We start from the raw sequence: 56,679 nt of genomic DNA, 5'->3' as shown, positions 1-56,679 counted from the left end.
GCGTGGGAACATGCGAGGAAGGACTGCATGACCAAATCGAAGAAATCCGAGTTCCGCCCGAACGATTACGTCGTCTATCCGGCCCATGGTGTGGGCCAGATCGTCTCGATCGACAAGGAGGAAATCGCAGGCATCCCGCTCGAGCTGTTCGTGATCTCGTTCGAGAAGGACAAGATGACCCTCCGGGTGCCGACCAACAAGGCCACCGAGATCGGCATGCGCAGCCTCAGCTCGCCCGACGTGATCGAAAAGGCGCTGACCACGCTCAAGGGCAAGGCGCGGGTGAAACGCGCCATGTGGTCGCGCCGGGCCCAGGAATACGAACAGAAGATCAATTCCGGCGACCTGATCTCGATTGCCGAAGTGGTGCGCGACCTGCACCGCAATGACGAGCAGCGCGAACAGAGCTATTCCGAGCGTCAGCTTTACGAAGCCGCGCTCGAGCGACTGACCCGCGAAGTTGCTGCCGTGGCCGGCGGCGACGAGGTGGCTGCGGCCAAGCAGGTGGACGAGGTACTGCTGTCGCGCGCGGCCTGAGAGGCTGACGGCTGACATAAGCGCCGATTTGAAATTGAAAGCCCGCGCAACCACTTGCGCGGGCTTTTTCGCGTGATTGGCGAGGGGCATCAGGCGGCATCGTCCTTTTGCAGCTGGGCCAGCAGCAGCGCCTCGAGATCGCGCTCCAGCTCCTTGGCGCGGGCGATATAGGGCTCATTGTCGACCGAGGGGATGTCATCGCGCCAGAGCTTGGCCAGCTCCTGAACCGAATGCCGGTCGTGCTGATAGAATACCCGCTCGGCCTCTGCCGCCTCGTATTCCGTCAGCCCGATGTTCTCCAGCACATAGCGTCCGGCGCGCAGCGAGCTGTCGAACATCTCGCGCACGATGTCATTGGCGCCGGCCTGATAGAGCTTGAAGGCATGGGTGCGGTCATGGGCGCGGGCCACGATATGCAGGTCGTCGCGCTCGCGCCGGGCAAAGCTCACAAGACGCAAGGTCGCCGCCGGATCGTCGAGCGCCACAACCAGCACCCGCGCCTCGCGCAGACCGGCGGCATGCAGCAGTTCGGGGCGCGTCGGGTCGCCGTAGAACCCCTTGAAGCCGAAGCGGCGCATCAGCTCGATGGTCTTCATGTTGTGGTCGAGCACCACGGTCTTGAACCCCGAGCTCTGCACCAGACGGTTGACGATCTGGCCGAAGCGACCGATCCCGGCGATGATCACCGGCCCCTGTTCGTCGATCTCGTCGGGTTCAAAGGCCTCGCCACGCTCGGACATGCGGCGCGACAGCAGCTCGTAGAGGATGAAGAGCAGGGGGGTGATCAGCATCGACAGCGCCACCACCAGCAACAGCGTCTGCGACAGGCCGGGCGGCAGGATGTTCTGGGTGACCGAAAAGGAGATCAGGACAAAGCCGAATTCGCCCGCCTGCGCCAGCCCGAGGGTAAAGAGCCAGCGGTTGCGGCCCCGCAGGCCAAAGATCATGGCGAGACAGAGCAGCACCGCGCCCTTGGCGGCGATCACCGCCAGCGTCAGCCCGAGGATCTTGAACGGGGCCCCGAAGAAGGTGGCAAAGTCGATGCCGGCGCCCACGGTGATGAAGAACAGCCCCAGCAACAGGCCCTTGAACGGCTCGATGTCGCTTTCCAGCTCGTGGCGGAATTCCGAGTTGGCCAGCACCACGCCCGCCAGAAAGGTGCCCAGCGCCGGCGACAGGCCGACCATGTTCATCAGCGTGCCGATGCCCACCACGATCAGCAGCGCCAGCGCGGTGTTGAGCTCGCGCAGCCGGGCGGTGTGAACGAATTGGAACAGCGGCCGCACCAGGTAGATGCCGGCCAGGATCACAGCCGCCACCGCGCCCAGCGTCACCAGCGTCACGCCCCAGCCGGGCAGGCCTTCGACCAGCGACATGCCGGCATGGGCGGCGTCCTCGGCCTCTTTGGCGGGCAGGCTGATGGCCCCGTCGGGCGCGATCACCGCCGAGGGCATCACCGCCAGCAGCGGCAGCAGCGCCAGCATCGGGATCACCGCGATATCCTGCGTCAGCAGCACGGCAAAGGTCGAGCGCCCGCCTCCGGTCTGCATCAGCCCCTTTTCGCTGAGCGTTTGCAGCACGATCGCGGTCGAGGACAGGGCAAAGATCAGCCCCACCGCCAGCGCCACCTGCCAGACCAGCCCCAGCACCATGGCGCCGGTCATGATCAGCACGGTCGAGAGCCCGATCTGAAGCCCGCCCAGCCCGATCAACTTGTGCCGCATGTCCCAAAGCGTGCGCGGCTCGAGCTCGAGGCCGATCAGGAACAGCATCATCACCACGCCGAACTCGGCGAAATGCTGCAATTCCTGGGTTTCATGCCCGCCGACAAAGCCGAAGACCGGGCCGATCAGGATGCCGGCGGCGAGGTATCCCAGCACCGATCCAAGCCCCAGCCTGGCCGCCAGAGGTACGGCGATCACCGCCGCGGCGAGGAAGATCGAGGCCTGGAGGAGAAAACTTTCCATGATGTCCTGTCCCGTTGCGTCACACTATTTTGCAGGTGCGGCGAGGATTGAACAAGCCGGCATGGCCGCCCTGCGATCATTTTCCCGACAGTCCCGAAAACCCGGTCAGAGCGGCAGCGGCGCATCGTGCTTGAGCTGGTCCATCACGATCTGGCTCTGCACCCGCGCCACCGCCCGATGCGGCAAGAGCACCTCGTGGATCAGCCGGTTGAGCGCCGCCAGATCGGCGCAATAGACCCGGAGCAGGTAATCGGCATCGCCGGTCAGCGTCCAGGTGCTGACCACCTCAGGTTGGGTGGTCAGCAGGCGGGCAAAGCTCTGCGCATCCTCGGGCCGCTGGCTGGCCATCTGCACCTGGACAAAGGCCTGCACCCCGAGCCCCAGCCGCGCCGCATCGAGCTTGGCGGCATAGGCACGGATATAGCCCTCGGCCTCGAGCCGCTGACGTCGCCGCCCGGCCTGGCTGGCCGAGAGGTTCAGCGCCTCGCCCAGCTCATTGGCGGTCAGATGGGCGTTCTGTTGCAAAAGGCCCAGGAGCCTGCGATCGATGGAATCGAGCATCTGCGAAATCTCCGCGTATTTTTCGCACTGTGCGCGGAAATCCCGCAAAAAGAAAGCCGCACATGCCGCAGAATGCGCACATTGCCCCCGGGTGTGGCGTTAGCCTTTGGGCAACGGAACACAGGAGGAGATGCACCATGGGTCCTTTCCCGCACGATGCCCCGAAATCCAAGATCACCGCCGAGAACCCGGCCGGCACCGACGGCTTCGAATTCGTCGAGTTCGCCCATCCCGAGCCCTCGGCGCTGCGCGATCTCTTCGGCAAGATGGGCTATGAGCATGTGGCCAACCACAAGTCGAAACAGATCGAGCTCTGGCAACAGGGCGATATCACCTATGTGATCAACGCCGAGCCGGGCAGCTTTGCTGCCAGGTTCGTCGAAGAGCACGGCCCCTGCGCGCCCGCGATGGGCTGGCGCGTGGTCGATGCGCAGCATGCCTTTGACCATGCGGTCGCCAAGGGCGCCGAACCTTATGAGGGCGATGACAAGACGATGGATGTGCCCGCGATCAAGGGCATCGGCGGCAGCCTGATCTATTTCATCGACCAATATTACGAGACCTCGCCCTACAACGAGGAATTCGACTGGATCGCGCAATCCAAGCCCAAGGGCGTGGGGTTCCATTACCTCGACCACCTGACCCATAATGTCTTCAAGGGCAACATGGACACCTGGTTCCGGTTCTACGGCGATCTGTTCAACTTCCGCGAAATCCGCTTCTTCGACATCGCGGGCAAGTTCACCGGGCTGTTCTCGCGCGCGCTGACCTCGCCCTGCGGTCGCATCCGCATCCCGATCAACGAAGACCGGGGCGAGACCGGGCAGATCGTGGCCTATCTCAAGAAGTACAACGGCGAGGGCATCCAGCACATCGCGGTGGGCGCGCATGACATCTATGACGCCACCGACGAGATCGCCAGCCGCGGCATCAAGTTCATGCCCGGCCCGCCCGAAACCTATTACAAGCTGGCCAGGGACCGGGTGAGCGGCCACGACGAGCCGATCGACCGGATGAAGAAACACGGCATCCTGATCGACGGCGAAGGCGTGGTCGATGGCGGCGAGACCCGCATCCTTTTGCAGATCTTCTCGAAGACGGTGATCGGCCCGATCTTTTTCGAGTTCATCCAGCGCAAGGGCGATGACGGCTTCGGCGAGGGCAACTTCAAGGCGCTGTTCGAATCGATCGAACAGGAGCAGATCGAAAGCGGCGAGCTCGACCCGGTGAAATAACCCCGTCCCGGCCCCCGCGCCGGGACCTCGCGCCAAGGGCAGGGGCCCCGGATCACGTCCGGGGCGCGGCCATCAGGGTCCCGCCGCCTCGCGCTGCGGCGCCTCCCGTCCCGGCCCCCGCGCCGGGACCTCTCGCCAAGGGCAGGGGCCCCGGATCACGTCCGGGGCGCGGCCATCAGGGTCCCGCCGCCTCGCACTGCGGCGCCTCCCGTCCCGGCCCCCGCGCCGGGACCTCGCGCCCAGCCGCAAGAGACCCCGGATCAGGTCCGGTGCGCGGCGGCCAGCCCGACAGGGCAGTCTGCCCGCGCTTCCCGGGTGACACCGCCGCCGCACCCCCTATGATCGCCGCCGAAGCAGCGACGAAAAGGGGCACGCCATGACCGATCTCGAAACCCGCATCGCCCAGGGCCGCGGCGATGAACCCGCCGACAAGGTGCTGCGCGGCGGCCAGATCTTCTGCCTGGTGACCGGCGACAGGATCCCGGGAGACGTGGCGATCTGCGGCGACCGCATTGTCGGTATCGGCGCCGATTACGAGGGCCGCGAGGTCGTCGATGTCACCGGCCTCACCCTTGTGCCCGGCTTCATCGACACCCATCTGCATATCGAAAGCTCGCTGATCACGCCGTACGAGTTCGACCGCTGCGTCGCGCCCCGTGGCGTCACCACCGCGATCTGCGATCCGCATGAGATCGCCAATGTGGTCGGCCTCGACGGCATCCGCTACTTCCAGCAGGCGAGCACCCACACGCTGATGGACATCCGCGTGCAGCTTTCCTCCTGCGTGCCCTCGACCGACATGGAAACCGCCGGCGCGCAGATCGAGGCGGCGGAGCTCGAAGAGATCATGGGCCACCCGTCCGGCATCGGCCTGGCGGAATTCATGAACTATCCCGGCGTGATCCACCGCGATCCGCGCGCCATGGCCAAACTGCGGCTGTTCGAAGGTGGCCATGTCGACGGCCATTGCCCGATGCTCTCGGGCCGCGACCTCAACGCCTATGTCGCCGCCGGCATCCGCACCGAACATGAGGCGACCTCGGCCGAAGAGGCGCGCGAAAAGCTGCAAAAGGGCATGCGGGTGCTGATCCGCGAAGGCTCGGTGTCAAAGGATCTCGAGGCGCTGGCCGAGCTGCTGACCGAAGGCAGCAGCGCCTACATCTGCCTCTGCACCGACGATCGCAATCCGCTCGACATCGCCGAGCACGGCCATCTCGACTACATGATCCGCCGGCTGATCGAAAAGGGCGTTTCGCCGCTCGCCGCCTATCGCGCCGCCTCGCTTTCGGCGGCCGAGGCCTTCGGGCTGAAAGACCGCGGCCTCATTGCGCCCGGCCTGCGCGCCGATATCGTGGCGCTCGACAGCCTCGAGGAGTGTCGCGCCGCCCGCGTGTTCTGCGCCGGCCAGGAGGTCACCGAAGCCGCCTTTGCCGCCCGCGACGGCATCGAGGTGGTCGGCCGCAACTCGGTCAAGGCGCCCAGGGTCGCGGCCGGCGATTTCCGCGCCACCGGCAACCGCAGCACCACGGATGTGATCGGCATCATCGAGGGCAAGATCATTACTGACCACCTGTCGGAAGAGATCGCCATCGAAGATGGCGACAAACGCCCCGACGCCAGCCGCGACCTCGCCCGCATCGCGGTCATCGAACGCCACGGCAAGAACGGCAATATCGCCACCGGCTTCGTGCGCGGCTTCGGCATGCGGGCCGGCGCCATCGCCTCCACCGTCTGCCACGATCACCACAATATCGCCTGCGTCGGCATGGACTACGCCGACATGGCGCTGGCCGCCAACCGCCTGTCCGAGATCGAGGGCGGCTTCGTCGTCGCGCGCGATGGCGCGATCCTGGCCGAGCTGCCCCTGCCGGTCGCCGGGTTGATGAGCCTCGCCCCCTTCGAGGAGGTCCACCGGCACCTCGTCGAGCTGCGCGACGCCGCCAAATCCCTCGGCGTCACCCTGGAAGAACCCTTCCTTCAGCTCGCCTTCCTCGCCCTGCCGGTGATCCCCGCGCTCAAGATCACCGACCGTGGCATGGTCGACGTGATGAAATTCGAGATCATCCCCGGCTGAGCCACCCCAAGGGGGCTTCTTCTGGCCGGAAATATCCCGGGGGAGTCGCGGCGTGCCGCGGCGGGGGCAGAGCCCCCGGGCCCCGGCCTCACCCCAGGATCGCCCCCCGGCAGCGGTCGGTCATGAAATCGACGAACCGCCGGATTTTCGGATCCTGCAACCGTCGGTGCGGATAGAGACAGCCAAAGATCGAGGGTTTCGGCGCCGCCTCGCGCAACACCTCCACAAGCGCGCCCGAGGCCAGGTCCCCGGCGATCAGGAAGCGTGGGATATTGGCGATGCCGCGCCCGGCCAGCGCCCAGGAGATCAGCACATCGCTGTCATCGGCGTCGAACCGCCCCGCCACCTCGAGCTTGCGCGGCCCCGCCGGCGTCTCCAGCACCCAGAAATACTCCGGCGAGCGCGGATAGCGCAGCAACAGGCAATTGTGCCGCAAGAGATCGTCCGGCCCCTCCGGCACGCCCTGCCGCGCCAGATAGTCCGGCGCGGCACAGAGCACCCGGTCGCATTCGGCGATCTTGCGCAGGGTCAGCCCCGACTCCTTCGGAATGCCGACAAAAAACGCCACGTCGAGCCGCTCGCCCAGCATGTCCACCGCCCGGTCGGACAACCGCATCTGCACCTGGCATTCCGGATAGAGATCGGTGAACTCCGGCACCAGCGGCGCGATGATGCGCCGGCCGGTCACCAGCGGCGCGGTCACCCGGATCACCCCGCGCGGCGTGTCCGAGAAATTCGCCACCACCGCCTCGGCCTCGTCCAGCGCCGCCAGGGCCTGACGGGCGTGGTCGTAAAACACCCGGCCCACCTCGGTGGGGGTCAGCGAGCGGGTGGTGCGGTTGAACAGCCGCACCCCCAGATGCCGCTCCAGCTCCTTGATCCTCTTCGAGGCAACCGCCGGCGTCAGCCGCAGATCGCGGCCGCCCGAGGTGATCGAGCCCAGCTCGACAATGCGCACAAAGACGCGCAGGCTTTCGACATAAGGCATTGGCAGGGCTCGCATCAGGCTGACATTCGCCCCGAGCATAACGCCGCGCATCGTGTATTATCAACAATCCGTATAAAGTATTTGCCGACTGAAGGCGTATTCGTTGAAGGACAAAAGGCGTAGACCTGCTTCCAAGCCATTGTACGCTTCGGGAGGAACCAGATGCACAGCCGCAACGAGATCCGCTTTCTGCTCAACGGGGCGCCGGTGGCGCTGCCCGATGTCTCTGCCGCGCAGACCCTGCTTGATTTCCTGCGCCTCAACCGGCGACTGACCGGCACCAAGGAAGGCTGCGCCGAGGGCGATTGCGGCGCCTGCACCGTGCTGGTCGGGCGGCTGGCAGATGGCCAGTTGCGGTATGAGGCGGTCAATGCCTGTATCCGCTTTCTGGCCACGCTCGATGGTTGCCATGTGGTCACCATCGAGCATCTGCGCGGGCCGGACGGGGCGCTGCATCCGGTGCAACAGGCGATGGTCGAATTTCACGGCAGCCAATGCGGCTTCTGCACGCCGGGTTTTGTCATGTCGCTTTACGCGCTCTGGATGGAACGGTCCGAGCCCACGGCCGACGAGGTCGAGACCGCCATTCAGGGCAATCTCTGCCGCTGCACCGGCTATGCCCCGATCATCCGCGCCGCCGTGGCGGTCAGCCGCTACGGCACGCCCACCGCCGACCTGCTGACCCGGGAGCGCGCGGCGGTGACCGAGGCGCTCACCGCTCTGCGCGACGGCGCGCGGGTCGAGACCGGGCCGGCGGACAACCGCGCCATCCTGCCGGCTGATATCGATGATTTCGCGGATCTCTACGCCGCGCATCCGCAGGCGACGGTGGTGGCCGGAGCCACCGATGTGGGGCTCTGGGTGACCAAGTTCCTCAAGCCGATCAGCCCGGCGATCTTCATCGGCCATCTCGAAGGGCTCAAGCGCATTGACCGCGACGGCGACAGCCTGCGCATCGGCGCCGGGGTCAGCTATTCCGAGCTTGGCCCGGTGATTGCCGAACATGTCCCGCATCTGGCGGACTACTGGAGCCGCATCGCCGGCTGGCAGGTGCGCAACATGGGCACCATCGGCGGCAATATCGCCAATGGCTCGCCGATCGGTGATACCCCGCCGGTGCTGATCGCCATGGGCGCCGAGGTAGTGCTGCGTCGGGGCGCGGAGCGCCGGGTGCTGCCGCTCGAGGCGTTCTTCATCGACTATGGCAAGCAGGATCGCGCGCAGGGCGAGTTCGTCGAGGAGATCCGCCTGCCGCTTTCGCAGGCAGGCGAGCGCCACGCCGCCTACAAGATATCCAAACGCCGGGACGAGGATATTTCCTCGGTCGCCGCGGGCTTTCGTGTCACGGTGCAGGACGGCATCATCAGCGATGCCAGGCTGGCCTTCGGAGGCATGGCCGCCACGCCGAGGCGTGCGGTCGCGGCAGAAGCCGCCCTTGTCGGCCAGGCCTGGCACGAAACCGCCTTCGAGGCGGCCGCCGTGGCGCTTGCCGGCGATTTCACCCCGCTCACCGACTGGCGCGCCAGCGCCGAATACCGTGCCGCCGCGGCCGCCAATCTGCTGCGCCGCTTTTTCCACGAGCAGGAGGGCCAGGCGCCCGTCCGGCTGGCCGTGGCATAAGGGAGGGACCACCATGAAAGACCAGATCACCAGCACCGAGGCGATCCGGGGCGCCGTCCACAGCGACCTGCGCCACGACAGCGCCATCAAACATGTCACCGGCCGGGCCGAATATTGCGACGACATCGCCGAGCCGGCGGGCACGCTGCATGCCTATCTTGGCACGTCCGATGTCACCCATGCGCGGATCAGATCGCTCGATCTCTCCGCCGTCCGGGCCGCGCCCGGCGTGATCGGCGTGCTCACCGCCGCCGACATTCCCGGTGCCAATGACATCTCGCCCACCGGCCGCAACGACGAGCCGGTCTTTCCGACCGATCTGATCGAATTCCACGGCCAGCCGCTGTTTGCCGTGGTGGCCGAGAGCCGGGACGCCGCCCGCCGCGCCGCCGAGCTGGCGCAGATGGAGGTCGAGGACCTGCCGCATGCGCTCGATCCGTTGCAGGCACAGGCGGCCGGCTATCCGCATATCACCGATCCGCTCAAGCTCGAGCGCGGCGATGTGGCGACAGGCTTTGCCGAGGCGCCGCACCGGATCACCGGCCGGCTCAACGTGGGTGGCCAGGATCACATGTACCTCGAGGGGCAGATCTCCTTTGCCATTCCGGGCGAGGATGACGATGTGGTGGTGCATTGCTCGACCCAGCACCCGAGCGAGGCGCAGCACATGGTCGCGCATGTGCTGGGCGTGCCGTCGAACGCGGTCACGGTCAACGTGCGGCGCATGGGTGGCGGCTTCGGCGGCAAGGAAAGCCAGATGAACCTCTTTGCCTGCGTCGCGGCGCTGGCGGCGAAAAAGTGGGACCGCCCGGTGAAAATCCGCCCCGACCGCGATCAGGACATGAGCGCCACCGGCAAGCGGCATGATTTTGTCATCGATTACGACGTGGCGTTTGACGAGGCCGGGTGCATTCAGGCGGTCGAAGGCGAATTCGCCGCCCGCTGCGGCTGGTCCTCGGACCTCTCGGGCCCGGTCACCGACCGCGCGCTGTTTCATGCCGACAACGCCTATTTCTATCCGCATGTCCGCCTGACCTCGCGGCCGATGAAGACCAACACGGTCTCCAACACCGCCTTTCGCGGCTTTGGCGGGCCGCAGGGCGTGGTTGCCGCCGAGCGGATGATCGAAGAGATCGCCTTTGCTCTGGGCAAGGATCCGCTGGAGGTGCGGAAGGCGAATTTCTATGGGCTCGAGGGCCGCGACCTGACGCCCTATCACCAGCAGGTGACGGACAATATTCTCGAGCGGCTGGTGGGCGAATTGGAAAATAGCGCCGACTATCAGGCCCGTCGCAAGGCGATCCTGGAGTTCAACGCGCAGAGCCGCTTCCTCAAGCGCGGCATTGCCCTGACCCCGGTGAAATTCGGCATCTCCTTTACCGCCACGCATTACAACCAGGCCGGCAGCCTGATCCATGTCTATTCGGATGGCTCGATCCACCTGAACCATGGCGGCACCGAGATGGGGCAGGGGCTCAACACCAAGGTGGCGCAGGTGGTGGCGGATGCCTTCCAGGTGGATATCACCCGGATCAAGATCACCAGGACCACCACCGAGAAGGTGCCCAATACCTCGGCCACCGCGGCCTCGTCCGGCTCCGACCTGAACGGCATGGCGGCGCTGGACGCGGCCGAGCAGATCAAGGCGCGGCTGGTAGAGTTCGCGGCGGACAAATGGGAGGTGGACCCCGCCGCGGTCATCTTCCTGCCGAATGCGGTCAAGGTCGGCAACGAGGTCATGGGGTTCGACGCTCTGGTCAAGGCGGCCTACATGGCGCGGGTGCATCTCTCGGCGGCGGGCTTCTACAAGACGCCCGATATCTACTGGGATCGCGCTGCCGGACGTGGCCGGCCGTTCTATTACTACGCCTATGGTGCGTCCTGCTCCGAGGTCTCGGTCGACACGCTGACCGGCGAATACCGGGTCGAGCGTACCGATATCCTGCATGACGTCGGCCGCTCGCTGAACCCGGTGCTCGACAAGGGGCAGGTGGAAGGCGCCTTCATCCAGGGCATGGGATGGCTCACCACCGAAGAGCTGTGGTGGGACAAGCAAGGCCGGCTGCGCACCCATGCGCCCTCGACCTACAAGATCCCGCTGGCCTCGGACGCGCCGCGCATCTTCAATGTGGGTCTTGCCGAGTGGTCGGTGAACCCGGAACGCACCATCAAACGGTCCAAGGCCGTGGGCGAGCCGCCGTTCATGCTGGGCATTTCGGTGCTGGAAGCGCTGTCGATGGCCGTGGCGAGCGTCGCCGACTACCGCGAATGCCCGCGGCTCGATGCGCCGGCCACCCCCGAACGCGTGCTGATGGCGGTGGAGCGGCTGCGGGGGGACAAGTGATGCCGCTGGCTGCGAAACTCCGCGACTTCCTCGCCGCCGATCCGGTGGTCCGGGTGCGGCTGACTGAGGTGAAAGGCTCTTCGCCGCGCGAGGCGGGGACCGAGATGTTTGTCACCGAGGCGGCGCTTTGCGGCACCATCGGCGGCGGCCGGCTGGAGCACATCGCCATCGAGGCGGCACGGGCGCTGCTGGCGGCCGGCGATCTGGCGCAGGTGCTCGACGTGCCGCTGGGGCCGGAGATCGGCCAATGCTGCGGCGGACGGGTCGAACTGGCGCTGCACCGGATGCGCGAGAGCGACAAGACAGCGGCGCTGGCCGATGCCGAGGCGCAGGATGCGGCCGAACCGGCGGTGCATATCCTGGGCGCCGGCCATGTCGGGCGCGAACTGGCGAACCTGTTTCAGCATCTGCCGGTCAGGACCGTGCTGATCGACCAGCGGGCCGGGGAATTGGCGCAATGCAGTGCCGCGGTCGAGAAACGCCAGAGCGCGATCCCCGAGATCGACATCATGACGGCGCCGCCGGGCAGCGCCTTTGTGGTGCTGACCCATGACCACGGGCTGGATTTCCTGCTGGCTTCGGCGGCGCTGGAGCGCGGTGACGCGGCTTATGTCGGGCTGATCGGCTCTGCCACCAAGCGGGCGAAGTTCCGCGGATGGTGCCTGAAACATTGCGATGGGCTGACCATCGAAGAACTCATCTGCCCCATCGGGGCAGGCGGCAGCCGCGACAAGCGGCCAGCCGTGATCGCCGCCTTCGTGGTGGCAGACGTGATCGCGGCGCTGACCTCTGAAACTGCCGCAGAGGCCCCGCACCGGGGCAATGCACCGCTGATCGCGGCGCAATAGCACGCGCGCCCATGGCCGAAGAGGAGCGGCCGGGGTTGCGCTTTCAAAGGAGGAGGTCCCCATGCGGGATGGGAGTTACACTTACAAGCTGGTTTCACGCAGCGATTTCAGCGCCTTCTGGGCACTGTTCACCGACAACCTGATCAACCTGATGGTGCTGGCCGGGATCTGTCAGTTCGTCTTTCAGATGCCGGCCGAGATCGTCTTTGGCCGCATCGTGCCGGGCGCGGCGGTGGCGATCATCGCCGGCATCGCGGTCTATGTCTGGCTGGCCAAACGCGCGGCGGAAAAGACCGGGCGCGACGTCACGGCGCTGCCCTACGGCATCTCGACGCCGGTGATGTTTGTCTATCTGTTCGGCGTCATCGGCCCGATCTACTGGGCGACGAACGACCCGGTTCTGGCCTGGCAAGTCGGCATCGGCGCGGGCTTCATGGGCGGCATCGTCGCCGCCATGGGGGCCATCGTCGGCCCTTGGCTCAAGCGGGTCACCCCGCGCGCCGGCATGCTCGGCACGCTCTGCGGCATTGCGCTGGTCTTCATCGGCACGGTGCCGCTGGCCACGGTGTTCGAGAACCCCTTTGTGGGCTTTGCCTCGATGATCATCATCCTCTGGGGGCTGGTCGGCCGCTTCCGGCTGCCGTTCAACATCCCGGCGGGCCTTCTGGCACTGATCGTCGGCACCCTGGTGGCACTGTCGATCGGTGAGGCAAAGATCAGCTTTGCCGGCGTCGGCTTCTATCCGCCGCTGCCCTATGTCGGTGACCTGATCGCCGGCATCCAGCACCTCTTTGCCAACCCGGAGCTGTTCCTGGTGCTGGTGCCGGTGCAGATCTACAACTTCATCGAAACCATGAACAACGTCGAAAGCGCCGAAGCGGCGGGCGATCATTACCCTGTTGCCACCTGCCAGGTGACCGATGGCGTCGGCACGATGATCGGTGCGCTCTTTGGCTCGCCGTTCCCGACCACCGCCTATATCGGCCACCCGGCCTACAAGCGGATGGGGGCGCATTCCGGCTATATCATCGGCGTCGCGGTGGTGATCCCGGTGGCGGCGATCTTTGGCCTGCTGGCCTTCCTCAACGATCTCATCCCGGTGGCCGCTGCCGCGCCTGTGCTGGTCTTCGTGGCCTTGTCGCTGATCACCAACACGGCGCAATCGGTCAAGCCGGCGCATATGGCAGCGGTGACGATCGCCATGATGCCGCATGTCTCGGCCTTTCTGATGGTCAAATGGGGCTCGCTGATGGGCGCGCTGGGCGCCTCGGGGGTCGAGGGGCTGCCGCGGCTGGGGGACGAGGCGCTGACCGCCGCACTCCTGCAACAGGGCGCGCATTTCCAGGGCCATCTGGCGCTTTCGCAGGGCGCGATCCTGACCGGGCTGATCTGGGGGGCGATTGTCGCCTCGGTGATCGACGGGCGGTTCCGTAATGCCGGCGGCTTTGCCCTGGCGGCGGCGGTAATGTCGCTCTTTGGCGTGATCCACGGCGCCAGCCTGCATTGGCCGGATTTCAACCCGGTGTCGATGGGCTACCTGATCGCCGCCGGCTTCCTGTTCATCTACCCGCGGTTCCACAGCCAGGATGAACCCGCCGAGGATGCGCTGCCGCTGAGCAATGGCCAGGGGACGCCGGCCGAGTAGACGGCCCTCCCTCCAAAGGGCCGCCACCGCGCGGGCCATGCCTTGCATCTCTCCCAGGCATGGCCCGCGCCCATACGAGAAACGAGACAGAGACGATGCTTCAGACATGTGACAAGACGCTGCTGCGCGGCCGCGTGCTGACCTTTCACGCCGCGCCGGCGGACGAGAGCGACACCGAGGCCTACAGCTATCACCCGGACGGTGCCATCCTGATGGCCGGCGGGCTGATCGAGGCGGTGGGCGAATATGCCGAGATTGCCGCCCGCGCGCCGGGGGCCATGCTTGTCGATCATCGGCCCTGCCTGCTGTTGCCCGGTTTCATCGACAGCCATATCCATTTTCCGCAGGTGCAGGTGATTGCCTCCTGGGGGGCGCAGCTGCTCGACTGGCTGAACAATTACACCTTTCCGGCCGAAACCGGCTTTGCCGACCCCGCGCACAGCGCTGCCATGGCGGCGCGGTTCTATGACCTGCTGATCGGCCATGGCACCACCACGGCGGTGGCCTTCTGCTCGGTTCATCCCGCGTCGGCCGAGGCTTTCTTTGCCGAGGCCGCGCGGCGCGACATGCGGATGATCGGTGGCAAGGTGATGATGGACCGCAATGCCCCCGAAGGGCTGACCGACACGGCGCAGCAGGGCTATGACGAGAGCAAGGCGCTGATCGCGCGCTGGCACGGGCGCGGGCGGGCGGAATATGCCATCACGCCGCGCTTTGCCATCACCTCGAGCCCGGCTCAGCTGGAGCTCGCCGGCGCGCTGGTGGCGGAACACCCCGATTGCCATGTGCAGACCCACCTGAGCGAGAACCGCGACGAGATCGCCTTTACCCGCGCGCTCTACCCCGAGGCGCCGGATTACCTCGGTGTCTACGAACGCTTTGGCCTGCTGCATGCCAAGACGTTGCTCGGCCATTCCATCCACCTCGAGCCGCGCGAGATCGAGGTGCTGGCCGAGACCGGTGCCAAGCCGGTGTTCTGCCCGACGTCGAACCTGTTCCTTGGCTCCGGCCTGTTCGACGATGCCGGCCTGCGGGCGCGCGGCATCGCGGCGGGGATCGCCACCGATGTCGGGGCCGGCACCAGCTATTCGATGCTGCAAACCCTGAACGAGGGCTACAAGATCCTGCAATTGCAGGGCCAGAAACTGCATCCGCTGGCGGCCTTTCACTGGATCACGCGCGGCAATGCGGTGGCGCTGGGGCTGGAGGACCGGATCGGCACGCTGGAGCCCGGGACCGAGGCCGATGTGGTGGTGCTGAACCCGGCCGCGACCGAGGCGATGGCGCTGCGGGCCGAGGCGGCGCAGAGCCTGTCGGAAGAGCTCTTCATCCTCCAGATCATGGGCGATGACCGGGCGGTCGAGGCAGTCTATGTCGCGGGCCGCGCGCAGACCACATCGGTTGCCGGGCTGGTGACCGCCTGACCCCCGCCGGGGCTCACGAGCGCCGGCGGATGAGCCCGGCGACGATCGGCGCCCCGAGGATCACCAGGATGATCCGCGTCAGGTGATGGGTGATGACAAAGCCCAGGTCGGCACCGGAGACGATGGCGAGGACGGTCATTTCGGCCTGACCGCCCGGTGCGAAGGCAAGGAAGGTCTCGACCGGGCGGGCCAGCCCCAGCCGGGTGGCCAGCGCGGTAAAGCCGGTCGCCAGCAGCGCCAGCAGGGCGACATAGCCCACACCGGCGACCACCACGCGCCTCAGTTCGCGGAAGGTGACACCGAGGAAATGCACGCCGATGGCGCAGCCGATGAAGAATTGCGCCACCAGGATCGCCTCGCGCGGGGGGCGGACGTGGATCAGCCCCGAGAGCGAGAGCAGGGCGGTCAGGATCAGCGGCCCGAGGATCGAGGCGCCGAAGAGGCCGATGCGCACGCCGCCTTTCCAGCCGATCCAGGCGGCGGCGACCATCAGCGCCAGTTCCCGCACCGGCAGCTCCGAGGCCGGAGCGCCAATCGGATTGGTCAGCCCGGCGCCATATCCATAGGTCAGGATGATCGGTGCCAGGGTCACGATGATCAGCACCCGCGTGGCATGCACCAGCGAAAGCGCGCGCGGATCGCCGCCCGCCTCGGTGCCAAAGATCACCATGTCCTGCAATCCGCCCGGCATCGCCGCGTAATAGGCGGTTGGCGCGTCAAAGCCCCAGACCCGGCGGAAATAGGGCACGCCGACCAGGGCGATCACCGCGATGAACAGCGGCACCAGCGCGATCGAGGTCACCATGCGCGGCAGCTCGGCAAAGAGCGCCGGAGTGATCGAGGCGCCCACCGCCACGCCGAGGATGGTGCGCGCGGCCAGCGACACCTGGCCGAACCCCTTGATCGGTACATGCGCCAGAGCCGCGATCAGGCAGGCTGCCATCGGCCCGAAGAGGAAGGGCAGCGGCAGGCCGAGCGCCAGAAAGAGCACGGTGCCGAACGCGGCCAGCGCAAAAGTCAGAATCCGGCGTCGGGTGGCGGAGAGCGTGGTTACGACGTCGGACAAGGGGCGGCTCCTGCGGGTTGGCGGCGGGGACTCGATATGTACGCAATTGTATGCGATTGGATACAAAGTACAAGCGGACAATCGACGCACCATACGGCGCCGGCAGCTTGCCGGATCGCTCCCTCACGGCGATGCTGTGCCATTGGCCCGCAGCGTGGCGTGTAAATCCTTGATTATTCATCCATAAGGCGCATTCGGGAATTTTTGTTCCATTTTGTCGCGGTTCGGGTAATGTGACCCGGAAGGAGAGGAGCCCCCATGAACAAGCCTGCCGAGGTACTGAAAGCGCCGGAGAGCGTGTCCGAATTGCTGGAACGGCTCGACGACCGGCTGGAGGATATGCCCAAGCGGCTAAAGCAATGCGCCAGCTTTACCCGCCGGCATCTGCATCTGATCGCGGTCTCCACCGTTTCCGAGATGGCGCAGGCCGTCGGGGTGGCGCCATCGGTCTACATGCGGTTTTGCCAGGCGGTGGGTTTTTCCGGCTATTCCGAGATGCAGGACCTGCTGCGTTCCAAGTTCACGGATTTCCGGCCGACCTATGACACGCGGCTGGCCAACCTGTCGGAAGAGCGCGAGCTCTCAACCGGGCGCTTGCTGGCAGATTTCGCCGAGGCTGGCCATAAATCACTGCTTTCGCTGTCAAATACCGTGACCAGCGACCGGCTTGACCGGATTGCACGCGGCATGGCCGAGGCGCGGGTGATCCATCTGGTCGGCCTGCGGCGCGCGTTTTCGGTGGTCAGCAACATGGGGTATCTGTTCGAAAAGATGGGGGTTCCCGCCAGCGTGCATTTCAAGGCCGGCATGATCGAGGGGCACGGCGCCGTGTTGCCGGGAGACGTGCTGTTCGCGGTGACCTTTGCACCGTTTTCGGACGAGACGCTGCGGCTGGCCAAGGCGACGTCTGCACGGGGCGTCACGGTCTTCGGCCTCACGGATTCCGGGGCCTGTCCGCTGGTCGAAAGCGCCCGCGAGGTGCTGATCGTGCGCGAGGACGAGGTGATCGGATTCAGGGCGCTGAATGCCGCGACCACCCTGACCACGGCGCTTGCCGTATCGGTCAGCGCCTTGCGTCAACGGAGTTGACTTTGCGTCCGATTCGAGAGTAGTGGAATAAACATTCCATTTTGCCGGAGAGGGGCGGAATGGGCCGCCGGCGAGGGCCGGGAAAACCGAGGGGAAAATCCCCCGATCAGGTCAAAGGGAGGACTCATGACCAAATTTCTGAAAACCGCAGCCTTTGCCGCGGCCGTCGGCATGGCCGCGCCCGCGCTGGCGCAGGACATCATCGTCGTCAGCCACGGCCAGGCGAACGACCCGTTCTGGTCGGTCGTGAAAAACGGCGTGGACCTTGCCGCACAGCATACCGGTGCCAATGTGGAATACCGCGCCCCGGAAACCTTCGACATGGTGGCGATGAGCCAGCTGATCGACGCCGCCGTCAACCAGGAGCCCGACGGCATCGTCGTCTCGATCCCCGATGGCGACGCGCTCGGGCCGTCGATCATGCGTGCGACCCAGGCCGGCATTCCGGTGATCTCGATGAACTCCGGCTCTGACGTCGCCGCCGAACTGGGCGCGGCGCTGCATGTCGGCCAGTCGGAATTCGACGCCGGCAAGGCGGCCGGCGCGAAGCTGGCCGAAATGGGCGGCACCACCGCGATCTGCGTCAACCACGAGGTCGGCAACGTGGCGCTCGATCTGCGCTGCTCGGGCTTCGAAGAGGGCTTTGGCGGCTCGGTCGAGGTTCTGCCCACCGGCAACGACCCGGCGGAAATCGAATCCAAGGTCTCGGCGGCACTGGCCTCGAACGAAGATGTCGACACGGTGATGGCACTGGGGGCCAGCCTCGCGGGCGAGCCCTCGCTGGCGGCGGCCAAGGCCTCGGGCCGCGATGTCAACGTCGCATCCTTCGACCTCTCGGCCAACTTCCTCGAGTCGATCGCCGCAGGCGACGCGGCCTTCGCCATCGATCAGCAGCAGTTCCTGCAAGGCTACCTGCCGGTCGTGTTCCTGGCCAACAACGCCAAATACGGCCTGATGCCGGGTGGCAATGTGCCCTCGGGTCCGAACCTGGTCACCCAGGAAAAGGCCGGTCAGGCGATCGAGCTGTCGGCTCAGGGCATCCGTTAATCCGCAATTTTTCGATTGCGAACGATGGGGGCCGTGGCGTGTGCCGCGCCACGGCCCCCTTGTATTCGCAGGTCTCAGGAGGAAATCATGTCCGACAGTTCGCCCGCCGTCGATGAACGGCTCAAATCCGAGGGTCTTGGCGCCCGCATCATGAAGCGCCCCGAGCTGGGCGCGATTGCGGGGGTCATCCTTGTCACGGTGTTCTTTCTGGCAACTGCCGACGCCGCGATGTTCACCACCTCGGGGATCATCAACTTCATGACCCCCGCCGCCCAGCTCGGCATTCTGGCCATCGGTGCGGCGCTCCTGATGATCGGCGGCGAATTTGACCTTTCGATCGGTTCGATGGTGGCCTTTGCCGGTCTGTTCTTTGCCGCCGCGACCGTGACCTTCGGCCTGCCGCTGGTGATTGCCATTCCGGCGACCTTTGTCTTTGCCGCCTGCGTCGGATCGATCAACGGCTTTATCGTGATCCGCTCGGGCCTGCCGTCTTTCATCGTGACGCTGGCCTTCCTCTTCATCCTGCGCGGCTTGTCGCTGGTTGGGCTCAAGCTGGCCACCGGCGGTTCGACCCAGCTGCGCGGCGTGCGCGATGCCACCGAAGGCGACTGGCTGGCGCCATTCTTTTCCGGCGACGCCTTTGGCGGGCTGTTCGCCTGGCTGGCCGAAAAGGGCATCGTCGAGACCTTCAAGAACGGCAATCCCAAGGTGCCGGGCCTGCCGATCGAGATCATCTGGTTCGTGATCATCGCGCTGCTGGCGACCTGGGTGCTGCTGCGCACGCCCGCCGGCAACTGGATCTTTGCCGCCGGCGGCGACAGCAACGCCGCCACCAATTCGGGTGTGCCGGTGCGCCGGGTCAAGATCTCGCTCTTCATGGTCACCGCCTGCTGTGCGGCGCTGGTGGCGATCATCACGGTGATGGACGCCGGCTCGACCGACTCGCGCCGGGGCTTTCAAAAGGAATTCGAGGCGATCATCGCCGCGGTGATCGGCGGCTGTCTGCTGACCGGCGGCTACGGCTCGGCCATCGGCGCGTTCTTTGGCTCGATCATCTTCGGCATGGTGGTGATCGGCCTGACCTACACCGATTTCGATCAGGACTGGTTCCAGGTCTTCCTGGGCGGCATGCTGCTGATCGCGGTCCTGTTCAACAACGCCATCCGCAAGCGCGTCACGGGAGAACGGTAAAATGACCGAGGATACCAAGTTCCACCACGGCGATGCGCCCAACAATGCCGCGCCGATCGTCGAGATGAAGGACATCGAAAAGCACTTCGGCAATATCATCGCGCTCGCCGGTGTCAGCTTTGACGTCAAGCCGGGTGAGTGCCATTGCCTTCTGGGCGACAACGGCGCCGGAAAATCGACCTTCATCAAGACCATGTCGGGGGTGCATAAGCCGACCCATGGCGAGATCCTGTTCGAAGGCAAGACGATGGATTTCTCCTCGCCGCGCGATGCGATGGAGGCGGGGATTGCCACGGTGTTCCAGGATCTGGCGATGATCCCGCTGATGAGCGTGACGCGCAATTTCTTCATGGGACGCGAACCGACCATCGGGCGCGGGCCGCTGAAGCGCATGGACGTGGCCCGGATGAACGAGATCACCATGACCGAGATGCGGCAGATGGGGATCAACCTGCGCGCGCCGGATCAGGCGGTGGGCACGCTTTCCGGCGGCGAACGTCAGACCGTGGCGATTGCCCGGGCGGTGCATTTCGGGGCCAAGATCCTGATCCTCGACGAGCCGACCTCGGCGCTGGGCGTGCGCCAGACCTCGAACGTGCTGGCGACCATCGACAAGGTGCGCAAGCAGGGCATCGGCGTGGTCTTCATCAGCCACAACGTGCGCCATGCGCTGGCAGTGGGGGACCGCTTTACCGTGCTCAACCGGGGCAAGACCCTGGGCACCGCGCAGCGCGGCGAAATCTCGCCCGAACAATTGCAGGATCTGATGGCCGGCGGCCAGGAAATGGCCCAGCTCGAAGGCTCTCTGGGCGGCACGGTCTGAACGGTGTAAGACCGACCCAGGCGGGCGGGGCAGGGCCTCGCCCGTTTTCGTTTCAAGGAGCCTCGACGATGACGCAAGCAGATCCGGACCAGACCCGCGCGGTCTATGAAGCCCAGGCCGCGGCCTATGACGCGCAGCGCTCGCGCAGTCTTTTCGAGGCCCGCTGGCTGGCGCGGTTTGCCGCCTGCCTGCCCGAGGGCGGCCGAGTGCTCGACCTGGGCTGTGGTGCCGGCGAGCCGATCGCGCGCTGGTTCATGGCCGAGGGGTTTACCCTGACCGGGGTGGATTTCGCCGGCGCCATGCTCGACATCGCGCGGCAGCGCTGGCCCGAAGGTGACTGGCGCCAGGCCGACATGCGCAGCCTCGATCTCGGCGAGCGTTTCGACGGGATCATCGCCTGGGACAGTTTCTTCCATCTGACCGAGGCGGAACAGCGCGAGACGCTGCGCCGGATGGCGGCGCATCTGGCGCCCGGCGGCAGCCTGCTGTTCACCGCCGGGCCGGAGGCCGGCGAGGCCAGCGGCACGGTCGGCGCGGCCACGGTCTATCACGCCAGCCTGTCGCCGGCGGGGTATGCCGTGCTGCTCGAAGAGCTGGGGCTGCGGCTGACCGGGTTCCTGGCGGAAGACCCGGATTGCGCCAGCCACAGCGTGATGATGGCGCGGCGGATCACCTAGCGCCGGGCGGGTCGGGCCGTCAGGCGTCAGTCGACGCGGCGCACCATGAGCTGATTGCCGGGGCCCGTGCGGGTCTCGAACACCTTGAGCCGGGCGACCAGATCGCTCAGCTTGCGGTGGCCATAGGAACGGGTGTCGAAATCGGGATTGGCGGCGATGATGAACTGGCCGATCTGGCCCAGGGTGTACCATTCGTCGCCCTGTTCGATCCCCTCCATCGCCTTGAAGATCAGGTTGCGGGCCTCATCGAGCGGCCGGCTCGAGGGGGTTTCGCGGGGCTCTTCCTCGCCGAGGTTTTCGAGAAAGATGAAGCGTTTGCAGGCCTTGCGGAAGGCATCCGGCGTCTTGCGCTGGCCCATGCCGTAGACCGCCAGCCCCTGTTCGCGGATGCGGCTGGCGAGGCGGGTGAAATCGCTGTCGGAAGAGACCAGCACGAAGCCGTCGAAGCGGCCGGTATGCAGCAGGTCCATGGCATCGATCACCAGCGCAATGTCCGAGGCGTTCTTGCCCACGGTATTGGCGGGCTGGTGGTGCGGGACAAGCCCGAATTCGGCCTGCACGCGCGACCATCCGGCCATCTGCTGCGACGAGAAATCACCATAGCAGCGGCGCACGCTGGCCTCGCCCAGCGAGGCGATCTCGTCAAAGATTGCCTTGGTGTATTTCGGAGAGGTGTTGTCGGCGTCGATCAGGACGGCGAGGAGATTGGTATCATCTGACATGCGCGGACCATGAGGCCAAGCGCCGCCAGCGTCAATTTAAAGCGTCATGGCGCGGGCGCTGTCCGGGATGACTTGGGGGCAGGCCGCAGCGCATCGCCGGCCCGGGGCCGGCGATGCGCGTTTGCGCAGGGTGGGATTCACCCCACCGCCCGGATCAATAAACCACGACCGAGCGGATCGACTCGCCCTTGTGCATCAGGTCGAAACCCTTGTTGATGTCCTCGAGCGGCATGGTGTGGGTAATCATCGGGTCGATGTCGATCTTGCCGTCCATGTACCAATCGACGATTTTCGGCACATCGGTCCGGCCACGGGCGCCGCCAAAGGCGGTGCCGCGCCAGACCCGGCCGGTGACAAGCTGGAAGGGCCGCGTCGAGATCTCGGCCCCCGCCGGCGCCACGCCGATGATGATCGATTCGCCCCAGCCCTTGTGTGCCGATTCCAGCGCCGTGCGCATCACCTGCACGTTGCCGGTGGCGTCAAAGGTGTAATCGGCGCCGCCGCCGGTCAGCTCGACCAGATGGCCCACCAGATCGCCCTCGACCTTGGACGGGTTGACGAAATCGGTCATGCCGAACTTGGTCGCCATCGCCTTCTTGTCATCGTTCAGATCGACCCCGACGATCTGATCCGCCCCCGCCAGCCGCAGGCCCTGGATCACGTTCAACCCGATGCCGCCGAGGCCGAAGACGATGGCGCGGCTGCCGATCTCGGCCTTGGCGGTATAGATCACCGCGCCGATGCCGGTGGTGACGCCGCAGCCGATGTAGCAGACCTTGTCGAACGGCGCGTCCTGGCGGATTTTCGCGAGGCTGATCTCGGGCAGGACGGTATAGTTCGAAAAGGTCGAGCAGCCCATGTAATGCAGGATCGGCGTGCCATCGAGCATGGAAAAGCGCGAGGTGCCATCGGGCATCACGCCCTTGCCCTGGGTCGCGCGCACCTTCTGGCAGAGGTTGGTCTTGGGGTGCAGGCAATATTCGCACTCGCGGCATTCGGCGGTATAAAGCGGGATCACGTGATCGCCGGGCTTGAGATCCTTGACGCCGGGGCCGACCTCGACGACGACGCCGGCGCCCTCATGGCCCAGAATGGCGGGAAAGAGCCCCTCGGGGTCGGCGCCCGAACGGGTGAATTCATCGGTGTGGCAGATGCCGGTGGCCTTGATCTCGACCAGAACCTCGCCTTCCTTGGGGCCTTCGAGGTTCACTTCCATGATCTCCAGCGGTTTGCCGGCCTCAAGGGCCACGGCGGCTTTGGTGCGCATGATCACTCTCCCTGGTAAATGTCCGGCAGACCCTGTGGCAAAGCTTTGCCGGGATCAAGGCCGGCGCGGGGAATTTGCGGGCCGGGGCAGAGGTTTTCTGTTAGCAGGGGGGCGCCGGGGCGGTCTTTTCCCCGGCGTTTCCGCGCCGGACGGCGGAGCACCGGGGCGGGCCAGGATCGGAGGTGCCATGCAATATCGTCTGTCTTTCGCCGGGGTGATGCCGGCCCTTCTGCTGGCCCTGGCGGGCTGTCTGCCCGAGGACGGAGAGATCGCGCAGGGGGCGGGGCCACAACATCCGCCGCCGGGGGAGGCGACGCCCTGCGCGCCCGGCGCCCGTGCCGGCCTTGTCGGCGAACCAGTGGAGGCGGCCGAGCGTGTTCCGGCGCCCAAGCGGATTCTGCGGCCCGGCGACATGCGGACGATGGATTACCTGCCGGCGCGCACCAACATCGAGATCGACGAGACCGGACGGATCACCCGCGTCTTCTGCGGCTGACGTCCCGGCGGCGCTCGACATCGGGTGACGCGGCTGGTAGGTATGAGAACATATAGCGAACAAAGCTGCCTGTTCTGCCATGCCCCGCCGTCTGCTCTCTCTCTGGTTTCCCCGTCTCGGGGCCGAACGCCTGTTGCGTCAGGCGCGCGCCGAAGCTGCCTTGCACGAGGTGCCCTTTGCCGTGGTCGAGGATATCGGCAACAGCCAGATCCTGTCGTCGGTTTCGGCGCGGGCCTCGGAGGTGGGGATCTACAAGAGCCAGCCGCTGCGCGATGCCCATGCGGTCAGTGCCGATCTGCGCACCGCGCGGCGCAACCGTCATGCCGAGGCGGGGTTTCTCGAGGCGCTGTTGCGCTGGGCCGGCAAGTTCAGCCCCTGGGTGGCCGGCGATGGCGGCGATGGGCTGATGCTCGACGTGACCGGCTGCACCCATCTCTTTGGCGGCGAGGCGGCGCTTTGTGCGCGGATTGTCGAAGAAACCGGCGACATGGGGCTGACCGCGCGGATCGGGCTGGCCGACAGCCGCGGCGGCGCCTGGGCGCTGGCGCGCTTTGCCGGCCAGGGCGGCGGCCATGCGCGCTCGGGTGATGACATCGATCAGGAGGCCCGCGCCACCCGCTCGCGCGCGGCCCGGCGGCGGCACTGGGAGCGCGGCGGCGCAGCGCCCAGCGGGCGGCTGGCCCCGGCCGAGACCGGCACCATCGCGCCGCCGGGGCAGACCCGTGGCGCGCTCTCGGCGCTGCCGGTGGCGGCGCTGCGGCTGGAGGAGGAGACCGCGGCGCAGCTGGCGCGGCTCGGGCTGCGGCGGATCGGCGATCTGGCGGGCCAGCCGCGGGCGGCGCTGGCGCGGCGTTTCGGCAAGGGGCTGGTGCTGCGGCTGGATCAGGCCTTTGGCGCGGTGCCGGAGCCGCTGTCCCCGGCCGCGCCGCCGCAGCGCTACGCCGTGCGGATGACCCTGCCGGAGCCGATCGGGCTGGAAGAGGATGTGGCGGCCGGGCTCGACCGGCTTCTGCCGCGATTGTCCGAGCTGTTGCGCGCCCGGGGGCAGGGCGCGCGGACGCTCAGGCTTCAGGCCTTTCGCAGCGATCACACCATGCAGACGCTCGAGGTGCGGCTGGCGCGGGCCTCGGACGATCCCGAACGGCTGCGGCCGCTGCTGGCGATGAAGCTGAACGAGATCGACGCCGGCTTTGGCATCGACATGCTGCGGCTCGAGGCGGTGCAGGTCGAACCGCTGTCTCAGCGCACCCCGGTCGGCCATATCGGCGCCGGGGCGGCGGTGAACGCCCGGCTGGCGGCGAACACGGCGCTCGACGATCTGATCGGCCGGATCGGCGCGCGGGTGGGGATGGAGGCGATCACCCGCCGCCACCCCGGCGACAGCCATATCCCGGAAAAGACCGAAACCGTGCTGGCCGCCGCCTGGTCGGAGCCGGCTGCCGCCTGGGCGCCGCCGGCGCGGCCCCGGCCGCTGCTGCTCTGGCGGCCCGAACCGGTGCAGGCGCCCGATGTGCCCCGGCCGCCGGAGCGCCTGCGCTGGCGCGGCCGCGATCTGCACCTGACCTCGGCGCAGGGGCCGGAGCGGATCGCGCCGGAATGGTGGCTCGACGATCCCGCATGGCGCTCGGGCCAGCGCGATTACTGGCGGGTGACCTGCGCCGAGGGCGACGCGCTCTGGTTGTTTTATGCCCATGGCGCATCGATGTCCTCGGGGTGGTTCTGCCAGGGGAGTTTCGCGTGACACCCGGGCGTTGGCGTCACAGTTCCGTGGCGCTGCGACGCGGGTGCTTGATTTGCGGTGCAAAGCGCGCAACTCTCCTTGTATGAACAGTTTTTCCCCTTTTCCCGGCGCCGGGCCGGAGGTGGTGGCCTTTCAGCGCGCCGAGCTGGGGGTGATCCTGTCGCTTTACGGCCGCATGGTCGCCGCCGGTGAGTGGCGCGACTACGGCATCTCGAACCTGCACGAAGTGGCGATTTTCTCGGTTTTTCGCCGCACCGCCGAGAACCCGCTCTACCGGATCGAAAAACGCCCCAAGCTGCGCAACCGGCAGGGGCTTTATGCGGTGATCGGCATGGAGGGGCAGGTGCTCAAGCGCGGCCATGACCTGCGCGCCGTCCTGCGGGTGCTGGAACGCAAGCTGATCCGCGCGGTGGAGTGATCGCCGGCGCCCGAGGCGCCCGGTGGGGTGGTGGTCTCCGGGGCCGCAACCCCGGAGACCTCTGGCTTATACAGAGGTACAGATGTACTTCATTTCCATGAATTCATCCATCCCGTGGCGGCTGCCTTCGCGGCCGAGGCCGGATTGCTTGACACCGCCAAAGGGCGCCACCTCGGTCGAGATCAGCCCGGTGTTCACCCCGACCATGCCGTATTCCAGCGCTTCCTGCACCTTGGTCACGCGGCTCAGGTCCTTGGCATAGAAATACGAGGCCAGCCCGAAGATCGTGTCATTGGCCAGCTCGATCACCTCGTCGACGGTGTCGAACTTGTAGAGCGGAGCCATCGGGCCAAAGGTCTCGTCCTGCGAGAACACCATCTCGCGGGTGGCGCCAGTGATCACTGTCGGCTCGAAGAAGGTGCCGCCCAGCTCGTGGCGCTTGCCGCCCTGGATCACCTTGCCGCCCTTGGATTTGGCGTCGGCGATGTGCTCTTCGACCTTTTCGACCGCTTCCTGATTGATCAGCGGGCCCACTGTCGGCTCGCCCGAGAGACCGTCGCCGACCTTCATGCCGGCCACCGCCTTGGCCAGCTTCTCAGCGAATTCGTCATAGACGCCCGATTGCACGTAGATGCGGTTGGCGCAGACGCAAGTCTGGCCGTTGTTGCGGTATTTCGAGATCATTGCGCCTTCGACAGCGGCATCCAGATCGGCGTCGTCGAACACAATGAAGGGCGCATTGCCGCCGAGCTCCATCGAGCATTTCATCACCTGATCGGCGGCCTGACGAAGCAGGATGCGGCCCACTTCGGTCGAGCCGGTGAAGGTCAGCTTGCGGACCTTGGGGTTCTCGCAGAATTCCTTGCCGATCTCGGAGGAGCGCGACGAGGGAATGACCGAAAAGACGCCATGCGGAATGCCGGCGCGCTCGGCCAGCACACCCAGCGCCAGCGCCGAGAGCGGCGTCTCGGCGGCGGGGCGGGCGACAAAGGCGCAGCCCGAGGCCAGCGCCGGGCCGGCCTTGCGGGTGATCATCGCATTGGGGAAGTTCCAGGGCGTGATCGAGGCGGCAACGCCGATCGGCTGGGTGATCACGGTGATCCGCTTGTCGCGCTGGTGGCCGGGGATTGTTTCGCCATAGGCGCGCTTGGCCTCTTCGGCGAACCATTCGATGAACGAGGCGCCATACATCACCTCGCCCTTGGCCTCGGCCTGCGGCTTGCCCTGTTCGGCGGTCAGGATCCTGCCCAGATCCTCGGCATGTTCGACCATCAGGTCGAACCATTTGCGCAGCACGCCGGCGCGTTCCTTGCCGGTCCATTGCGCCCAGTCCTTCTGGGCCTTGTAGGCGGCATCGATCGCCTCGGCGCATTCCTCGCGCGAGAGGTCGGCCACCTTGGCAATGACGTCGCCGCGCGCCGGGTTGGTCACGTCAAAGGTCGCGCCATCCTTGGCGTCGCGCCATTCACCGGCCAGATAGGCCTTGGTCGCGATCAATTCGGGATCGTTCAGAAGAGAAGCGAGATCGGTCTGTTGGTCGAGCATGGGAGAAACTCCTAGTCTCAGTTTTCGGTTTCGGGAAAGGGGCGCGCCGCCAGTTCTCCGGCGATGTCATCGTCGAGCGGCGTGCCACAGGTTTTCAGGATAAAGCCCAGCGTGGAATAGAAGCCGACCGTCGCCATCAGGTCGATCATCCCTTCCTTGCCGTAGGTCTCGGCCAGCGCCTTGGCGGTCATCGGCGAGAGCTGCTTGTTGTCGAACAGCTCGTCCACCGCCCGCGCCAGCAGCGCGTCGACCGGCGCCATGGCATCGGTGGCGCCGCGGATCGTGGCGATGCGGGCATCGTCGAAGCCCACCTTGCGGGCGCGCGAGATGTGCTGTTGCCATTCGTACCGCGAGTTCAGCCGCACCCCGGTGCGCAGGATCACCACTTCGACAAGCTCCAGCCCCAACGCGCTTTCGAGTACGACGTGCTGGCGCAGATCGGTCCAGGCCCGCAGCAGCGCCGGGTCATGCGCCATGGTGCGATAGACGTTGAGTTTGCCCGCGAAGCCGCCGGTCATGTCGGCGATCTCTTCCGGCCAGTCGGCGTCGGAGATCGGGGGCAGGGGATAGGCGGCGGTCATGGGCGGTGTCCTTTGCGGCAATGAGACATCAGATAGAAGCCTCGATGGCGCGGTCCAGTTTATCGACCAATTCATCGAGCTGGGCCTCTTCGATGATGAAGGGCGGCGCCAGCAGCACATGGTCGCCGCGCCGGCCGTCGAGCGTGCCGGACATCGGGTAACAGATCAGCCCCTCGGCAAAGGCCGCCTTCTTGATCCTGGCCGCCAGCCCGCGCGCCGGATCGAAGGGTTCCTTGCTGTCGCGGTCCTCGACCAGCTCGATGGCGCGGAACAGCCCGCGGCCGCGGATGTCGCCGACATGCGGGTGCTGGCCGAAACGGTCGGTGAGCTTGGCATGCAGTTTCTCGCCCATCTCCTGCACCCGGGGCAGCAGCCCGCGGTCGAGGATCGCCGAGACCACCGCCTTGCCGGCCGCCGCCGCCGCCGGGTGGCCCATGTAGGTATGACCATGCTGAAAGAAGCCCGAGCCCTGGGCGATGGTGTCATAGATCTCGGCGGTGCAGAGCATGGCGCCGATCGGCTGATAGCCCGCGCCAAGCCCCTTGGCGACGCAGAGGATATCGGGGCGCACGCCATCCTGTTCACAGGCAAAGAGCGTGCCGGTCCGGCCCATGCCGCACATCACCTCGTCAAGGATCAGCAGCACGCCATGGCGGTCGCAGATTTCGCGGATGCGCTGGAAATAGCCCGGCGCGGGGGCCAGCGCGCCGGCGGTGGCGCCCACCACCGGTTCGGCCATGAAACCCATGACATTCTCCGGCCCGAGACGCTGGATTTCCGTTTCCAGCGCATCGGCAGCGCGGCGGCCGTACTCCTCGGGGCTCTCGCCCTCGTGGCGCAGCCGGTATTCGTAGCAGGGGTCGATATGGCTCACGTCGAGCAGCAGCGGCCCGAATTGCGCCCGGCGCCATTCATTGCCGCCGGCGCTGAGCGCGCCGATGGTATTGCCGTGATAGCTCTGCTTGCGGGCGATCAGCTTGCCGCGCTGCGGCTCGCCCTTTTCGACCCAATATTGCCGTGCCAGCTTGATCGCGGCTTCCGTCGCCTCGGAGCCGCCAGAGACCAGATAGACCCGGTCGATGCCTTCGGGCGCGTTTGCGATCAGCAGATCGGCCAGCTCCTCGGCCGATTCCGAGGTGAAAAATCCGGTGTGGGCAAAGGCCAGCCTGTCGAGCTGGGCCTTGACCGCCTCGACCACTTCGGTATCGCCATGACCCAGGCAGGAGACCGCTGCGCCGCCCGAGCCATCGAGATAGCGCTTTCCGTCTGCGTCGATCAGATAACACCCCTCGCCGCCAACGGCGGTGGGAAGCTTGGCTTTGCTGTGGCGGGGAAAGACATGGTTCATCGGCGGAGCTCCTGATGTGGCAACCGGGTCGGTCCGGCGCAGGGGGCGGACCCGCTCCCCGGGGTAAACCTGAAATCAGGGGCAAGCAAGGCTGGCGACGGGAAAATCCGCCGCCAGCCGGAGTTGGCTTATTCCGCCGCCAGCGCGTGCTGTTCGGCGATGGCCTCGGCCAGCGCGGCTTCGAAGATCACCATGGCTTCCTCGAGGATCGCATCCGATGCGGTCAGCGGCACCATGATGCGCAGGGCGTTGCCATGCATGCCGCAGGCCAGCAGGATCAGACCCTTGTCCAGCGCCTTGGCGATCACCGCCTTGGTCAGCGCGGCGTCGGGCGCGGCGGTGTCGAAATCGGTGACGAATTCCACCGCGATCATTGCGCCAAGGCCGCGAATGTCCCACATCCGGTAGGGCGCGACCCGGGCGCCGATCTCGGCAAAGCGGGCCTTGAACATTTCGCCCAGAGCGGTCGAGCGGGCGAGCAATCCCTCGCTTTCGATCGCCTCGATCGCCGCCAGCGCCGCGGCGCAGGCGACCGGGTTGCCGCCATAGGTGCCGCCAAGGCCGCCGGGGGCCATCGCATCCATCACCTCGGCCCGGCCGATCACGCCGGCCACGGGATAACCGCCGGCCATGGATTTGGCACAGGTGATCAGATCGGGCGCAACGCCGGAATGCTCGATGGCAAACCAAGTGCCGGTGCGGCCGAAACCGGCCTGGATCTCGTCAGAGATCAGCAGGATGCCATGTCGGTCGCAGATCGCGCGCAGGGCCTGGAACATCTCGGCCGGGACCGGGTGATAGCCGCCTTCGCCGAGCACCGGTTCGAGGATGATCGCCGCCACGCGGTCAGGCTGGGCATCGGTGAGAAACAGCATCTCGAGCGCCTTGAGGCTGTCCTCGACGGTCACGCCCTGACGCGCATCGGGGAAGGGCGCGCGGAAGATGTCGGAGGGGAAGGGGCCGACGTCTTTCTTGTAGGGGCTGATCTTGCCGGTCATGCCCAGCGTCAGCAGGGTGCGGCCGTGGTAAGAGCCGTTGAAGGCAATGACGCCGGGGCGGCCGGTATGGGCGCGGGCGATCTTGACGGCGTTCTCGACCGCCTCGGCGCCGGTGGTGACCAGCAGCGTCTTCTTGGCGAAATCACCCGGCGCCAGTTCGTTCAGCTTTTCGGCCAGCGCGACGTAAGGCTCATAGGGCACGACCTGGAACGACGTGTGGGTATAGAGGTCTTCCTGCGCCTTGGCGGCCTCGATGACCTTGGGGTGACGGTGCCCGGTGTTCAGCACGGCAATGCCGCCGGCGAAATCGATGTAGCGCTTGCCCTCGACATCCCAGAGCTCGGTATTCTCGGCACGGGCGGCAAAGACCGGCGCGGCAGAGGCGACACCGCGCGGCACCGCGGCCTCGCGACGGGCCAGAAGCGCGGCGTTGCTGCCGGTCTGCGCAACAACGGGCGTGCTGACCGGCTTGGCGGCAGATTTGGCTGCGGGTTTGGCCGCGGGCTTGCGTGCGGCGGTTTTCTTGTCCTTGTTCGCGGCCCGGCTGGCGCGCGGTTTGGTGCTGGCAGTCATGGGTCCGACCCTCCCGGTGAATGATCAATAAATTAGTACGGTGTGATCAATATTTTTGTCAATCCTGACCATCAGGCTCATCCGATGAATTTTGTAACCCTTTGGAAATTCCCATGTAAATATAGGTGAAATGCGTGTGACCGGCGGGTTTTGGCCACGAATACCGGTTGACCCCGCGCAAAATCGGCGCTTACAATTTCAAACACGCACTCAAAATAAGGCGATGCTTTGGATATCGGCGGAAGACTCAGGGCGGCGCGGGAGGCGCGCGGCATGTCGCAGCGGGAACTGGCGGCGCGCGCCGGCATGACCAATGGCGCGGTCTCGATGATCGAGCAGAACAAGACCAGCCCCTCGGTCTCGTCGCTGAAAAGCCTGCTCGACGCGGTGCAGACCCCGCTGTCGGAATTCTTTTCCGAGGTCGAGGACGCCGGTACGCCCAAGTACTTCTATACCGCCGACGAATTCATCGAGCTGTCGCCGCAGGACATGGGTTTGGGCAAGGGCGCCTCGCGGGTCTCGCTGCGCCAGTTGGGCAATGCCTCGTCGCACAGTCTTCAGGTGCTGCACGAAACCTATCCCCCCGGCGCCGACACCGGCGAAAAGATGCTCAGCCATCAGGCCGAAGAGGCCGGGGTGGTGATTGCCGGGATCATCGAGATCACGGTCGGCGATCAGGTGCGCGTGCTCAACCGGGGCGACGGTTATCTGTTCGACAGCCGGCTGCCGCACAAGTTCCGCAACATCGGCGATCAGGATTGCGTCATCATCAGCGCCTGCACGCCGCCGACGTTCTGAGAATGCCCCGGAATTGCGCGCACCGCATCATAAGGAGGCAGGCTCGATTTGCGAGAGTTGAATGTGTCTGCGCCAAAGCTATGCTGATTCAACAAGAAAACCGGATTGCCCCGGGGGGAAAGCCCCTGAAACATGCGGCGCCGGGCCGGGCTGGGGGACCGAAATGACCAAGTCTCGCAAGATGAACGCCGGGATGCCAGCGCGCCCGGCACCGGGCTCCGCGCCGCCCCGACCGGCCCTGAACGATCTTGCCTTGCAGTTTGCAGGAAGGCTGACAAGGTGACGGGCCAGACCACAAGACCAGCAGCGGCCGCGAGCCGGGCAGAGACCCGCCGCCACCGCCGCTCAGGGGGGAGACAGAACAACCCGGCGCAGGACATGCCCGCGCCGTGCAAGGAGAAAGAAAGCAGATGACCCCTTTCGCAATCGCCGGCGTACAGATGCATGTCGCGGCGCTGCATTCCAACGTCGAGGGCATGAAAGAGCGGCTCGACGTTCTGATGGCGCGGTTTCCCTGGACCCAGATGGTGGTGTTCTCGGAGCTGGCGGCTTTTGGCCCGCTGCATCAATACGCCTTGCCGTTCCCGAATGACACGCTTCGGATGTTTCAGGACGAGGCGCGCCGCCACAAGATCTGGCTGATCCCGGGCTCGATGTTCGAAAAGGCCGAGGACGGGCGAATTTACAACACTTCGGTGGTGATCAACCCCGATGGCGAGATCATCCGCACCTATCGCAAGATGTTCCCGTTCAAGCCCTATGAGGCCGATATCTCGTCGGGGACCGATTTCTGCGTCTTCGACGTGCCGGGGGTGGGCCGCTTCGGCCTGTCGATCTGCTACGACATCTGGTTCCCGGAAACCACGCGGCAACTTACCAGCCAGGGGGTCGAAGTGCTGTTGCACCCCGTGCTGACCGGCACCACCGACCGCGACGCCGAGATCGCCATCGCGCGGGCCACCGCGGCGCAGTTCCAGTGCTACGTGATCGACGTCAACGGCCTGGGTGCCGGCGGTGTCGGCAAGTCGCTGGTGGTCGATCCGACCGCCACGGTGCTGCACCAGTCTGCCGGGCAAGAGGACATGTTCCCGATCGAGATCGATCTCGACATGGTGCGCCGCCAGCGCGAGACCGGGCTGAAGGGACTGGGCCAGGTGCTCAAGAGCTTCCGCGACCGCGAGGCGGATTTTTCGGTCTATGACCGCAGCAGCGGCACCGACGCCTATCTGACGACGCTGGGGCCGCTGGCCATTCCGCAACAGGGGTCACAGGCCGGGGTGAACACGGCCGATCCGCGCAGCGCGCTGGGGCGCGAGCCGCAGGACTACAAACCAGAGGACAACCTGCCGATCTTCAAGAGGGTGTCCGGCACCGGCTGACCGGGGCCTCCGAGGGGATGGCAGAACAACACGCAGCGCCGCAAAAGGCGCCAACAGGGAGAACGGAATGAACGTACCTGCAAGTGAAAAGGGTCTGCCATCGATCGGAGATTATTACAGTGCCACGCAGCTGCGGGCCGACCGTTGGAGCGCGCTGCGCGAATGCGTGGAGTCTCTGCGGCTCAAGGGCGTCGACGGCCGCTCCGGGCAGCGGCTGGTGCAGACCGCGGAAAAGCTGTTCCAGTCGCTCGCGCCGATCGAGAGCTACTGGGCCTTTCCCGGCCACGCGGCCTTTGAACACCTGCGCCGCCTGCTCGAGACGCGCAATATCGACGATCTGTCGATCTCGGTGCGGCGGGTGGCGCGGGCGCTGACCTCGGGCGCCTATCGCCGCCGACACATTCCGCTGGGCGCCGACGAGATCGACAGCGAGGATTACGAAGACGAAAGCGCGATCTCGCCCGAGGCGCGGGCGCTGGGGCGACCCTATTTCGAGGTGATGATCGTCGACAGCGTCAACGAACATCAGGAGCGGTTCCTGCGCAACGCGTTGCACCGCGCCCGCCGGCCCGAGGATCCGTTCCATTACGAGCCGGTGGTGGTGCCCTCGGTCGAGGACGCGCTGATCGGCATCCTGTTCAACCACAATGTCCAGGCCGTGGTGGTCCGCCCCGGGCTCGTGCTCAAGTCGCACAACGAACTGCCGCTGCTGAAGAAATACCTCGACACGCTGGGCACCGAAGGCGAGGTCGAGCATATCACGCCCAGCGAATACGGGCCGGAGGCCTGCCGGCTGATCGCGCGGATGCGGCCCGAACTCGATGCCTATCTGGTGACCGACCGGTCGGCCGAAGAGATAGCCGGCCTCGATCTGGGCCGCTGCCGGCGGGTGTTCTACAACCAGGAAGATTTCATGGAGCTGCACCTCAACATCCTTCGGGGTGTCGGGGCCCGCTTCAAGACGCCGTTCTTTACCGCGCTCAAGGAATATTCCCGCCAGCCCACCGGCGTGTTTCACGCCATGCCGATCAGCCGGGGCAAATCGATCACCCGGTCGCACTGGATCCAGGACATGGGGGCCTTTTACGGTCCCAACATCTTTCTCGCCGAGACCTCGGCCACTTCGGGCGGGCTCGACAGCCTGCTGGAACCGCGCGGCCCGATCAAGGAAGCGCAGGACATGGCGGCACGGGCCTTCGGCTCGAAACAGACGTTCTTTGCCACCAATGGCACCTCGACCTGCAACAAGATCGTGGTGCAGGCGCTGTGCAAGCCCGGCGACATCGTGCTGGTCGACCGCGACTGCCACAAGTCGCACCACTACGGAATGGTGCTGGCCGGCGCGCATGTGGTCTACATGGACAGCTATCCGCTGCATCAATACTCGATGTACGGCGCCGTGCCGCTGCGCGAGATCAAGCATCAGTTGCTAAAACTCAAGGCGGCGGGCAAGCTCGACAAGGTGCGCATGGTGCTGCTCACCAACTGCACCTTCGACGGCATCGTCTACAACGTGCAGCGGGTGATGGAGGAATGTCTCGCCATCAAGAGGGATCTAATCTTTCTTTGGGACGAGGCCTGGTTCGCCTTTGCCCGTTTCAACCCGACCTACCGCCAGCGCACCGCGATGGACGTGGCCAACACCCTGCGCGAATGCCTGCGCACGCCGGAAACGGCGGAGGCCTGGGAAAAGCAGCAGAAAGAGCTGGAGGGCGCGGATGACGAGACCATCCTGAACACGAGGCTGGTGCCGCCGCCGGATGCCCGGGTGCGGGCCTATGGCACCCAGTCGACGCACAAGACGCTGACGTCGCTGCGGCAGGGGTCGATGATCCATGTCAACGATCAGGACTTCAAGGGCGAGGTGGAGCAGGCCTTCCACGAGGCCTATATGACCCATACCTCGACCTCGCCGAACTATCAGATCATCGCCTCGCTCGACGTCGGCCGCAGGCAGGTCGAGCTCGAGGGGTTCGAGTTCACCCAGCGGCAGGTCGAAAGCGCCATGTCGATCCGGCGGGCGATTGCCACCCACCCGCTGTTGCTGAAGTATTTCAAGGTGATCACCGCCGGCGACATGATCCCCGAGGAATACCGCGAAAGCGGCGTGTCCAGCTACTACGAGACCGATCAGGGCTGGACCGACATTGCCAATTCCTGGACCACCGACGAATTCGTGCTCGATCCGACGCGGGTGACGCTGGCGGTGGGCGGCACCGGCTGGGACGGCGATACCTTCAAGACCAAGATCCTGATGGACAAATACGGCATCCAGATCAACAAGACCTCGCGCAACACCGTGCTGTTCATGACCAATATCGGCACCACGCGCAGCTCGGTCGCCTATCTGATCGAGGTGCTGGTGGAGATCGCCAAGGAGCTGGACGAGCTGCTCGACGACGCCTCCAAGATGGAAAAGCGCTCGTTCGAGAACCGGGTCTCGGCGCTGGTCGAACATGTGCCGCCGCTGCCGGATTTCAGCCATTTCCATCCGGCGTTCCGCTATGGCGACGACACCCCCGAGGGCGACATCCGCGCCGCCTTTTTCCTCGCCTACGACGAGGAGAAATGCGACTACATCCCGCTGGACGACAAGTTGCAGACCCGGCTCGAGGATGGCGAGGAGCTGGTCTCGACCTCCTTCATCATCCCCTATCCGCCGGGCTTTCCGATCCTGGTGCCGGGGCAGGTGATCAGCCCGGAAATCCTCAGCTTCATGCGGGCGCTCGACGTCAGCGAGATCCATGGCTTCCGCGCCGATCTGGGGCTTCGGGTGTTCACCAAGGAGGCGCTGAAAGGCTTTTCCTGTAGAGAGCCATGAGCACGAAGAGGAGCGATCGATGGCCAGAAAGACCCTGCGCAACATCTCCGAGATCCGGCGCCACTTTCACACCAATTCCGATCCGGTCTATTTCGTCTCGGCGACGAATTTCAACCTGCTCGGGCTCGACGAATGGGTGCGGAATTTCAAGTACATCTGCTACATGGATTGCTTTGACGGGCGGCACCCGAACGTTCTGGTGCCCTCCGACATGCCGCATGACGAGTTCCAGTCGATCGAGGACATCAACAACTATCTGCTGCAACACAAGGAGGTGGTGGATTACGTCAAGGCGCGCGGCGGCAAGCCGAAGTTTGCCTTTCTGATGTTCGACGAGACCACCGAGCGGCTGGTCAGGGAGCTGGGCGGCGAGCTGTGGTTCCCCAAGGCCAAGCTGCGCAGCGCGATGGACAACAAGATCGAGACCGTGCGCATCGGCAACAAGGCGGGGGTGCCCTCGGTGCCCAACACGCTGGCCGAGGTGGAAAGCTACGCCCAGCTGCGCGAGATCTGCGCGGCGGCCGGGCTGGGCGATGATCTGGTGCTGCAATCGGCCTATGGCGACAGCGGGCATACCACCTTCTTCATCGCCTCCGAGGCCGATTTTCGCCGCCATGAACATGAGATCGTCGGCCAGGGCGAGATCAAGATCATGAAACGGATCGATTGTCGTGGCTCGGCCATCGAGGCCTGCGCCACGGCCGAGGGCACCATCGTCGGCCCGCTGATGACCGAATTGGTCGGGTTCAAAGACCTTACGCCCTATCGCGGCGGCTGGTGTGGCAACGAGATCTTTGCCACCGCCTTTCCCCCGAAGACCCGACAGAAGGCGCGCGAGCTGACCTATCGGTTTGGCGAACAGCTTCGACAAGAGGGCTATCGCGGCTATTTCGAGCTGGACTTCCTGATCGACCGCAAGACCGGCGACATCTGGCTGGGCGAGCTCAACCCGCGCATCACCGGCGCCAGTTCGATGACAAATCACGCCGCCTTTGCCCATGCGGATGCGCCGCTCTTTCTGTTTCACCTGCTGGAGTTCTCGAAGAAGCCCTTCGAGATCGATGTCGAAGAGCTCAATGCTCGCTGGTCCGATCCCGAAATGATCGACAGTTGGTCGCAGATGGTCATCAAGCACACCGATGACAGCGTCGACATCATCACCGAGGCGCCGCAATCGGGCATCTACCGGATGCGCGCCGATGGCACTGTGGAATTTGCCCGTTTCGACTATCACCGCCGCGCGGTCGAGAGCGAGGACGAGGCGTTTTTCCTGCGCATCCTCAAGCCCGGCGATTACCGGTACGAGGGCGCCGACCTGGGCATTCTGGTGACGCGGGGTCGCTCGATGACCAAGGGCTTCGCGCTGACCGAGCGGTCGAAACAATGGATCGCCGGGATCAAGGCGGCCTATCGCGCGCGGCCCTTGCCGGCGGCGCAGGTGCTGGGCGATCCGGCGTTCAAGATGCTGTAGGGCCGGCGCGTGTGACCATGCTTTTCCGCGCCATCGCCGAAGACAGGCCCGGGCCGAAATGGGCCGGGCTGTTCGCGCAGTACTGGCCGGCCTATCACCAATGGTGGGCGCGCGAGGGGCTGACGGCACGGCCGACCTATCTGGAATGCCGCAAGGCGATCCGCAAGCACATGCCGGAGATCGCGCAGCTCTGGGAGGAGCTTTGCGATCTGGCCGGCGGCGGCGATGCGGCGGCGCGGTTTCTGAGCTTCTACGGCCCGCCGCCCTATCTCTCGGCCTGTTCGCAGGCGATCTGGCAGGGCGACGCGCCGCTCTTGGTGCGCAATTACGATTACGCGCCGCTGGCCTTCGATGCGGTGGTGCTCAAGACCGGCTGGCAGGGCCGGGGGGTGATCGGCATGTCCGACGGGCTGTTCGGGTTGGTCGATGGCATCAACGATGCCGGTCTTGCGGTCTCGCTCACCTTTGGCGGGCGGCGCAACACCGGGCGCGGCTTCGGCGTGCCGCTGATCCTGCGCTATGTGCTCCAGACCTGCACCAGCACCGAAGAGGCCGGCGCCGCGCTGGCGCGAATTCCCTGCCACATGAGTTACAATGTCACCGTGCTCGATGCCGGGCGGCAGTTCCTGACCGCCTATCTCGCGCCCGACCGCAAACCGGTGTTGAGCCATGCGGCGGTGGCCACCAACCATCAGGAGCGGGTCGAATGGTCGTCGCATGCGCGGTTTACCGCCACCGTCGAGCGCGAGCGTTTTCTGCTGCAACAGCTCACCCTGCATCCGACCACCGATGACCGGTTTGTCGCGGCCTTCCTGCGGCCGCCGCTCTATTCCACCGCGTTCACCGCCGGTTTCGGCACGCTTTATACCGCCGCCTATCGCCCGCGCGAGGGCCGGCTGGAACTGCACTGGCCGCACCGGCGCTGGGTCAAGAGCTTTGACCATTTCGCGGAGGACAGTGTGCAGGTGGTGATCCCGGCGGGCGGCGGGCTCTAGACGGGCCGGGGCGCGGCAGGGCAGGCGGCGTTCCTGTCATACGCTGTGCCGCTGCCGCACAGGCCATGTCGTTTCCTGCAACGATAATTCGCAATCATCCCCATCCGATGCGCCGGTCTGCGCCAGTCTTCCTGCAAAGGAGATCTGCCATGACCGCCACCACTGCCAAGCCCCGGATGCGGGCCGGGGGCCGCGCCGCCCGCCGCAGCCTGCGCAGCACCCGCGATGTCACCATGCTGCCCGGACTGACCAACCGGTTGCCGCTCTGCGAGGTGATGGAGGGCGCCCAGGTCGCGCAGATCGACGCCGCGTCGATGGATATCCTCGAAAACGTCGGCGTGGTGTTCCGCGATTCTGTGGCGCTGGCCGACTGGCGCCGGGCGGGGGCCAAGGTAGTGGGCGAGCGGGTCTATCTCGACCGGGGGCTGGTGCGCGGGCTGATCGCCTCGATCCCGTCCGAGATCACCTATCACGCCCGCAACCCGGCGAACTCCGTCGCGCTGGGCGGGCGTCAGGCGGTGTTCGTGCCGATGACCGGCGCGCCGTACCTGCGCGACCTCGACGACCGGCGCCGCAACCCGACGCTGGCCGATCTGGCGATGTTCCACAAGCTCAGCCACATGAGCCCGGCGTTGCATTCCACCGCGCATCACATCGTCGAACCCTACGACCACCCGATCAGCCAGCGCCACCTGCGGATCACCTATTCCTCGATGAAACATTCCGACAAGATGTTCATGGGCATGACCACCAGCCCCAGGAACGCCGAGGACGTGATGGAGATGTGCGCGCTGCTGTTCGGCGCGGAGTTTCATGAACACCACGCCGTCACCACCGGCAATTGCAATGGCAATTCGCCACTGGTCTGGGACGAGACCATGCTGGGCGCGATGCGCGCCTTCTGCCGCCGCAACCAGCCGGTGCTCTGTTCGCCCTTCGTGCTGGGCGGGGCCAATACGCCGGCCTCGGTGCCGGCCACGGTGGCGCAGCTCAATGCCGAGGCGCTGTCGGCGCTGGCCTATACCCAGGTGATCCGCAAGGGCTGCCCGGCGATCTATGGCCATTACCTCTCGACCGTCAGCATGAAGAGCGGCGCGCCGATGGCGGGCACGCCCGAGATCAGCTTGATGAACTTCATGATCGGCCAGATGGCGCGTTTCTACGGCGTGCCCTGGCGGACGTCGAGCGCGCTGGGCGGGGCCAAGACCTTTGACGCCCAGGCCGGCTATGAAAGCGCCACGACGCTTTCGGCGGTGCTGCATTCCGGGGCCAATTACATCTGGCATTCCGCTGGCTGGAACGAGGCGGGGATGCATTGTTCGGTGGCTAAATTCGTTGTCGATGCCGAGCAATGCGCCATGGCCTACCGCATGGCCGAAGGGCCGAAATGGAGCGATTTCGACGCCGCGCTGGCGGCGGTGGCCGATGTCGGGCCGGGCGGGCATTACCTGGGCCATCCACACACTCAGGAAAATTTCCAGACCGCTTATTTCATGCCGGAGCTCTTCGACAACAATTCGATCGAGCAATGGGTGGCGGATGGCTCCAAGGAGATCACCGCGCGGGCACTGGAACATGCGCGCAAGCTCCTGGCGGAGTACCAGGAGCCGCGTCTCGACCTGGCCAGGAACGAGGCGCTGCTGGACTACATCGCGCGCCGCGAGCGTGAGATCCCGGCGGCGGATGCGCTGAACCAGGAGTATTGAGGCGGGGCGTCCCCGGCCGAGAGGCCCCGGGGCAGGCCCGGGGCGGGGGGCGTGGCTGCGGCCCCTGCCTCCCGGCTGCGGCCCCTGCCTCCCGTCTCGGCCGCCGCGCCGGGGTCTCGCCGGCCCCTGCCTATTCCGCCCGCGCGCGCCACTCCCGGAGCCGCAGCAGCGCATTGGCGCCAAGTTGGCGCAAGGGTTGCGGCGGCAGGCGGCGTGGCGCGGCTTCGGTGGCAAAGAAATCGGTGAGCGGGCTCGGCACGCCGGCGGCCAGTTCGGCGGCGGCAATGCCGGTCAGGGTGCCGCGCGCGGTGCCAAGGCCGTTCTGCACGCAGCCCGAGACCAGCCCCGCCTCGATCTCGCGGGTCACCGAGACGCCGTTGAGGCTGAGGCAGAGCGGCCCGGCCCAGGCATGTTCCATCCGAAGGCCGGCCAGTTGCGGAAAGCGCTGGGCGAACTTGCGCCGCATGACCGCCGCCGCGCGGGCGAGATCGCGGCGGCGGGGCCGCATGTCGGGGCGCAGCGTGGCGCAGCTGCGCAGGAGCAGGCGATTGCCGCCCTGGCCGCTGTCGATCCGGCGCACCGTGGTGCCCATCGGATCGGCCGGGGTGATGCCCCAGCGTGGCGCGCCGCCAAGGCGGGCCAGGGTCTCGGCGTCCAGCTCGGGCGTCATCACGGCATAGAGAAAGAGCTGCATCAGCCGGCCGCGCGCCACGCCGAAGCTTTCGAGATGGCCGTTGACGGTGAGAATGACCCGCGCGGTGCTCACCCGGCCGCCCGGCGTCGTCACCTGCCAGCCGGTGCCCTGCCGGGTGAGGGCCCGGGCCGGGCTCGCCTCGTGGATCATCACGCCGGCCGCGCGCAGGCCCCGGGCCAATCCGCGGATATAGCCGGCCGGTTGCAGCATCACCGTGCCCGGCGAAAACAGCCCCGAGCGGTAATGCGGAGATCCGGTCAACGCCCGCATCTCCTGGGCATCGAGCCTTTCGCAGTGCTCGCCAAGCGCGGCGAGGTGGCGGGCATAGCTGTCGTTGTGGGCCTGGGCCGCGGCGCTGGCGGCGCCGTTGATCTTGCCGGCGGGGTCAAAGAAGTTGCGGTCGATGCCGTATTCCTCGACCGCCTCGGCGGCAAAGCCGATGGCCTGACGGTTGCGGGCGATCCAGGCCCGGTCATCGCCGGCACCGGCGTAATCGGTGGATTGCAGGTCATGCGGCAGATCGATCATGAAGCCCGAGTTGCGCCCTGCCGCGCCTTCGGCCAGGCGCCCGGCCTCGAGCACCAGGATCCGCGCGCCGGGCTGAAGTTGGGTCAGCCGCCGCGCCGCCGAGAGCCCTGCAAAACCGGCGCCGACCACGACAAAATCCGCCGTGGTGTCACGCTCGAGAGGCTGCACCGCAGGCGCGGCGGGCAAGAGGGCGTTCCAGGCCGCCGGGCCAAGCTGAACCGGCAGCCGGCGGGCCCGGTACCCCGTCACCCTATGGCCTCGTCCGCATCATCGGCGAGATCGATCCAGATCGTCTTGAGCTGTGTGTATTGGTCATGGGCGTGGATGCCGTTGTCGCGCCCGCCAAAGCCCGATTGCTTGTGGCCGCCAAACGGCGTGGTGATGTCGCCTTCGCCAAAGCTGTTGACCGTCACCGTGCCCGCGCGCAGCGTCCGCGCGCCGCGGATGGCGCGTTTGGCATTGGCGGTAAAGAGCGCGGCGGCAAGGCCATAGTCGGTGTCATTGGCGGTCTGGATCGCCTCGTCGAAACTGGCCACGGTGATCACCGAGAGCACCGGGCCGAAGATTTCCTCGCGCGCCAGCGCCACGTCGTTGCCCGGCACTTCGATCACCGTCGCCGCGACGCGGCCGTCGGCCGCGGTGCCGCCCAGCAGCACCGGTCCGGCCTGGTCCAGATAGCCGCGGACCTTGTCGTAATGCGCCTGCGACACCAGCGGGCCGAGCCGCACCTCGGGGTCGAGCGGGTCACCGGTGTTCCAGGCGCGCGCATGATGGGCGATGCGGTCGAGCAGGGCCTCCTTGACGTCGCGGTGCACGATGAGCCGAGAGCTGGCCGAGCAATTCTCGCCCATGTTCCAGAAGGCGCCATTGACCACATGCGCCGCCACCCGATCGAGGTTCTCGGCGTCCTCCAGCACGATCGCGGGGTTCTTGCCGCCCATCTCGAGCACGACTTCCTTGGCGTTCGAGTCCGCCGCATAAGACAGAAAGCGCTTGCCGGTGGCGGTGGAGCCGGTGAAGGACACCATGTCGATATCCATGTGCCGCCCGATCGGTTCGCCGACCTCGGGGCCGGAGCCGGGCAGCACGTTGAGCACGCCGCGCGGCAGCCCGGCCTCGGCGGCCAGTTCCGCCAGGCGCAGCGCCGTGAGCGAGGTTTCCTCGGCGGGTTTGACCACCAGCGAACAGCCGGCCGCCAGGGCCGGTGCGATCTTCCAGGCCATCATCAGCAGCGGAAAGTTCCACGGCAGCACCAGCCCGACCACGCCCACCGGCTCGCGCACCACCATGGCGATGTGATCGTCCGAGGCGGGGGCGACCTGATCATAGATCTTGTCGATCAGCTCGGCGTGCCAGGTCAGGCAGTTGATGGTTTCGGGCAGGTCGACGGTCTCGCAATCGAGGATCGTCTTGCCGCTGTCGAGGCTTTCCATCACCGCCAGCTCGCGGGCCTCGCGGGTCATCAGCCTGGCCAGCCGGATGAGCACCGCCTTGCGCTCCGACGGATGCAGCCGCGACCAGCGGCCATCCTCAAAGGCATCGCGCGCCCTGGCGACGGCAAGGTCCACGTCGGGCGCGGCGCAGGCGGCGACCTGCGCCAGCTCTTCGCCGGTGGCCGGGTTGATGCTGGCAAAGGTGCGCCCCGAAAGCGCCGGGCGAAAGCCGCCGTCGATAAAGGCCATGCAGGGCAGATCGAGACCGCGCGCGATCCCCCGGTACTCGTCTTTAGTCAGCAAGCTCATGTCTCAGCCCTCCGCCCGGATATCGGCAATCGTCCGTTTCAGCACCCGCACCACTTGGTCGAGCGCGCGTTTGTCATCCTTGTTCAGCGCCTTCAGCGGCGGGCGAACCACCGCGCAGTCGACGCCGGTCATGGTTACCCCGTGCTTGATGGTCTGGATGAATTTGCCGCCCTGTTCGAGCACCCGCATCAGCGGCATCATCGCCGACATGATGCGGCGGCCCTTGGCGAAATCGCCCTCGCGCACGCAGGCCTCGTAAAGCGCCACATGCTCGGCCGGCAGGAAGTTGGATCCGCCGCAGACCCAGAAGGGCGCGCCCCAGGCAAAGAACTCCAGCGCCTGATCGTCCATGCCGCAGCCAAGCTGGATATGCGGGTAATCGCGGGCCAGAAGATGCACGCGGTTGATATCGCCGGAGCTTTCCTTGATGCCGCAGAAATTGCGCGAGCGGCCGACCCGGTCGAGAAAGTCCTCGCCCATCATCGTGCCGGTGCGGTGCGGGTAGTTGTACAGCATGATCGGCAGGTCCGCCGCCCGGTCGATGGCCAGCGCGTTGAGCGCGTTTTCGCGGTCGGTCGGCACCGCATAGGGCGGCGAGGCCAGCAGGATGGCATCGGCGCCCATCTCACGCGCCGCATGGGCCAGCGCCAGCGACTCCGCGGTCAGCATGGCACCGGTGCCGATCACCACCGGCACCCGGCCGGCCGTCTTGTCGACGGTGAAGCGCGCGATCTCGATGCGTTCGTCCAGGGTCTGGGCATAATTCTCGCCGGTGGAGCCACCCGAGATCAGCCCGTGGACGCCCTGGCCGATCAGCCAGTCGATCACCGCTTCGAGCGCGTCCCAGCGGACCGAGAAATCGGCGGCAAACGGCGTGACGACGGGGGTGTAGATACCGTCAAAGCGGAAGCGTGGGGTCATGTCTGTCCTATCCGGTTGTCGTCCTGGGAAGCGCGCCGAGCGGCAGGTCGAGGCCGTCGGGCATCACGAAAAGCTCGATCTGGCCCCGCGACAGGTTCCAATGCGCCTCGGCCAGCTGGCCGGCGCGGTCCTCGTCGCCGGCCTCGATGGCGGCGATGATCTCGTCGTGCTGGCGGCTGGCGGCGTCGAGATTGTCGGTCATCTCGGCGGTGCGCGGGCGATAGAAGGTGGTGCCGATGCGGGCATGGTCGATCAGCAGCCGGTGGAATGACGGCAACAGATAGATGTTGCCCGCCATCTCGCCGGTGATCTCGTGAAAGCGGTTGTTGGCCAGCGCCCGGTCGATGGCGCTGCCCTGGCGCAGGGTGGCGCGAAACCGCTCCTGCGCCGTCTTCAGCGCGGCGATCTGGCCGGGCCGGGCGTTGCCGGCGGCCAGCCGCAGCACCGCGCCATAGATCATCGGCGCGGCGACAAAGAAATCGCGCAGTGTGGCAAAGGACATGTCGGTCACCCGCGCGCCGCGGTTCTCGCGCAATACGACAAAGCCCTCGCCGGCCAGCTGCCGCAGCACTTCGCGCAGCGGCGTGCGCGACAGCGCGAACTCGGCCGAGAGCCGCGCCTCGTCGATATCGTGACCGGGGGGCAGGCGGGTCGAGAGGATCTCCATGCGCAGATGCTCGTAGAGCATCGCCTTGGTGGTCTTGGTATCGGCGGCCATCGGCATCCTCGGGCTCTTGCGGAATTTCGGGCGAATCCGCCCTCTGACCAAGTTTATACACATTGTATAATGTTGTGCGACATGTAAAATGCATCATCCCAAGGAGAGCAGTCAGCATGGCCGCGCAGCATTTCGTCTTTCTTCTGGTCGAGGATCACACCCATCTGACGCTGGCCTGCGCCATCGAGCCCTTGCGCATCGCCAACCTGATTTCCGGCCGGGATCTCTATGCCTGGTCCTATGCCTCCGAAGACGGCATCTCCTCGCGCGCCTCCAATGGGTCGGTCACGCTGGTGGCGCATGGCTTTGGCGCGGTGCCACGGGCCGACCGGTTGTTCGTCATTTCCGGGCTGGGGATGACCGGGCAGATCACGCCGGCGCTGCTGGCGGCGCTGCGCCGGGCGCGATCGACCGGGGTGCGGATCGGCGCGCTCTGTTCCGGAGCCTGGGTGCTGGCGCAGGCCGGCTTTCTCGACGGCATGAAGGCGGCAATCCATTGGGAATACCACGATGCCTTTGCCGAGCGGTTCCCCGAGGTCGCCCTGGAGCGCTGTGTCTTCGTGGCCGACGAGAAACATGTCACCGCCTCGGGCGGCTCGGCCACCGCCGACCTGATGCTGCACCTGATCGAGAGGGATCACGGCTATGACCTCTCGGTCGCGGTGTCGGACATGATGGTCTATGCTGGCGCGCGCGAGGCGGGGGTGGCGCAGCGCATTTCGCTGCAATCGCGCCACGGCATGCGCAATCCGCATGTCGCCCGCGCCATCGAGATCATGCGCGGCGCGCTGGAAGAGCCGGTCTCGCCGATGCTGATCGCGCAGGATCTGGGCATTTCGGTGCGCCAACTCGAGCGGCTTTTCGGCCGCTATTTCAACACGTCGCCGGGGCGCTACTACATGGAGCTGCGGCTCGACCGGGCGCGGCACCTGCTGTTGCAGACCGAAATGTCGGTTTCCGAGATCGCGGTCGCCTGCGGCTTTCAGAGCCTCGGCCATTTCACCCGGCTCTATCGCCGCTCCTTCGGCATCTCGCCCAGCGGCCAGCGCGGGCGGATCGCCTGAGGGCGGCCGCGTGGGGCGGATCGCTGCGGGGGGTGGACGCGACCGGGAGAACTGGTCAAGAGGGGGGCTCGCCCTATCTGTAACGCGGTCTCCGGGCGCTTGACAGAATGATCCGGCGGGCAAGAGGTATGCAGCAGTGAGGGCCAGATTTGCAAGGCGAGGGCAGGAACGAATTGAACCCGATGGATTTTCTCGCCGGTGAGGGCGAGATGGCGCAGCGGATCCGCGCCTTTGACTGGGCCAGCCATCCCTTCGGGCCGCCCGCCGACTGGCCGCAATCGCTGCGCGCCGCGCTGTCGATCTGTCTCAACTCGGCCTTTCCCACGGCGATCTATTGGGGGCCGGAGCTGCGCCTGCTCTACAACGACGCCTGGGCGCCGATCCCCGGGCCGCGGCATCCGGCGGCGTTGGGCCAGCCGGCGCGCGAGGTTTGGTCGGACATCTGGCACATCATCGACCCGCAATTCGCCCAGGTGATCGAACAGGGGCAGGGGCTCTTCGCGCAGGAGCAGATGCTGCCGATGCGGCGCCATGGCATCGAGGAGGAGACCTGGTGGAATTACAGCTTCACCCCGCTGCGCGATGCGGACGGCGGAATTACCGGCGTCTTCAACTCGGGCAGCGAGATCACCGAGAACGTGATCCAGCGCCGCAATGCCGAATTCCTCGTCGCCGCCAACAATGCCTTTCGCACCGCGCCTTCGCCGGACCAGGCCTTGCGCTTTTCGCTGGCCAAACTCGGCGAGCTGCTCGGGGCCTGCCGCGTCGGCCTGCGCGAGCGGACACAGATCGAAGGCCAGGTGGCCTTTGCGATGATCCATGAATGGTGCGCCGAGGGCACGCCGCCCTCGGCGGAAATCGCCATGCCGTCGCAGGTCGGGGTGAGCCTTCAGGAAAAGATCCTGTCGGGTGAGGTGACCGCTGCGGCGCTGAGCGACGCCGATCTCGAACCGGCCAGCCGCGAGTACCTGGAGCGGGTGGGCGTGGTGCAGGGGCTGGGAGTGCCCTGGGTCGAAAACGGCGAGGTGACCTCGGTCATCGGGGTGCAATGGCACAAGGAACGCGTGATCTCGGCCTTCGATATCTCGGCCATCGAGCGGGTGCTGGAAACGACGATGGGCTGGATCGAGCGCGAGCGCGGCCGCGAACGCGAACGAGTGATGGCCAGCGAGATCGATCACCGGGCGCGCAATCTTCTGGCGGTGGTCCAGTCGGTCACCCGGATGACCACCGGCGACGACGTGGCGCAGGTCAAGGCCGATCTGGAGGGGCGTTTCGCGGCGTTGTCGCGGGTGCATGGTCTGCTGGGGCAGAAGCGCTGGGTGAATGTCACCTTTCAGGAACTGGCTGAAGAGGAACTGGCGCCCTTTGGCCCGGATGTCTTTGACCGGATCGAGATGTCCGGCCCGCAGGTGGCGCTCAGCCCGACCGAGGCGCAGGTGCTCGCCATGGTGCTGCACGAGCTGACGACAAATGCGCTCAAACACGGGTTTCTCAGCACCTCCGACGGCCGGCTCGCGCTGAGCTGGGCATTGCCCGACACCAGCCGGCTTGACGTCTGCTGGCATGAAACCGGGGTGCCCACCAACGGTCCCGCCGTCTCGGACGGACAGGAAGGCTATGGATCGGTGCTGCTGCACGAGGTGGTCAAGGGACAGCTCGGCGGCGAAATGCGGCGCGAGGTCGGGCCCGGGGGCATCCGGTTTGACCTGAGTTATCCCCGGCAGGCCGATACGCCCGGCCCGAGCCCCTCGGAAGTGTTGCGGCCGTCGCCCGAGGCGCCGGCCCCGGCGCGGTCGGTGATGATCGTCGAGGACGACGTGATCATCGCGATGGACCTGGCCGCCACGCTGGAAGAGGGCGGTTTCGCCCGCTTCGGCGAGTTCCGCGACAGCCAGAGCGCGCTGGCCCGGCTGGAAAGCGAACGGCCCGACCTCGCGATCCTCGACTGGACGCTGGCCGAGGGCACGTCGGAGCCGGTGGCGGCCTGGTTGCGGGAGAACGGCATTCCCTTTGTCGTGGTCTCCGGGCAGGAGCTTTCCGGTGCCGAGGACGATCCGCGCCGTGGCGCGCCGCTGCTGATCAAGCCGATTTCCTATACCGCCCTGTTGAGCACGCTGGACCGGCTGTAGCTCAGCCCGCCACCGGGCGCAGGAAGGTCACCCGGTCGGGCGCCATCTCGGCAATCACCACGGTGCCGTCCTCGCAGACCGCGAGCCCGTGGCCATAGGTCGAGAAGGTGCGGCAGCGCCCGGTAAGCCGGCCGGCGGCGTCATATCCCGAAAGCCGCGGCGTCTGGTCGGTGACCAGCAGCGTGCCATCCGGCATGAGCGCCAGCGCCATCGGTTTGTGCAGCCCGCCGATTTCGTCGAGGTAGCGGCCCTCGGCATCAAAGCGCTGCACCCGGTTGTTCTCGCGGTCGGCGACGCAAAGCCGGCCTTGGCCGTCAAACAGCAGGCTGTGCGGGGTGGAGAAGTCGCCGGCGCCGTGCCCGGGCTGGCCGAAGCTGGCCAGATGGGTCCGGTCGGGTGCAAAGACATGTACCGCGCTGTTGCCATAGCCATCGGCGACATAGAGCCGGCCGTCCGGCCCCTCGGCGCAGTCGCAGGGATGGTTGAACGGTCGGCCCAGCCCTGGACGCGCGTCGCAGTGCAGCTGCTCGCGCGTGTGCAGATCGGGACCGAGCAGGGCGATCTTGTGGCCGTCCATGTCGGTGGCGGCCAGGACCCCGGCCGCAGCCCCGCCCAGTGCGCGCAGCCCGTGACCGCAGACGAAATCCGACAGGTCGCGCTCGGCCAGAATGGTGCCGTCGAAAGCCAGTTCCACCAGCTCCGGAATGCGCCGCCGGAGCACCACGATCCGTCCGCCTGTGACGGCCAGGTCGGTGACCCCTTCGAGCGGCACATGCGCCACCCGGTAGCGCCGGGCACCCAGCGCCACGAAGGCCGGCGGGCGCGGGGTCACAGCCGGCCCGCGAGGGTTTCGGCCAGGGTCAGCAGCGCCGCGTCGCGGCCCCGGGCGGCGGTCAGCATCAGCCCGGCGCCGGGGGTGTCGGTCAGCGGCAGGCTGACCGAACAACCGTCGATCAGGTTGCCGAAGCTGGTGTTGCGCAGGGCCAGCAGGTTGGTCCGGTCATAGGCCGCGTCGTCCTCCAGCGCGGCCAGCCTCGGCGGCAGCAGGGCCACCGTCGGCAGCACCACGGGGGTATCGGAAAACAGCCGCTCTGCCTCGGCGATCAACGCGTCGCGCGCGGCGAGGGTGCGGGCAAAGTCGATCGCGCTTACCCCGTCGGCGCGGGCCATGCGCGAGGCGACGCGCGGGTCAAGCCGGTCGCGGGCGCTGTCGTAATGCGCGCCGTGATGGGCGCGGGATTCCACCGCCGAGAACTGCCAGACCGGCAGGGCACGGTAGCGCTCGAAGATATCGAGCGACAGGCGACGCACGGCGACGCCGGCAGCGGCGAGCGCCGTGAGCCCGGTCTCGAAGGCCGCCATGACCTCGGGCTCCACGTCGTCGAGCCCGAAATTCTGCGGCACCACCACCGCCCGCGGCATCGGCGCGGCGGGCAGCGGGGTGTCGCGCAGCACGTTCAGCACCGGGCGCAACAGGCCGATTTCGCGGGTCATCACCCCGACGCTGTCGAGCGAATGCGAAAGCGGCACCGCACCGGCGTGCGAAATGCTGCTGGCGGTGGGTTTGACGCCATAGAGCCCGCAGAAGGCGGCGGGAATGCGCGCCGAACCGCCGGTGTCGGTGCCAAGGGCGATATCGGCCACCCCGCGCGCCACGGCCGAGGCGCCGCCGGAAGTCGAGCCGCCGGCGATGCAGCCGTCGCGCAAGGGGGTCAGCGGCGTGCCGTAATGCGGGTTCAGCCCGAGACCGGAATAGGCCAGCTCGGTCATGTTGGCATGGCCGATCAGACCGGCCCCCGCCGCCCGCAGCCGGGCCACGGTGGCGGCATCCTCGGTCGCGGGCGCATCCCCGGCCCGGACCCGGGTGCCGGCCGGGGTGACCTGGCCCTGGACGTCGAACAGATCCTTGACCGCGACGGTCAGGCCCGAAAGCGGGCCGTCGCCGCTGACCGGATCGTCGAAGACGCGGGTGAAGTCGGGGGCCTTGGCGCGGGCGCGCGCGGCGTCGAGCCTCGTCTGGGGGGTATCGGTCATCACGGGCCTCACAGGGTCTGTTCGACAAGCCAGGTGGCTATGCCGGGGAAGGCGGTCAGCAGGATCACCGCCAGCACCAGGATCAGGAAATAGGGCACGATCATCCGGGTGATTTCGAAGATCGAGCGCCCGGTCAGGTTCTGGATCACGAAGAGGTTGAAGCCCAGCGGCGGCGTGATCTGCGCCATTTCCACCACGATGATCAGATAGACCCCGAACCACACCGGATCGACGCCCACGGCGGCGATGGCCGGCATCACCACCGAGGTGGTCAGCACGACTATCGAGATACCGTCGAGGAAACAGCCCAGCAGCACGAAGAACACCGTCAGCACCGCAATCAGCCCCGGCGCGCCCAGGCCGCTGGCCGAGATGATCTCGGCCAGCTGCGCCGGCAGGCCGGAAAAGCTCATCGCCGAGGTCAGGAAGGCCGCGCCCAGCAGGATCAGCCCGATCATCGCCGAGGTGCGGGTTGCGCCCATCAGCGACGCGGTGAAGGTGGAGAGGTTGAGCGTGCCGCCGATCAGCGCGATCAGCAGGGCGCCGGCCACGCCGATGGCGGCGGCCTCGGTGGCGGTGGCGACACCGGCATAGATCGAGCCGATCACACCGATGATCAGCCCCACGACCGGCAGCAGCAGTCGCAGCCGGCGCAGGCGCTCGCCCAACGGGATGCTGTCTTCGGGGGCGGGGACGCCGTCGGGGTTCATCCGCGACCAGATCGCGATATAGCCCGAGAACAGCGCCATCAGCATCAGCCCGGGCACCACGCCGGCGATGAACAGCCGGTTGATCGAGACCTGGGCGGCCACGCCATAGACGATCATCACCACCGACGGCGGGATCAGCAGGCCGAGCGTGCCCGAGCCCGCCAGCGAGCCGATCGCCAGCCGGTCGGCATAGCCGCGGGCCTTCAGCTCGGGCAGCGAGATGCGGCCGACGGTGGCGGTGGTGGCGGCGGAAGAGCCTGAGACGGCCGCAAAGATGCCGCAGCCCGCCACGTTGACATGTGCCAGCCCGCCGGGCAGCCGGCCGACCCAGGGCGCGAGCCCGGCAAAGAGGTCTTCGGCCAGCCGCGTACGATAGAGAATCTCGCCCATCCAGATGAAGAGCGGCAGGGCGGTCAGCGTCCAGCTGGCCGAATGCGCCCACATGGTGGTGCCGAGGATGGCATCGACCGGGGTCGAGGTGAACATGACGAAGATCACCACCGCCGACGCCAGAAGCGCCACGCCAACCCAGATGCCGAGGCCGAGCAGAAGCAGAAGGGTCACCACCAGAACGGCGGATTGTGTCAGGATATCCATGGTCATTCGCCCCGCGCTTGTTCGGAGATGTCGTCACGTTCGACCGGCAGGCCGAGGATCAGCCGCAGGGTGCGTTCGGCAAAGGCCAGCGCGAAGAGCACCGAGCCCAGCACCATCGCCGATTGCGGAATCCACAACGGCACTGCGACGATGCCCTGGCTGACGTCATTGTAGGTCCAGCTTTCCGCGACATAGCCAAAGATCGCCCAGGCCACCCAGGCCATCATCCCGGTGGCGAATCCGGCGGCAAGGATGTCGGCACCATGGCCCAGCCGGGCGGGCAGAAGCTGACGCAGCGAGGTGACGCGGATGTGGTCGCCATGGAGCAGCGCGGCGGGCAGCGCCAGAAAGATCGAGGCGCTGAGCCCCCAGGCGGCGAAATCGTCGGCCGAGGGGATCTGGCTGCCCATCAGGCGCAGGCCGATCTGCGCCAGGATCAGCGCGGCAATCCCCAAAAGGGACAGCGCGGCCAGGGCTCCGCAGAAGGTGAATAGGTGGCGGGTGAGCACCATGGCGGCAGGCTCCTTTTCAGGACAGCGGCCGGGGCGCGCGCGGGCGCCGCGGCCGGATTGCAGAGAGGCCCGGGCAGGTCAGCCCGGGCCGGAGGGGGATCAGTTCAGCGCGTCAACGATCGTCTGACCGTTCTCGCCGGCCTGGTCCAGCCATTCGGCGCGCATCGTGGCGGCGATCTCCTCGAAATCGGTGGCCAGCCCCTCGGGCGTCGGCAGCACGGTCATGCCGTTGTCGGCCATGGTCTGGGTCGCCTCGGTGGTGGCGGTTGCGGCCATTTCGAAACCGCGATCCTCGGCCAGTTCGGCGGCTTCCTCGAGCGCGGCCTGCACGTCTTCGGAGAGCGCGTCATAGGCGGATTTTTTCACGATCACCATGTTCTTGGGGATGAAGGCCTGCACGTCGTAGTAATGCGAGACGAAATCCCAGGCTTGGCTGTCGACGCCGGTCGAGGGCGAGGTGATCATGCCGTTGATCACGCCGGTCGAGAAGGCCTGGCTGATCTCCGAGGTGGCGATGGTCGCCGGCACGGCGCCCAGAAGCTCGGCCAGACGCGCGGTCGAGGGGTTGTAGGCGCGGAACTTCACACCCTCGAAGGACGTGGCATCGGTCACCTCCTGGTTCATGTAGATGCCCTGCGGCGGCCAGGGCGCGGCATAGAGCAGGACAAGGCCATCCTCGGCCAGTTTCTCTTCGTAGATCGGCCGCGAAGCTTCCCAGAGCGCGCGCGCCTCGTCGAAGGTGGTGGCCAGAAGCGGCACGGCATCGGCGGAATAGACCGCGTCCTCGTTGCCCAGCGCCGAGATCAGCACTTCGCCGATCGGCACGATGCCGCGCTGTACCCCGCGCTTGAGCTCGGGGCGCTTGAGCAGGACCGAATTCGACACGACGTCGATCTCGAGCGCGCCGTCGGAGAGGCGGGCAACGTCATCGGCAAAGGCGCGGATGTTCTTGGTCAGATAGTTGCCGTCGGGCGCATCGGCCGACATCTTCCAGGTTTCGGCCTGCGCCAGACCGGCGGTCAGGGCGGCAATCGCTGTGCCAATGAGGAAATGTTTCATAATGTCTCCAGGTTGGGTTGGTGGTGGTTATTGTGCCCCGTCCGAAGCCCGGGCGGGGCAGGGGGAATGTCAGTCTTCGAGCGGCGGCAGGTCGTGCTCGTCCAGCGCCCACATCAGGCGGAAGGTCTCGGCCTCGCGCACGGCGCCGCCAAAGCGTTCGGTAAGTTGGCGCAGGGTGGCTTCTGCAATCGGTTCCGAGGTGACGTCAACCGCCAGGCAGGGCGCAAGCACCCGGCCTTCGGTGGATTCCGACGGCAGCGGCGTCGACAGCGTTTCGTCGGGCTGCATGTAATGCACCCGCATCACGCCCGGCTCGGCCATCAGCCCCTCCATCACCGCGCGCAGGGTCTCGTCCTTCACCGCGCCCGGCGCCAGTTCGACCAACGCCAGCGCCGCACCCCAGCCAAAGCCGCCTTCCTGCGCCACATGCATCACCCGGCGGCGGGTGTTGGACATGCGGCCGAAGTTGGTGACCGACCATTGGGTCTGCTTGGTAAAGGCCTTCTGATAGGCGGCCGAGGTGAAATCGGCTAGGCTGCTGGCGCGGTAGAGCGCCAGATAACGCCGCGCCGCGCCGGAAACCGCGCGGTAGCGGCGCGCGCCGGTGAACCCCTCGATGCGGACGCGTTCCTCCATGTGCTCGCGGTCGTACCACTGGTTGAAATCGCCTTCGTGATCGGGGTCGATGTCGCTCCAGACAAAGAGTTGGGCCTGGTCGGTGGGGCGGATACGGGTCATGCTGCGTCCTGATCTCTGAACAGACCTCTCCCGGCCCGGGACACGGGGGGAGTTCCGTGGTCCGGGGTGGGTCGGGCCCTGTCGATTGCTGTTGCCGCACCCTCGCCGCTGGCTGCGATTTCCACAAACGGGATTTTTCAGGGGGGGGTGATCGGGTTTTCCGATCAAGGCGATTTCAGGCTGGTTCCGGCCCGGTTCCGGTCCCGGGCCTCAGCCCTCGGTGGTGGGGCGCCGGGAACGCAGCTGATGCTGTTCGGCGCAGCCCCGCGCCAGATCGGCGATCGCCTGATAGATCGCCGCGTCCGAGCTGCGCCGCCAGACGCAATAGAGCGGCAGCGGCGGCAGGGTGGCATTGACATCGAGTTCACACAGCCCCGGCCCCGAGAGATCGCAGCCGCGCGGCAGGGTGGCGATGCCGATGCCGCGTTCGGTCAGCCGGGCGATGGCCGCCAGCGAGGTGACGCAATGCACCATCGAGGGCCGCAGCCCGGCCTGTTCGAACAGCGCCAGCACATTGGCATGCGGGCGCGAATTGCGGGTAAAGGTGATCAGCGGGCCGGTCACCACATCGGCCAGCTCCAGCGCCTCGCCGCGCATCCCCGCCGGGCCGAACCAGCCCATGGCCAGCGGCGGCAGATCGGCGCAGGTGCTGGTGGCGTCGTGCCGGTCTTCGGTGGTCAGCAGCATGTCGAGCGTGCCGCGGTCGAAGGCGGCGGCAATGTTGGGTGTGGGCTCGATGGTCAGCTCCATCTCGAGCCGCGGATAACAGCGCGCGACCTCTTCGATCAGATCGCAGAGCCAGGTGTGCACCACCGAGGACACCAGCCCCAGACGCACCCGCCCGGCGGCGGTGGCCGGATCCGAAAGCGTCATGTGCAGCTTGCGTTCGGCGGCGAGGATGTCCTGCGCCTTGTCGAGGATCAGCGCCCCGGCGACGGTGATCCGCGTGGCATGGAATTCGCGGTCGAAGAGATCGACGCCCAGCTCGGTCTCCAGCGCCGAGATCCGGCTCGACACGGTGGCCTGGCTGACATTGAGCCGGTCGGCGGCGGCACGGAAGCTGCCCAGATTGGCCACCGTGACGAAGGTTTCCAGAAATCGCGTATTCACCCCGGTGCCCCCTTGGCCATCCTGACCGCGTGACATAAGCGCAAATTCGGGTCTCGGCAACGCTGGCCAATTCCGGCGTCGCGTCTTATGCCATTGGGCAGGGGCTTTTACCAACAGGGAGAACGGCATGCGCATCGATTTGAACGCGGACCTGGGCGAAGGCTTTGGCCCCTGGCGGATGGGCGACGACGCGGCGATGCTGGACCTCGTCAACAGCGCCAATATCGCCTGCGGCGGCCATGCCAGCGACCCCGAGACGATGTACACCGCGTTGAAACTGGCCGCCGCCAAGGGCGTCGCCGTGGGCGCGCATCCCGGGTTCAACGACCGCGAAGGTTTTGGCCGGCGGGTGATTCCCATGCCGCCCGAGGAGATCGGGCGCATGGTGGCGGCGCAGATCGGCGCGCTGATGGCGGTGGCGCGGCTGGTGCCGGTCACGGTGCGCTACGTCAAGCCGCATGGCGCGCTGGGCAACCTGGCGGCACGCGACATCGACGTCGCGCGGGCGATTGCCGCGGCGGTGCGGCAGATCGACGATCGGCTGGCGATCCTGGCGATTTCCGGCACCTGCACCGAAACGGCCGCGCGCGCGGCCGGTGTTCCGGTCTATTCCGAAATCTTCGCCGATCGCGGCTATCTCAGCAGCGGGCAATTGGTGCCGCGCGGCCAGCCCGGCGCGATGATCGAGGACGCCGGCGCGGCGGCGGACCGGCTGATTTCCTTCTTGCGGACCGGGCTGATGCCGGTGATCGACGGCGCGCCGATCAAGCTGGCGGCGCAGTCGATCTGCGTGCATGGCGACAGCCCCGGCGCGGTGGCCATGGCGCGCGGGGTCCGCGCGCGGCTCGAGGCCGAGGGGGTCACCTTCGCCGCCTTCGGAGAGGTCTGATGGCCGCCGTCACCTTCACCCCGGTCTCCGATCACGCGCTTATGGTGCAGCTCGGCGACGAGATCAGCGACGCCCTGACCGCGCGGGTCCAGCAGCTCGACAGCGCGATCCATGCCGCCGCGCCGCAGGGGCTTCTGGAAACCGTGCCGGCCTTCGTCAATCTGATGATCACCTTCGATCCGGTGGTCGCCGATCATGCCGAGATGGAACAGGCGGTCCGGGCGCTGTTGCAGGAGGGCGCGGCCGCGCAGGTGCCGGGCGCCGAACGGGAGGTGCTGGTTTGTTACGACGACGATCTCGCCCCCGATCTCGCGGCGGTGGCCAAGGCGGCGGGCCTGAGCCCCGAGGCGGTGATCGAACAGCATCTGGCAGCGGAATACCGCGTCGGCATGTATGGCTTCGCGCCGGGCTATGCCTATCTGTCGGGCGTGCCCGAGGCACTGCAATTGCCGCGCAAGCCCAAGGCGCTGCGTGATATTCCGGCCGGCAGCGTGCTGATCGCCGGGCCGCAGTGTCTGGTCACCACGCTGACCATGCCGACCGGCTGGTCGATCATCGGCCGCTCGCCCACCGAGATCCTGCGCAACGATCCCGAGCGGCCCTTTCTGTTCGACGTCGGCGATCGGGTGCGCTTTGCCCGCATCGACCGTGACCGATACGAGAAACTGCGCAAGGGAGGCACCGCATGACCCAGGCCAGCTTGAAAGTGCGGTTTGCCGGGCCGCTTGTCACGTTTCAGGACGGCGGCCGGCCGGGGCAGATGCGGTTCGGCGTTTCGGCCTCGGGGCCGATGGACCGGCTGGCGGCGACGGCGGCGAATGTGGCGCTGGGCAATGCGCCCGGCGCGACGCTGATCGAAGTGTCGATGGGCGGGCTGGTGCTGGAATGCACCGAGGGCGCGCTTTCGGTGGCGGTGACCGGCGGCGATTTCACGGTCGAGCATGGCGGCGTGGCCGTACCCTGCTGGAGCATCCTCGCGCTGGAGCAGGGCGACAGCCTGTCGATCCGCCCGGGCAAGAGCGGCAGCTGGGCCTATCTGGCGCTGGCCGGCGAGGTCGCGGCCGAAAGCTGGCTGGGCAGCTCGGCGACGCATTCGACCTCGGGGTTTGGCGGCGGGGCGCTGTCGGCGGGACAGGTGATCGAGGTCGATGAGGCGCGGCTGCGCGAGGACCGCCACGGCGCCATTGCCCGGCCCGACTTTCTGCCCGAGGACCGGCAGATGCGGGTGGTGCTGGG

General features: G+C 66.6%; 47 protein-coding genes and 1 pseudogene (1 of these 48 cut by a window edge). 27 read left to right on the top strand and 21 right to left on the bottom strand.

Annotation, left to right across the window (positions count from 1 at the left end; genetic code table 11):
- Positions 1 to 27: 27 nt before the first annotated feature.
- Positions 28 to 537 (top strand): CarD family transcriptional regulator, encoded by a 510-nt coding sequence (locus PVW49_RS05320; protein ID WP_048530684.1) that lies wholly within the window; start codon positions 28 to 30, stop codon positions 535 to 537.
- 89 nt (positions 538 to 626) lie between these two features.
- Here the strand turns inward: PVW49_RS05320 and PVW49_RS05315 are convergent, their stop codons facing one another.
- Positions 627 to 2,504: a monovalent cation:proton antiporter-2 (CPA2) family protein gene (locus PVW49_RS05315; RefSeq protein WP_274562761.1), complete on the bottom strand. Its 1,878-nt coding sequence runs from the start codon at positions 2,502 to 2,504 to the stop codon at positions 627 to 629.
- Positions 2,505 to 2,609: 105 nt separating this feature from the next.
- Positions 2,610 to 3,065, bottom strand: coding sequence for an Lrp/AsnC family transcriptional regulator (locus PVW49_RS05310; protein WP_274590068.1), 456 nt, complete (start codon positions 3,063 to 3,065; stop codon positions 2,610 to 2,612).
- A gap of 137 nt (positions 3,066 to 3,202) precedes the next feature.
- On the opposite strand from PVW49_RS05310, the gene hppD reads away from it, so the two are divergent.
- Together hppD and ade are read left to right on the top strand one after the other, a co-directional pair.
- Positions 3,203 to 4,300: a 4-hydroxyphenylpyruvate dioxygenase gene (gene hppD / locus PVW49_RS05305; protein WP_274590067.1), complete on the top strand. Its 1,098-nt coding sequence runs from the start codon at positions 3,203 to 3,205 to the stop codon at positions 4,298 to 4,300.
- 376 nt (positions 4,301 to 4,676) lie between these two features.
- Complete coding sequence (gene ade / locus PVW49_RS05300) at positions 4,677 to 6,374, top strand: adenine deaminase (protein WP_274590066.1); 1,698 nt, start codon at positions 4,677 to 4,679, stop codon at positions 6,372 to 6,374.
- A gap of 88 nt (positions 6,375 to 6,462) precedes the next feature.
- Here ade and PVW49_RS05295 read toward each other — a convergent pair whose 3' ends face one another.
- Positions 6,463 to 7,362 carry a LysR family transcriptional regulator gene (locus PVW49_RS05295; RefSeq protein WP_274563213.1) on the bottom strand — a complete coding sequence of 300 codons (900 nt, stop codon included), beginning with the start codon at positions 7,360 to 7,362 and terminating at the stop codon, positions 6,463 to 6,465.
- Positions 7,363 to 7,524: 162 nt separating this feature from the next.
- Between PVW49_RS05295 and xdhA the strand changes: the two genes are divergently transcribed.
- The 5 genes from xdhA (at position 7,525) to guaD (ending at position 15,243) form a co-directional block, all read left to right on the top strand.
- Positions 7,525 to 8,982 carry a xanthine dehydrogenase small subunit gene (gene xdhA / locus PVW49_RS05290; protein WP_274590065.1) on the top strand — a complete coding sequence of 486 codons (1,458 nt, stop codon included), beginning with the start codon at positions 7,525 to 7,527 and terminating at the stop codon, positions 8,980 to 8,982.
- 13 nt (positions 8,983 to 8,995) lie between these two features.
- Positions 8,996 to 11,326, top strand: coding sequence for a xanthine dehydrogenase molybdopterin binding subunit (gene xdhB, locus PVW49_RS05285; protein ID WP_274590064.1), 2,331 nt, complete (start codon positions 8,996 to 8,998; stop codon positions 11,324 to 11,326).
- The gene (gene xdhC, locus PVW49_RS05280; protein ID WP_074835273.1) at positions 11,326 to 12,174 is read left to right on the top strand and encodes a xanthine dehydrogenase accessory protein XdhC; all 849 of its coding nucleotides are present in this window, start codon (positions 11,326 to 11,328) and stop codon (positions 12,172 to 12,174) included. Before xdhB ends, xdhC begins: the two co-directional genes overlap by 1 nt.
- Before the next feature lie 61 nt (positions 12,175 to 12,235).
- Entirely contained in the window at positions 12,236 to 13,819 is a 1,584-nt protein-coding gene (locus PVW49_RS05275; RefSeq protein ID WP_074835271.1) for a xanthine/uracil/vitamin C permease, read from the top strand.
- 95 nt (positions 13,820 to 13,914) lie between these two features.
- Entirely contained in the window at positions 13,915 to 15,243 is a 1,329-nt protein-coding gene (gene guaD / locus PVW49_RS05270; protein WP_274590063.1) for a guanine deaminase, read from the top strand.
- 13 nt (positions 15,244 to 15,256) lie between these two features.
- Here guaD and PVW49_RS05265 read toward each other — a convergent pair whose 3' ends face one another.
- Positions 15,257 to 16,309, bottom strand: coding sequence for an AbrB family transcriptional regulator (locus tag PVW49_RS05265; RefSeq protein ID WP_274590062.1), 1,053 nt, complete (start codon positions 16,307 to 16,309; stop codon positions 15,257 to 15,259).
- Between the two features lie 258 nt (positions 16,310 to 16,567).
- On the opposite strand from PVW49_RS05265, the gene PVW49_RS05260 reads away from it, so the two are divergent.
- The 5 genes from PVW49_RS05260 (at position 16,568) to PVW49_RS05240 (ending at position 21,136) form a co-directional block, all read left to right on the top strand.
- Positions 16,568 to 17,398 carry a MurR/RpiR family transcriptional regulator gene (locus tag PVW49_RS05260; protein ID WP_074835267.1) on the top strand — a complete coding sequence of 277 codons (831 nt, stop codon included), beginning with the start codon at positions 16,568 to 16,570 and terminating at the stop codon, positions 17,396 to 17,398.
- A 126-nt stretch (positions 17,399 to 17,524) separates the two neighbouring features.
- Entirely contained in the window at positions 17,525 to 18,445 is a 921-nt protein-coding gene (locus PVW49_RS05255) for a substrate-binding domain-containing protein (RefSeq protein ID WP_074835266.1), read from the top strand.
- 87 nt (positions 18,446 to 18,532) lie between these two features.
- Positions 18,533 to 19,636: an ABC transporter permease gene (locus PVW49_RS05250; RefSeq protein WP_048530711.1), complete on the top strand. Its 1,104-nt coding sequence runs from the start codon at positions 18,533 to 18,535 to the stop codon at positions 19,634 to 19,636.
- Position 19,637: 1 nt separating this feature from the next.
- Complete coding sequence (locus PVW49_RS05245) at positions 19,638 to 20,459, top strand: ATP-binding cassette domain-containing protein (RefSeq protein WP_048530713.1); 822 nt, start codon at positions 19,638 to 19,640, stop codon at positions 20,457 to 20,459.
- A 68-nt stretch (positions 20,460 to 20,527) separates the two neighbouring features.
- Entirely contained in the window at positions 20,528 to 21,136 is a 609-nt protein-coding gene (locus tag PVW49_RS05240; RefSeq protein ID WP_074835264.1) for a class I SAM-dependent DNA methyltransferase, read from the top strand.
- A 26-nt stretch (positions 21,137 to 21,162) separates the two neighbouring features.
- On the opposite strand, the gene PVW49_RS05235 is transcribed toward PVW49_RS05240, so the two are convergent.
- Positions 21,163 to 21,858 (bottom strand): NYN domain-containing protein, encoded by a 696-nt coding sequence (locus PVW49_RS05235; protein WP_048530716.1) that lies wholly within the window; start codon positions 21,856 to 21,858, stop codon positions 21,163 to 21,165.
- A 154-nt stretch (positions 21,859 to 22,012) separates the two neighbouring features.
- Entirely contained in the window at positions 22,013 to 23,125 is a 1,113-nt protein-coding gene (locus tag PVW49_RS05230; protein WP_048530717.1) for an S-(hydroxymethyl)glutathione dehydrogenase/class III alcohol dehydrogenase, read from the bottom strand.
- Positions 23,126 to 23,312: 187 nt separating this feature from the next.
- On the opposite strand from PVW49_RS05230, the gene PVW49_RS05225 reads away from it, so the two are divergent.
- The 3 genes from PVW49_RS05225 (at position 23,313) to PVW49_RS05215 (ending at position 25,780) form a co-directional block, all read left to right on the top strand.
- Positions 23,313 to 23,621 carry an I78 family peptidase inhibitor gene (locus PVW49_RS05225; protein WP_274590061.1) on the top strand — a complete coding sequence of 103 codons (309 nt, stop codon included), beginning with the start codon at positions 23,313 to 23,315 and terminating at the stop codon, positions 23,619 to 23,621.
- 79 nt (positions 23,622 to 23,700) lie between these two features.
- A complete protein-coding gene (locus PVW49_RS05220; RefSeq protein ID WP_274590060.1) occupies positions 23,701 to 25,362 on the top strand; it encodes a Y-family DNA polymerase in 1,662 nt (553 codons plus the stop codon).
- 82 nt (positions 25,363 to 25,444) lie between these two features.
- Entirely contained in the window at positions 25,445 to 25,780 is a 336-nt protein-coding gene (locus tag PVW49_RS05215) for a DUF2794 domain-containing protein (protein ID WP_274590059.1), read from the top strand.
- Positions 25,781 to 25,846: 66 nt separating this feature from the next.
- Here PVW49_RS05215 and PVW49_RS05210 read toward each other — a convergent pair whose 3' ends face one another.
- The 4 genes from PVW49_RS05210 to gabT all read right to left on the bottom strand — a co-directional run bounded on the left by PVW49_RS05210 (position 25,847) and on the right by gabT (position 30,825).
- The gene (locus PVW49_RS05210) at positions 25,847 to 27,325 is read right to left on the bottom strand and encodes an NAD-dependent succinate-semialdehyde dehydrogenase (RefSeq protein ID WP_048530724.1); all 1,479 of its coding nucleotides are present in this window, start codon (positions 27,323 to 27,325) and stop codon (positions 25,847 to 25,849) included.
- Positions 27,326 to 27,342: 17 nt separating this feature from the next.
- Positions 27,343 to 27,906, bottom strand: coding sequence for a carboxymuconolactone decarboxylase family protein (locus tag PVW49_RS05205; protein WP_274562784.1), 564 nt, complete (start codon positions 27,904 to 27,906; stop codon positions 27,343 to 27,345).
- Positions 27,907 to 27,934: 28 nt separating this feature from the next.
- The gene (locus PVW49_RS05200) at positions 27,935 to 29,254 is read right to left on the bottom strand and encodes an aspartate aminotransferase family protein (RefSeq protein WP_274590058.1); all 1,320 of its coding nucleotides are present in this window, start codon (positions 29,252 to 29,254) and stop codon (positions 27,935 to 27,937) included.
- Positions 29,255 to 29,382: 128 nt separating this feature from the next.
- Positions 29,383 to 30,825: a 4-aminobutyrate--2-oxoglutarate transaminase gene (gene gabT, locus PVW49_RS05195; protein WP_274590057.1), complete on the bottom strand. Its 1,443-nt coding sequence runs from the start codon at positions 30,823 to 30,825 to the stop codon at positions 29,383 to 29,385.
- A gap of 228 nt (positions 30,826 to 31,053) precedes the next feature.
- Here gabT and PVW49_RS05190 point away from each other — a divergent pair, with 228 nt between their 5' ends.
- From PVW49_RS05190 to PVW49_RS05165, 6 genes and pseudogenes are all read left to right on the top strand, one after another.
- The gene (locus PVW49_RS05190) at positions 31,054 to 31,623 is read left to right on the top strand and encodes a cupin domain-containing protein (protein WP_048530730.1); all 570 of its coding nucleotides are present in this window, start codon (positions 31,054 to 31,056) and stop codon (positions 31,621 to 31,623) included.
- Between the two features lie 410 nt (positions 31,624 to 32,033).
- Positions 32,034 to 33,002, top strand: coding sequence for a carbon-nitrogen hydrolase family protein (locus tag PVW49_RS05185; RefSeq protein ID WP_074835257.1), 969 nt, complete (start codon positions 32,034 to 32,036; stop codon positions 33,000 to 33,002).
- 67 nt (positions 33,003 to 33,069) lie between these two features.
- A complete protein-coding gene (locus PVW49_RS05180) occupies positions 33,070 to 35,823 on the top strand; it encodes an aminotransferase class I/II-fold pyridoxal phosphate-dependent enzyme (protein WP_048530733.1) in 2,754 nt (917 codons plus the stop codon).
- A gap of 16 nt (positions 35,824 to 35,839) precedes the next feature.
- Positions 35,840 to 37,294 (top strand): annotated as a pseudogene (locus tag PVW49_RS05175) (biotin carboxylase); the annotation flags it as partial.
- A 17-nt stretch (positions 37,295 to 37,311) separates the two neighbouring features.
- Positions 37,312 to 38,289 (top strand): C45 family autoproteolytic acyltransferase/hydolase, encoded by a 978-nt coding sequence (locus tag PVW49_RS05170; RefSeq protein WP_048530735.1) that lies wholly within the window; start codon positions 37,312 to 37,314, stop codon positions 38,287 to 38,289.
- 149 nt (positions 38,290 to 38,438) lie between these two features.
- On the top strand, positions 38,439 to 39,995 hold the full coding sequence (locus PVW49_RS05165; RefSeq protein WP_274590056.1) for a trimethylamine methyltransferase family protein: 1,557 nt from the start codon (positions 38,439 to 38,441) through the stop codon (positions 39,993 to 39,995).
- A 130-nt stretch (positions 39,996 to 40,125) separates the two neighbouring features.
- On the opposite strand, the gene PVW49_RS05160 is transcribed toward PVW49_RS05165, so the two are convergent.
- The 4 genes from PVW49_RS05160 to PVW49_RS05145 are packed head-to-tail and all read right to left on the bottom strand — an operon-like array spanning position 40,126 to position 44,598.
- On the bottom strand, positions 40,126 to 41,466 hold the full coding sequence (locus tag PVW49_RS05160) for an NAD(P)/FAD-dependent oxidoreductase (protein ID WP_274590055.1): 1,341 nt from the start codon (positions 41,464 to 41,466) through the stop codon (positions 40,126 to 40,128).
- Positions 41,463 to 42,959: an aldehyde dehydrogenase gene (locus tag PVW49_RS05155; RefSeq protein ID WP_274590054.1), complete on the bottom strand. Its 1,497-nt coding sequence runs from the start codon at positions 42,957 to 42,959 to the stop codon at positions 41,463 to 41,465. Before PVW49_RS05155 ends, PVW49_RS05160 begins: the two co-directional genes overlap by 4 nt.
- Before the next feature lie 3 nt (positions 42,960 to 42,962).
- Positions 42,963 to 43,880, bottom strand: a complete 918-nt coding sequence (locus tag PVW49_RS05150) for a dihydrodipicolinate synthase family protein (RefSeq protein WP_074835248.1) — start codon at positions 43,878 to 43,880, stop codon at positions 42,963 to 42,965.
- A gap of 7 nt (positions 43,881 to 43,887) precedes the next feature.
- Positions 43,888 to 44,598 (bottom strand): GntR family transcriptional regulator, encoded by a 711-nt coding sequence (locus tag PVW49_RS05145; protein WP_274590053.1) that lies wholly within the window; start codon positions 44,596 to 44,598, stop codon positions 43,888 to 43,890.
- 116 nt (positions 44,599 to 44,714) lie between these two features.
- Between PVW49_RS05145 and PVW49_RS05140 the strand changes: the two genes are divergently transcribed.
- Together PVW49_RS05140 and PVW49_RS05135 are read left to right on the top strand one after the other, a co-directional pair.
- On the top strand, positions 44,715 to 45,662 hold the full coding sequence (locus tag PVW49_RS05140) for a GlxA family transcriptional regulator (RefSeq protein WP_074835247.1): 948 nt from the start codon (positions 44,715 to 44,717) through the stop codon (positions 45,660 to 45,662).
- 182 nt (positions 45,663 to 45,844) lie between these two features.
- Entirely contained in the window at positions 45,845 to 47,794 is a 1,950-nt protein-coding gene (locus PVW49_RS05135) for an HWE histidine kinase domain-containing protein (RefSeq protein ID WP_048530746.1), read from the top strand.
- A 1-nt stretch (position 47,795) separates the two neighbouring features.
- Here the strand turns inward: PVW49_RS05135 and PVW49_RS05130 are convergent, their stop codons facing one another.
- From PVW49_RS05130 to PVW49_RS05100, 7 genes are all read right to left on the bottom strand, one after another.
- A complete protein-coding gene (locus PVW49_RS05130) occupies positions 47,796 to 48,626 on the bottom strand; it encodes a hypothetical protein (protein WP_274590052.1) in 831 nt (276 codons plus the stop codon).
- The gene (locus tag PVW49_RS05125) at positions 48,623 to 49,828 is read right to left on the bottom strand and encodes an amidase family protein (protein WP_274590051.1); all 1,206 of its coding nucleotides are present in this window, start codon (positions 49,826 to 49,828) and stop codon (positions 48,623 to 48,625) included. The genes PVW49_RS05130 and PVW49_RS05125 overlap by 4 nt, the downstream gene beginning before the upstream one ends.
- Positions 49,829 to 49,836: 8 nt before the next feature.
- Positions 49,837 to 51,135: a TRAP transporter large permease gene (locus PVW49_RS05120; RefSeq protein ID WP_074835240.1), complete on the bottom strand. Its 1,299-nt coding sequence runs from the start codon at positions 51,133 to 51,135 to the stop codon at positions 49,837 to 49,839.
- Positions 51,136 to 51,137: 2 nt separating this feature from the next.
- Complete coding sequence (locus PVW49_RS05115; protein WP_048530753.1) at positions 51,138 to 51,647, bottom strand: TRAP transporter small permease; 510 nt, start codon at positions 51,645 to 51,647, stop codon at positions 51,138 to 51,140.
- A gap of 99 nt (positions 51,648 to 51,746) precedes the next feature.
- Entirely contained in the window at positions 51,747 to 52,706 is a 960-nt protein-coding gene (locus PVW49_RS05110) for a TRAP transporter substrate-binding protein (RefSeq protein ID WP_274590050.1), read from the bottom strand.
- Between the two features lie 69 nt (positions 52,707 to 52,775).
- A complete protein-coding gene (locus tag PVW49_RS05105) occupies positions 52,776 to 53,444 on the bottom strand; it encodes a DUF4286 family protein (protein ID WP_048530758.1) in 669 nt (222 codons plus the stop codon).
- 210 nt (positions 53,445 to 53,654) lie between these two features.
- Positions 53,655 to 54,554, bottom strand: coding sequence for a LysR family transcriptional regulator (locus PVW49_RS05100; RefSeq protein WP_074835236.1), 900 nt, complete (start codon positions 54,552 to 54,554; stop codon positions 53,655 to 53,657).
- Positions 54,555 to 54,681: 127 nt separating this feature from the next.
- Between PVW49_RS05100 and PVW49_RS05095 the strand changes: the two genes are divergently transcribed.
- The 3 genes in view from PVW49_RS05095 to PVW49_RS05085 are tightly spaced (each overlapping or abutting the next) and all read left to right on the top strand, a layout consistent with a single transcriptional unit that may run on beyond the window.
- Positions 54,682 to 55,443 (top strand): LamB/YcsF family protein, encoded by a 762-nt coding sequence (locus tag PVW49_RS05095; protein ID WP_074835234.1) that lies wholly within the window; start codon positions 54,682 to 54,684, stop codon positions 55,441 to 55,443.
- Positions 55,443 to 56,132 (top strand): 5-oxoprolinase subunit B family protein, encoded by a 690-nt coding sequence (locus tag PVW49_RS05090; protein WP_274590049.1) that lies wholly within the window; start codon positions 55,443 to 55,445, stop codon positions 56,130 to 56,132. The genes PVW49_RS05095 and PVW49_RS05090 overlap by 1 nt, the downstream gene beginning before the upstream one ends.
- Positions 56,129 to 56,679, top strand: partial view of a biotin-dependent carboxyltransferase family protein gene (locus tag PVW49_RS05085; RefSeq protein WP_274590048.1) — the 5' portion only. It continues 472 nt past the right edge of the window; only the first 551 of its 1,023 coding nucleotides appear in the window; it begins with the start codon at positions 56,129 to 56,131; the stop codon falls past the right edge of the window. Before PVW49_RS05090 ends, PVW49_RS05085 begins: the two co-directional genes overlap by 4 nt.

This window comes from Marinovum sp. PR37 (assembly GCF_028807375.1).
In the GTDB taxonomy this organism is placed as follows: domain Bacteria; phylum Pseudomonadota; class Alphaproteobacteria; order Rhodobacterales; family Rhodobacteraceae; genus Marinovum; species Marinovum algicola.
The sequence above is the reverse complement of the archived record's forward strand: the minus strand, read 5'-3'. Positions and strand labels throughout refer to the sequence as shown.

What these genes read in the sequence shown, in the direction of transcription:
- PVW49_RS05320 (WP_048530684.1), top strand. Translation starts at nt 28, where the DNA reads ATGACCAAATCGAAGAAATCCGAGTTCCGCCCGAACGATTACGTCGTC.
- PVW49_RS05315 (WP_274562761.1), bottom strand. Translation starts at nt 2,504, where the DNA reads ATGGAAAGTTTTCTCCTCCAGGCCTCGATCTTCCTCGCCGCGGCGGTG.
- PVW49_RS05310 (WP_274590068.1), bottom strand. Translation starts at nt 3,065, where the DNA reads ATGCTCGATTCCATCGATCGCAGGCTCCTGGGCCTTTTGCAACAGAAC.
- hppD (WP_274590067.1), top strand. Translation starts at nt 3,203, where the DNA reads ATGGGTCCTTTCCCGCACGATGCCCCGAAATCCAAGATCACCGCCGAG.
- ade (WP_274590066.1), top strand. Translation starts at nt 4,677, where the DNA reads ATGACCGATCTCGAAACCCGCATCGCCCAGGGCCGCGGCGATGAACCC.
- PVW49_RS05295 (WP_274563213.1), bottom strand. Translation starts at nt 7,362, where the DNA reads ATGCCTTATGTCGAAAGCCTGCGCGTCTTTGTGCGCATTGTCGAGCTG.
- xdhA (WP_274590065.1), top strand. Translation starts at nt 7,525, where the DNA reads ATGCACAGCCGCAACGAGATCCGCTTTCTGCTCAACGGGGCGCCGGTG.
- xdhB (WP_274590064.1), top strand. Translation starts at nt 8,996, where the DNA reads ATGAAAGACCAGATCACCAGCACCGAGGCGATCCGGGGCGCCGTCCAC.
- xdhC (WP_074835273.1), top strand. Translation starts at nt 11,326, where the DNA reads ATGCCGCTGGCTGCGAAACTCCGCGACTTCCTCGCCGCCGATCCGGTG.
- PVW49_RS05275 (WP_074835271.1), top strand. Translation starts at nt 12,236, where the DNA reads ATGCGGGATGGGAGTTACACTTACAAGCTGGTTTCACGCAGCGATTTC.
- guaD (WP_274590063.1), top strand. Translation starts at nt 13,915, where the DNA reads ATGCTTCAGACATGTGACAAGACGCTGCTGCGCGGCCGCGTGCTGACC.
- PVW49_RS05260 (WP_074835267.1), top strand. Translation starts at nt 16,568, where the DNA reads ATGAACAAGCCTGCCGAGGTACTGAAAGCGCCGGAGAGCGTGTCCGAA.
- PVW49_RS05255 (WP_074835266.1), top strand. Translation starts at nt 17,525, where the DNA reads ATGACCAAATTTCTGAAAACCGCAGCCTTTGCCGCGGCCGTCGGCATG.
- PVW49_RS05250 (WP_048530711.1), top strand. Translation starts at nt 18,533, where the DNA reads ATGTCCGACAGTTCGCCCGCCGTCGATGAACGGCTCAAATCCGAGGGT.
- PVW49_RS05245 (WP_048530713.1), top strand. Translation starts at nt 19,638, where the DNA reads ATGACCGAGGATACCAAGTTCCACCACGGCGATGCGCCCAACAATGCC.
- PVW49_RS05240 (WP_074835264.1), top strand. Translation starts at nt 20,528, where the DNA reads ATGACGCAAGCAGATCCGGACCAGACCCGCGCGGTCTATGAAGCCCAG.
- PVW49_RS05235 (WP_048530716.1), bottom strand. Translation starts at nt 21,858, where the DNA reads ATGTCAGATGATACCAATCTCCTCGCCGTCCTGATCGACGCCGACAAC.
- PVW49_RS05230 (WP_048530717.1), bottom strand. Translation starts at nt 23,125, where the DNA reads ATGCGCACCAAAGCCGCCGTGGCCCTTGAGGCCGGCAAACCGCTGGAG.
- PVW49_RS05225 (WP_274590061.1), top strand. Translation starts at nt 23,313, where the DNA reads ATGCAATATCGTCTGTCTTTCGCCGGGGTGATGCCGGCCCTTCTGCTG.
- PVW49_RS05220 (WP_274590060.1), top strand. Translation starts at nt 23,701, where the DNA reads ATGCCCCGCCGTCTGCTCTCTCTCTGGTTTCCCCGTCTCGGGGCCGAA.
- PVW49_RS05215 (WP_274590059.1), top strand. Translation starts at nt 25,445, where the DNA reads ATGAACAGTTTTTCCCCTTTTCCCGGCGCCGGGCCGGAGGTGGTGGCC.
- PVW49_RS05210 (WP_048530724.1), bottom strand. Translation starts at nt 27,325, where the DNA reads ATGCTCGACCAACAGACCGATCTCGCTTCTCTTCTGAACGATCCCGAA.
- PVW49_RS05205 (WP_274562784.1), bottom strand. Translation starts at nt 27,906, where the DNA reads ATGACCGCCGCCTATCCCCTGCCCCCGATCTCCGACGCCGACTGGCCG.
- PVW49_RS05200 (WP_274590058.1), bottom strand. Translation starts at nt 29,254, where the DNA reads ATGAACCATGTCTTTCCCCGCCACAGCAAAGCCAAGCTTCCCACCGCC.
- gabT (WP_274590057.1), bottom strand. Translation starts at nt 30,825, where the DNA reads ATGACTGCCAGCACCAAACCGCGCGCCAGCCGGGCCGCGAACAAGGAC.
- PVW49_RS05185 (WP_074835257.1), top strand. Translation starts at nt 32,034, where the DNA reads ATGACCCCTTTCGCAATCGCCGGCGTACAGATGCATGTCGCGGCGCTG.
- PVW49_RS05180 (WP_048530733.1), top strand. Translation starts at nt 33,070, where the DNA reads ATGAACGTACCTGCAAGTGAAAAGGGTCTGCCATCGATCGGAGATTAT.
- PVW49_RS05170 (WP_048530735.1), top strand. Translation starts at nt 37,312, where the DNA reads ATGCTTTTCCGCGCCATCGCCGAAGACAGGCCCGGGCCGAAATGGGCC.
- PVW49_RS05165 (WP_274590056.1), top strand. Translation starts at nt 38,439, where the DNA reads ATGACCGCCACCACTGCCAAGCCCCGGATGCGGGCCGGGGGCCGCGCC.
- PVW49_RS05155 (WP_274590054.1), bottom strand. Translation starts at nt 42,959, where the DNA reads ATGAGCTTGCTGACTAAAGACGAGTACCGGGGGATCGCGCGCGGTCTC.
- PVW49_RS05150 (WP_074835248.1), bottom strand. Translation starts at nt 43,880, where the DNA reads ATGACCCCACGCTTCCGCTTTGACGGTATCTACACCCCCGTCGTCACG.
- PVW49_RS05145 (WP_274590053.1), bottom strand. Translation starts at nt 44,598, where the DNA reads ATGGCCGCCGATACCAAGACCACCAAGGCGATGCTCTACGAGCATCTG.
- PVW49_RS05140 (WP_074835247.1), top strand. Translation starts at nt 44,715, where the DNA reads ATGGCCGCGCAGCATTTCGTCTTTCTTCTGGTCGAGGATCACACCCAT.
- PVW49_RS05135 (WP_048530746.1), top strand. Translation starts at nt 45,845, where the DNA reads ATGGATTTTCTCGCCGGTGAGGGCGAGATGGCGCAGCGGATCCGCGCC.
- PVW49_RS05125 (WP_274590051.1), bottom strand. Translation starts at nt 49,828, where the DNA reads ATGACCGATACCCCCCAGACGAGGCTCGACGCCGCGCGCGCCCGCGCC.
- PVW49_RS05120 (WP_074835240.1), bottom strand. Translation starts at nt 51,135, where the DNA reads ATGGATATCCTGACACAATCCGCCGTTCTGGTGGTGACCCTTCTGCTT.
- PVW49_RS05115 (WP_048530753.1), bottom strand. Translation starts at nt 51,647, where the DNA reads ATGGTGCTCACCCGCCACCTATTCACCTTCTGCGGAGCCCTGGCCGCG.
- PVW49_RS05110 (WP_274590050.1), bottom strand. Translation starts at nt 52,706, where the DNA reads ATGAAACATTTCCTCATTGGCACAGCGATTGCCGCCCTGACCGCCGGT.
- PVW49_RS05105 (WP_048530758.1), bottom strand. Translation starts at nt 53,444, where the DNA reads ATGACCCGTATCCGCCCCACCGACCAGGCCCAACTCTTTGTCTGGAGC.
- PVW49_RS05095 (WP_074835234.1), top strand. Translation starts at nt 54,682, where the DNA reads ATGCGCATCGATTTGAACGCGGACCTGGGCGAAGGCTTTGGCCCCTGG.
- PVW49_RS05090 (WP_274590049.1), top strand. Translation starts at nt 55,443, where the DNA reads ATGGCCGCCGTCACCTTCACCCCGGTCTCCGATCACGCGCTTATGGTG.